Here is a 51,245-nt window from a genome sequence, read left to right on the forward strand (position 1 = left end):
CCGGTCGAAGGCGTTGCGCCGCCGAAGCCGCCGCCGCTCCAGAAGGAGCCACCGCCGGCACCACCGTCGTGGCCCGAACCAGCCGAGCCGCCATTGCCCGCGATCAAAAGGATTCCAGCCGTTCCAGTCCCTACCGACTGGCCGCCTGCTCCGTTTGAGTTGGTGCCGCTAGAAGAACCGCCGGCGCCACCCGTGGCAACGGCAAGGGCGCCGAAGGAAGTTGTTCCTCCAGAACCGCCTATGAGATCAGAACCGGATGACACATTGGGGACGCCACCAGCGGCGATCGTGACGATCTGGGAGGAAACCGGTCCGAAATAGACCGCCGTTCCGCCCGCGCTTCCGCCTCCGCCAGTGAAGCCACCCGCAGTGGCGTTGCCGCCACCTGCGCCGCCGCCGCCCGTGGCAAAGACGAGCATGCTCTTGGCACCGGCTGTCGGCACGTAGGTTCCACTGGCCGCGATGACGCGCATGGCCTTCATCGCACCAGGCAACACTGCGGCGAGCGCCGCGAGCGTGACCTCGCGATCCGCAGTGTCCGACACCACGTGCAGCGGAAAGCTGTCGCCCAGGGAAAGCGCTCCAGTCGGCGCCGGCAAGCTCGGGATGTTGAGGGATAGAACCTGCTGATCGGTCGCCGAAAGACCGGCATTGGCAGCGACCGTCACGGCAGGATTGAGCAGCCGGAACGACGCCGTCGCGACGTTAAATTCGAGGATTCCCGTGGCACTCGCCGGCCATTGCTTAGGCGTCAGTGCCGTGCCGTCCATGTTGACGATGGGATGCGAACCGAGCGACTCGATGTTGCCTGTCATCGCGCCGTTGTTGTCGAGTGCGGCCTTCTGGATGAGGAAGACCTGACCGTCGACATAGGCGCTCGGCGCCGGCAAGACATTTGCCGTGACGACGTTCGCCGAACCGGTATCGGCACCCGCCATAATGGGAGAAGTCGCCGCGCCGATGTTGACCCAATTCGCGCCCCCGGTATCCGGGTCCGACGTGTTGTCGTCGGCGGTGCTCAGCCAGACGATGCCCGCCACAGCTCCGAGCAGGACAGCACCGAAGGGGTAGCCGCCGATCGCCGTCGAGAAGCTCGGATCGTAGGGAACGAGACCGCCTGCGTTCTGCCACTGCGACCACTGCGTGATCTGCTTGAGAATGCCGTTCATGTCCTGGCCGAACGGCGGCACGCCGCCCGATCCTACCGGCAGGAAGTTGAGCGGCGGAAAGCCATCGGTCAGGGAGGCCGCGCCATTCACGATCCCGATCTGCGAGCCGAGCGGAATGGCGCGAATGTAGCTTGGGCTCGCCGAGGCCCCCCAAACTGTGGGGAACTTCGGCGGCAGTGCAGAAAGCTTCATGGCGGGATCCTTAGATGATGACGACCGACGCGCTGACGCCTGTCGGCTTCGGCAAGACGCCGGAGTTTTGGACGATCGCGAGTTCGACGGGGGTGAGCTGGAACGCGAAGGTGTAAGTCATCGTCATCGTCGCGATGGACGAGCCCGCGTAGAACGATGCCTGGCTGAAACCGACGCAGTTCAGCGATTCTTGAAAGCCAAACCAGGTCCCGTGGGTGCCGCCTTCGGTAACGTAGGCGTTGCCCCTATTCGGGAAGAGGCTGAGCAGTATCTGGTTGATCGCAGGGATCGAACCGTTCGTGATGTTGGCCGCCGCCTTGGCGAAGATCAGCCGGCGAAACGCATCATCCGAGAGGGCGAAATTCGACGTCAGAGAAGCGCCGGAATAGAATGCGCCTTGCTCGAATGGGTCAGCTCCAGGGCTCGCCTCATCGAAGCCGAACCAATCTCCGGACGTGACCTGGAGAACGCGATTGACGCCGACGATGCGGCCCCAGACGTCGAGCCCGTAGCCCTGCGCTGTGTCGACATTCCAGATGCAGTCGAAGAACGCGTCGAAGTTGGCGGTTTGGTCGAGATACGAGAAAATGTTCCCGATCAGCTGGGTCAGCGTGGGCGCGTTCGCATACTGGCTGATGACCGTGCGCCAGACGTCGAACGGCGGGTAGTCGCCGACCGGGCTGACGCCGAGGGCGAACTGCCCAAAGCCGTTCGGGATCCCGGCCGGCGGCCTGGGATAGGGAGGTCCTGTATCGGCCATGATCAGCTCAGCGTGACGATGATGTCGTTAGGCGAGATGGTCGGCACCTGGTCGATATCGACGCTGATGTCGAAGCGATTGGGGACAGCCGCCGTCATGCTCTCGATCGACACGTTCTTGTTGTTGGAGACGGTATAAGTGCCGGTGCCGCCGGTACCGCTGCCCAGCGCCGTGATGGTGGTGCCGACGGTCAGTGCGCCGGTAACGTCGGAAATGACCTGGCCGACGGCCAGCGCTCCCGATGCAACGGCCGATACAGTCAGTGTCGTTCCAACGATTATCCCGGTGAAGACGGCCGACGGGTTGTTGTTCGAGCCCGCCTCGATCGAGATGATCTGTGCCCACGAGCCAAGCGCAGCCACAGGCGCGTAGAACCGACTGGCGAATAGCGTGGTGCCGATCTTGGCGCGCGGGCCTCCGTCACCTCCAGCAAAGGCGCTGACGATGGCGTTCCGGATTTGCGTCGCGGCATCGGCCGGCACCAGGTGCGAATTGACAATGTTGACCGCAAACAGGATCGCCAGCGGATTGGGGATTTGGAAGGAGACCCGATAGGAAGGGTACGGCGGCACATAGCCGGGGCTCTGGTCGTAGATCGTGACCGTCGTGTTGCCGTTATAGCTGCAGCCGGGGGCTTTTCGCGACCAGATCGCCTGCGCGATTTCGTCGGCATCGCCGCCGACCACGGCGACATAAAGCGAGTTGGGATAGACCGACACGCCACCAATGGTCTGGACGTTGTTGCTGGCGTTCTCGGTCACGAACGCATCGATGACGTTCGACACCGCCAGGACCGCACCAAGCACCGAAGGAAGCGAGCCCTGCGAGTTGAGCGCGACCGAGGCTGAGCGGCGCGCTTCAAAGGCCGCCCGGCTCTCGACGTTGTTGCCCAGCACGCCGTCATCCGGGTTGGTGATCGAGTCCCATCCGGGGATCGCCCGGTAAATCTGGTCGAGGCTTCCGGCCGGGCACGGAATCGGGCCGACCACCAGACATTCAAACGGCAAGGTGACAGTGCCGTCGGCACCGATGACGCCGTCTTCCGTGCACAGATACTGGTTGCCATCCTCGGCCAGCGCCAGCGATCCGGACGGAATGGCGACGCCCGGCAAGCCATTGCAAAGGGCCTGCACGACAGTCGGCTGAGCCGGGTTGCGCTCGATAAAGTAGATGCGTGCGATCGCATCCTGCATGCGGCCGGTGGCGTAAGCCGGATCGACTTGGTTGGTGAAGAAGAGGAAGGTCGAATTGACCTCGTCGATCACCGCCGTTTCGCTGCTGGCGAGCTGCCCTTGCGGCGTGTTCAAGGCCGGGTTGAGCACGCCCCCGAACGCTTCGTTGATGTCATCCTGGACGCCCGCGAGCACTTCCGCGGCCGAGGGGATCAGGAAGCCCGTGTCGGTCCACTGCGGCTGGGGAACATTGGTGGTTTCGACCATGTGCTAGAAGCCCGCTGCGGTGATGTTGCCCGCCGCGTCCCTCACCTGCACTTGGCCGGTGATTTCGCGGTCGGTCCATGACTGGATGAATGTCTGCGCCGAGACGACGCCGGGGACCGTCAAAGCGGCCTGGTTGAAATACGCCTTCATCAGTGACACCGGCGGCGCCCTGCCGAGTATCTGATCGAAGTAGGGAATCCCCTGCGTCGTGTCGTAGTAGAGTTCCCCCAGGAACAGTCGGATCGCGCTCGCGGCGTCCTGGGCCAGGGAATAGGACGGGTCCCCGACCGCGATGTTGCCCGATGCGTCGGCGGTCAGGTCCCACGTGTCCGTGGTCAAAAGCAGCGTCTGCATCAGGTTCCGGGCTCCGGTGGGCCTGACGTCCCGCCACCAGGTTGGACGCCGGTGTGGATGTGGTTGAGGAGGCTGATGTTTGCGCCGCCCGCGCCGGCGATGACGTCCCCCGTCACGAGCAGCTGCGCCGTGGTGATCTTGATGGAGCCGGCCGCGAACTCGATGATTTGCCCGTTCTTGTCGAAAAGCTTGATGCCGGTCTCGGTGAACTGCACCGCCTGGTCCTGGTTGGCCGGGTTGACGATCGCACCCATGTAGATGCCGTCCGACATGTTGCCGCGCCGGAAGCTGCCCGGGTTCGACTGCTTGCCGGCGTTGGCTTTCAGCGCCGAGATGTCCCGGTCTGGGATCGTCATGTGGCCGATATCGCCGACCTTGGGGTCGTTGATGATGCCGTTCGTGCCACCTTGGCTTCGCATTGTGGCGATGCCGTAGATGATGCCGTGGGGCGTCTGGTTGCCCTGACCGTCGGTCTGATTGACCAGCGGCATAACATCGATCGTCGGCGGCGCGCCGACGCCACCGCCGTACACCGCCACAACCTTGACCGGAATGCCCGTGCGATGCTGTGCCAGCTCCTGGCGGATCAGGAAGCGCAGCCGGTTGATCTCGCTGGTGTCGTCCGACGTGGTCTGCTGACCGAAGAAACCTTGCCCGCTCATGCCGGCGCCGAGGCATCAACGGCGATGCATTCGAGCACCATGAACCATTTGCCGTGCGGCATCATCGACTCCAACTGATACTCGAGGCGGTTGACCTTCCACGTGCCGTTGGCGGGCGTAAAGTCGCTCTGGATTTGCACCTTGCCCTGATACTTCACGGCCGGGTTGTAGAGCGCACGGACCAGCACGAACGCCTGCTGGAAGAACGGGTAGCCGACCATGCCGGTGTCGGCCGAGATCAGGACGGTGTCGCTGTTGCGCGCCTTGCCGGGAGGCGTGATCACCATCGTTGCCCGATCAAAGCCGACGTCGAACCCGCCGTCGCGTGCGATCGCCAGCGCCTGCGTCCACGCGGTGCCGGGATAGTAGGGGTTGGCGAACTTGACCTTTACGCCAGCGTCCTCGAACGCCATGCCCATCTGCCCCGCGAGACTTTTCATCATCTGGGAGGCGTCGCCCGAGCCTTTGATGCTGAGCGGCGGAATTGGCTTTGCGGCATGGAACACGCCGGGGAGCGAGCTGATCCGGAAGCACACGTCAGGCATTGCCTGCGCGTCGACATAGGCATAAACGATCGCCCCGGTCCAAACGACGTTCTGGCCGGTCTCATCGTCTCCGGCGAGCACCGAAATGCCGTTCTTGTACATCTGCAGATACTGTGAACCGACTGTGGATAGCTGGTTCATCACGGCTAGCGGCAGGCCCCAGATGGAGATTTCGGCTTGCCCCGAGCCCTGCCCTGCGTTGACGATGTTGCAGGCGACGCGCAAGCCGAACACCTCTGCGGTGTTGCCGCCGCCCTCAAACTGGCCGTTGGCCAGCTCGAACTCGACGGAAATTCGCTTCTGGCTGAACGCCATCCCGACCACCGCCTGTCATGAAAAGGTTACGCTTATGTCGAAAGTCCTTGCCGCCGCGACGGCCGCCCTCCTCGTCTTCACCGTCGCACCCGCGCTGGCGAAGCCGAACAAGGCCGCCCTCGAAAAGAGCTATCTCGATTTGAACGAGCAGTGCCGCGGCGGATCAGGCGACGATCCGGACACGATCAAGGCGTGCGATCAGCGCGAAGAGGTGTCGGCGCGGCTGCGCCAGCTCCACGTCTGCTTTGCGGGCGATCGGTTTCAGCGCTGCAAGTAGTCAGCCGACGCCGGCCGGAAGCTCGCTCGCCGACAGGAAGGCGAGGCTGTAGCGCGTGCCGAGCCCCGTATAATACGGGTCGGTGTCGCCCTGGTTGTCGATGAAGATCAGGTCGCCGGAAAATCCGAGATAGAGCGACCGCACGATCCGGTTGATGTTCTGGCAGATCACCCCGCCGATCACGAGCTCGTTGTCGACATAGACGTCGATGAATAGGCCCGTGCTCTTCTGATAGAGGCTGATCTGCGAAACCTGGCCGTCCAGCGTCACCCCGACCGCCTGGTTCGGAACCGCCTGCAGGGGAATGATGACCATCAGAAGCCTCCGGCCGGCAGTCCCGACGATGTTTGGAATTTCGCCAGCTGAGCGCTGGTCGCCGGCGCGGTCTGCACCGTGCCGCCGTTGACCTGCGACGCGCCGCTCGGATCCTGCGTGTTCGACATGCCGGCGCTGACGGCCTGGCGAACTTCGATCAGCCAGATATCGACCGACAGAAGCCCAATGCCCTCGTTGGCGCGCCGGCTGTAGTCGTAGTGGGTGAAGTTGCAGGAGAGATAGACCGCCTCCGGCGTCACCACATCGTAGAGGTTGGTGTCGCCGGCGACGGCCGCGATCGACGCCAGCATGGCGGCGCGATTTGCCTGCGATCCGCCGGCGGTGAAGCGCAGCCGCGCGTCATAGGGGATTTGAACCTTGTCGTAGCTCTCGAAGGCCCCGCGCTCGACCGGGAAGTCAGAGATCGACCATTGCTGGCGATACTGCACCTCGACGACGTTGTCGGCCACGATCACCGGAACGCCGCCGAAATAGATGCCCCATGGCTGCTGTGAAAAGGCGCCGGAAAGCAGCCCGATCGCGTCTTGCGTCAGAAGCTCCAGAATGCCGGCCATCACGCCAATCCATTGTTTGCCTGAGCGGTGAAGAGACGCCGGCTGAGCGCGTCGTTGATATCAGACGCGATGCCGTTGGCATCCGTCGCCTGACTATGAACCTCGACCTTGCCGATATGGGCCTCGACCGAGCTGGTCGTGGCGTTATGCGTGCTGGAGATGTTGGAGAGTGCAGCACCCTTGGCTCCGGTGTTGATCCCCTTCATGCCCCGGTAGGTTTTGCCGGTGAAGTTGTCCATGCCGTTCCAGGAATTGTAGCCCTCGGCGCGCTCGTACATCGATGCGCCGGCGGCACCCTGCGCATCGGTCTTGGCATTGCGCAGCGCCCGGCCGGCCGCACTCTCGGGTCCGTTCAGTTCCGAAAGCGAGAACTGCAACTGCGTGTCGAAGTCGTTCCAGTTCTTGCCACGTGCTTTGGCAAAGGCCATCAGGCGCGCCCTGCGAGGGCCAAGCCATTGCGCCATGCCAGTTGCGCCGATGCTGTTGACCGTACCAGGACCGCCGCCCGCCTCGACATTCATCCAGCGCGACACCAGACCGCGTGCGCCGGCATCCGAGAGGCCGCCGGCCGTGAGCGTCTGGTAAGCCTGCGATTGCCGTTCGGGCGTCCACCAGCCCTTTGTGCCACGCGAGGCACTCTGAGGGCCGCCGACCGCATCGCCACCCGCGCCGCCAGCGGCTGGGGTGCCGAAGGCGTTGCGCGCGCCAGCGCTCAACATGCCGCCGATGCCGCTCACCAGGTTGCTCCAGAAGCCGCCACCGTCGGTTTTCTGGTCGGAGATCGTGACGGGGAGCGGGTTGCCCCTCGAAACGGGCTTGCCGTCGACCGTCGTTTCGCCACCGCGCCCATTATGGAAGCGCGATTGCGGGCCGCTGCGATCGTAGTGTTTCATCTGGGAAATGGTGTCGATATCCCGATCGGTATAATAGACGCCGTTCCCTTTCCCCTGCGGGGTATCGCCAGAGAGCGTAAGCATGGCCAGGAAGGGCGACAGCTTGCCCATGAGCCCCATCAAGCCAGCGCCGGCAGCACCTTCACCAGCGGCCGCCGCCGCGCCACCACCACCGCCGCCGAGCAGCGCCCCGCCTAGCGTGCGAATGTTGCCAAGCACGCTGAGGAACTTGGCGCCGGCCCACAAGCCGAACAGGATCTCGGTTGCCCTGATGACGCCGCCCAGCCCGTCGACCACGTCCTTCGCCCCGTTGGCAAATGTCTGCATGCCGGCGCCGACGGCGTTCCAGTCGATCTTTTCGAGGAAGTCGATGAATTTCTTCACCGCATCGACGATGCCGGTCTGGATCCAGTCCCGGTTCTTGTCGATCCATGCCGACATCTTGTTGGCCGCGTCGACCAGGACCGGGCCGAGCTTGTCATAGATGGCGTTGGCGAGCGCGATGATGTTCTGGAGGAGTTCGTTCCAGCTCGCTTGCAGCTTCTGCGCGGACTCGATCGCGGCGTTGCTCGGCGACAGGCTTTTCTGGAGCTTGTCGAGATAGACGTCGATGCCCGCGCCCATCTTGTACATGAGCTGTTCGGTGGCCGGGTCGATGCCGAGCGCCTGCGCGACGTTGTGGGCCGCGCCTGCATCGATCTGGTGCAGCCGCTGCAATGCGGCGGCGACATCGGAGAGATATCGATCGAGCCCATGGTTGGGATCGATCCTCATGCCCGTCCAGGCTTGCAGCTGCGAGAACTCGCGCGGCAGCGCCTCGCCGTTCTTGTTGAGGTTGTAGAGCTGCTTGTTGACGCGCTCCAAGGTCGACGCGGTCGCATCGGCCGAGCCGCCGAAACGTTCGGCCGCATTCTCCCAGGCGGCGATCCGCTGCGGCGATTCACCCAAGCTTGAAGCGAACCGGCCAAGCGAGGCGTCGGCGTTGGTGATCTTGCGCACGAAGTCGCTCAGCGCCTGCGAGCCGGTGATGACGGCGAAGAGTTCGAGCACGCGCCTGGTGATCAGGTTGACGGTCTCGGCAGCCTTTTTCGAGCTGTCCTCGATTTCCTTGCCGCCCTTGCGGAACTCGTCGCGCGTCTTGAGCCAGGATTCGGCCTGCTTCTTCTGACCCTTTTCGAAGTCCTTGGGATCGAGACCGAGCGTAACGATCAGGCTGTCAATGACCGTTGGCATTCTCGTCTCGCTTCCTCAGCAACATCATGTTGTGGGCGTCCACCATCGCCACCTCGAGGAGGTCGTGGGCGTCCTCGATCGACAGCCATTCGTCGAGTTCTCTCAGGGACGTTTTGCCCTTTGAGAGAACCTGACCGATGGCTCGGGAGACGTTTCCGTATTCGGCGAGCCTGACTCCGGCGACGGCGAGTTCGAGATCGATTTCGACTTGCCGCCTTTGGTAAAAAAACCGACGTGAAGGTTGATCACCTCCTGCCGCAGTTGGATCAGCGTCGCGATCTCCTCGACATCGCCTTCGATCAGCGGGCGCTGGATGGCGGGATTGCGAGCGTCGGGCTTGATGGTGACGCATTCCATCATCTCGTCGAGCAGCGGCTCGGCATCCTCGAAGGCGATCTTGGTGATCGCCTTGATCCCGACGATGGCGATGCCCTGCATACCCATGCCGGCGAAGTCGTCGGGAAGCTCAACACCCGAGCGCGCCACGGCCAGGAGCGCGCGCATCGCCCATTTCTCCGCGCGCGTCGCCGGCATCTCGCGAATGTGGAAGGTCTTGCCCTCGTCACGGCCTTCGTCGGTGATGGTGACGTCGATCTCTTTACGCATGACTTACCCTCAGTTCGGTACGCTTTGAACGCTCTCCCAGCGGATTGCGAAACGGCGAGGCTGCAGAATCTTGGCCGCCGCCGGCATAGGCGGCAGGCTGATCAGGAAGCCCTTGGTCGACACATAGGACCGGCCCACGGACGGGAGCGTGGTGCTGCCGTTGGCGGTGTAGACGTCCTTGGCCTGCTTCTGGGTCGCCGCCCAGGTTTCGAAAAAGGCGATCGACGGGGAATCGGCCTGCAACACGAAGGTCTGGTTGACCGGGTTGAAGACGAAGCCGCCCGACAGGATGCCATCGACGCCCATGGCCGTCTCGACCAGGTCGACGTTGTCCATGTCGTAGATGTTGTCGGCCGCGAAGCCCTGCAGTTGGACCGGTGTCGGGAAGAGGTTCGCCACCGCAAGCGTAATGACCGCGTTCGCGGCCGTCAGAGACGACATGATCTAGCTCCTTGAAGGAATGGGGTTGCCGCTTACTGGACGAGGGTCGAGGTCAGCTCGATCTGCTGCACGGACTCGCCGTCCATGTACCAGAAGTTGATGGGCGGGCTCCGGCGGGCCTGCCGCACCTGCGGCGTGGCATCCTTGACCTGGAGGTACCAGCCTTGCAGCTGGAGGGTGTCACTCGCCTTGAGGCCGGCCGCCGAATTGATCTGCGCGATCTGGAGCGCCGACAGCGTCACGCCGGCCCGGATCGCGCCGAAGTTCACCGCCTGGTTGATCGGGTCGAGGCATGCCGCCTTGATCAGCTCGTAGCCCGCCGAATTGTAGGGCACCGAGTTGATGTTCTGGAGCAGTTCCATCAGCGCGAGCTGGAGCTGGTTGTTCAGCCAAATCTGATTGATGTAGCTGTCCAGCCATTCGAACTCGCCCGACACCGAGCCGTTCTGGAACTCCAGGAACTGCTGGGCCGCCGTCGCGTAGGCGCCGTAGAAGTTATAGCCGTTGGCGAAGAGATTGTTCGCCACCGTCGCGGAGGTCACGCCCGCCACCAGGCCATCCTGCCCGCGGAATGCGAAATTGATGCGGCCATTGGTCTGCTCGAAGTCGATCGAGGCCGCAGCGCCGCAGATGAAGGCGGCGATCTGTGCCGGCGTGGTCGCGTCGCCTGCTGGCTGGTAGATCGCGCAGGTGCCGTCGAGATTGGCGCTGCTGACGATGTTGCCGAAGCTCGACGTCGCTTCGCCACTCTCGGTCGGGGTGATGTCGGTATCCCAAGCGATGTAGGCGTAGCGCTTGTTGGTGTCGTTCACCCATTGAGCGAACGCCTGCTTCTGCGCAGAGCCCGAGCCGCCGTCCGGATCGAAGATCGACATGAAGGTCGCCCAATTCTGGGTAAGCTCGGTGATGGCGGCCATGAAAGCCGCCGGCGTCGTGCCATCCGCGCCCTGCGACAGGGTCGCGCCGGTGGCCTGTGTCAGAAAGAGATCGTCGGAAACCGTGCCGGTCGCGAAGGCAGAGCTCGACGCCTCGCCCGCCACGCCAGAGGTGATGACGAAAGCGCCAGAGACGGAGTCGTAGGAGACGGCCAGCGGCGTGGCCGATGTCGTGATCGTTTCGCTCGCTACCGTCTGCGACTGGTTGACGAAGTACGTGCCGGTGAGGCCCGAGCCGCTGCCAAGCTGTGTGATGCGCGTGCCAGCGGTCACCCCGGCGCCGGCAAGCGTCTGGCCGACCGACAGGGTGCCGGAAGCGAGTGCGCTGACCGTGAGAGTGCCGTAGGCGGCCGAGATCGCCTCGCTGGCTACTACTTGCGGGATGGAGACCGCATATTCGCCGATGCCACCTGGCGTTCCCGACAACTGGTTGGTGATCACCGTCCCGGCCGAGACGCCGGTACCGGATAGGGCAGCACCGGCCACAAGGGAGCCCGAGGTGACGCCGGTCACATACATGACGCTGCCGGCGATCGAGGCGGTGACCGAGGCCGTTGCCGCGGCGATGGAGCCCGTCACAGACGCGGCTTGCGGCAAGGCGGCGTTGAGGCCCGTCTGGATCAGCGCTGCCGCCGCCGAGAAGCTGGTCGCGGTTGCTAGGTCGATCGCATTGGCGGTTCGGACATAGCCATCGACATCGACGATGAGCGTGCCGCTCAACGCCTGGAGCTGCGCCAGGGACAGTTGCGCCACGCGGCCGCCGCGCAGGTAGGCCGCGACCGAAGCCGACGGATACTGCGTGAACAGGATGGTTGCGGGCTTCTGGGTCGAGTTGTTGAAGCCGTTGAAATAGACCGAGGCGATCTCGGTCTCCTCGGCCGATGCGCCGAAGAAGTTCGCCACCGAAACACCATCGTTCGGGAAGGCCAGCACCTGGCCGACCGGGACGCGGGTGTTCTGGGTCAGCACGAGGCCGTTCATCACGAGCGCGTTGCCGCCGGCATTGAGAACGTTCGGGATGACGTTCACAAGCTGCGAGGCCGGGATGGTCGTCATGGACCAGGTCCTTTCTGTTTCGATTGAGGGGTCAGACCGGGAAGGTCGCTTCGACGGGGAAAACGTCGATCGCGGCCTGGTCGGCAAATTGTTGCGGCAGGCCGAGCGCCTGGTTGGCCTGGATATGCACGTCGACGACGTAGCGGGTTTCGTATTGCTGCTCGCCGTTGAGGAACGGCACCTGCCGAGGATCCTCGGCATAAAGAGGCGCGCCATCCAAACCGGCGTCGGTGAAGAAGCGGGTTGCCCGCTCATCGCGCATCAAGGTCGAGATCGTCTGCGCCATGTCGGAAGCGACACCATCCGAAGCGCTGTGCACGTCGAGCTGGATCACCGTATCTGTCGGCTGCATGATGGTCTCAGCGCCACTGGCGAGCGTCTGAGCGGTCACGGTCTGCGATGGCACTACGCCATAGGTTCCGGTGCCACCCGGCGTACCGGCCGTCTGCGGGCCGATCAGAGTGCCATCGGCGACGGGTGCGCCGAAAACGCTTGCTCCAACCAGGAGCGTGCCGAACTCGACATGCGTCACCGTCATCACCGCGCCGTCGATCGAGGCCGTGACGGCGCAATCCTGATAGGTGTCCACACTGGTGGAGAGCCGGCCGCGGCGGATCACGTTCATGGTGACGAAATCGCCGGCCGGCTCCGGCACCCGGTTGTCCTGTGCCGACACCACCTCGACGCCCGCCGGCAGATATTTCAGGAGAAAGCCGCGCAGCACCGTCTGGATGGTGGATTGGCTGGGTACCGGGCCGCTCATCAGACGCCAGTTCCGATCCCGCGCACCATGGCATCGGCCGCGCCGAGCGGCATGCACCAGAGCACGTCGCCGGCGGCGAGCGTGAAGGTCGCGAGGATCTCCGACAGCAGGACGAACTCCGTCGAGGCCGGGGCCGGCTCGGTGGTGGCGATTGCCGCCTGCACATTGCCGACGCTGGTCTTTTGCAGCTGGACGGTCGCATAGGCCACGCCGGCGGCCAACGGTGTCCAGACGCCGGCGGGGCAAGGCACCGAGAAGGTTGCGTTCGCCATGGTCAGGCTCCTTTAGTGGGGCTTCGAAGGTTGGTGCAGCGGTCTCTAGGAGAATCGGCGGCGAGGCACACGCTCTGGTCCGCCGACCACCAGCGGACGGGCGGTTGACGAAGCGCTGCTGCAGACGGTCCGCCGATGTCACCGGGAAGATGGGTAATTTGCTCGATGGATTGGAGCTGGGCCTAGCTAGAGGCCCTTGTCCTTCAGCGTATTCCGCGCCGGCCCTCTCGGGCGAACCAGTAATAGGTCAAGGTCAACATCGCTGGGAGCCCGATGCAGAGGACGAGCACAAATCCTATTGGGCCGAACCAATTGAAGGTCAGAAGCAAGACTGCACCGAAGATTATGGTTCCAAAGAATGAACTGAAAGAGCCCGTAGGTGCCATGCTGATTGGTAGCACGGTTCTCGGCTGCCTGTCATCCGGGCCTGTCCATCTGTAGGGTCAAGGCGCACTTGCACCAGTCGGGCCACGACTCGAGCACGTAGGCGACGAGCCAGGTGTCCCCCTCCGGCAATGTGCCGGCCGGGAAGAGGAAGAGATCGCCGCCTGTTTGCAGCGGGCGCACCACGGCCAAGGCCTGCCCGTTGAGGTAGACGGCGCGCCGCACGCCCTGGATGTTCAAGCCGTCGAGCTGCTGCAGGTCGCTATAGCCGAGGGCCTGCACCTGCACCGAGACACCAGGCACGTCGAGATAGGTTGGCGTGCGCGTGCCGTCGGCCGCAGTCGTGTAGCCAGTGGACCGTTTGAGCGTGGCGGTCACGAACGGGTTCACCGTCGCAATCGCGGCCGAAACGATCCCGTGCAGGTTCATTTTCGATCAGCCGACGCGGTAGACCGAGAAGGTGTTCGGCGCGGTGCTCTGGAAGCGCAGGATGCCGCTCGACGGGATGGTCGGGCCGCTATGGGCCGGGAAGTCCATCGAGCCGACCAGCGTCATGCCGGTGTTGGTGGTGACGGTCGCATCCTCGGCGTCGACGACGGAGGCGTTGATCACCGAGAGGTCGAACGTGTCGTTGATGGCGAAGTTGGCGGGCAGCGCGGCCTGGAGGGCGGCACCGGTCGGCAGCTGCTGCGCCGAGGGAGCGCCACCCCCCTGGGTGATGGTGATGATGCCGGCGAGCAGTTGGGCCGCTGTCAGCAAGCCAGAGACGGTGACCGCCGCTGGCACAGAGTTGTTCAACAGCGCGACGTTGGCATTTACCGTGCCGCGCTGGCTGTCCCAGATTGCAAGACGCATTGTCAGGATCTCCTTGAAATGATGTGCCGGGCTATTTCTTCACGGCATAGTCAACCGAGGCGAGCATGTGGCCCGTGTCCACAAGCTGCTTGTCGTTGCCCTTGCGGGCGATGGTGGCGGGTTTCAGGGTCGGGCCGACATAGGCGACGATCGCCGCCTGCAACTGGCCCTTGATGGCCGCTCCGGTCTGCCCCAGCGTCTTGTCCGCGTCGTAGTCGTTGGCGACGAGAAGGTTGCCAACGGCATCAGGCCATTCGGAGCTCTTGTCGGCGATCATGCCACGGAAGAACGGGCGCGGTGGCGTGTCGGCCGAGCCGAACTCATTCACCGCGGCGACCAGTGCAACGGGCGTGCCGTCCGGATAGGTGGCATCCTCCAGGAAGCCGATCTCGACGGATACGGCCTTCTGGAGGTTTCGCGATATCTCGGCAAGCTTGGCGGCGAGCTTGTCGCCGCCCGTGAGCTTGACCATAGGCTTACGCGCTGCCCTTTGCAGCCTTCGCAGCGGCGGCCGGATCGGCGGTGCCGGCGGTGGCGTCTGCGGCCGCAGGGGTGGCCGGCGCAGCTGGTGTAGCCGGTGCAGCCGGAGCTGCCGGGGTGGCCGGCGGGGTAGCTGGGGCTGCGGGCGCGGCTGGTGCCTGCGTCTCGGGCTCGACCGGCACCACGACAGGTTCTGGCGACTCGAGGCGAAGGCTGCGCTCAAGGGTCTTGATGCGGTCCTCGGCCTGCTCGCGGAAGGCGCGAAACTCGCGCTGCAACATGGCAAGAAGCTTTTCCATGACGACGTCCTTTTCTACTGGTTGGGCCACGGGTTGAAGGTGCGGCGCGGGCCTGGGATGTAGCGCATCGTCCGATAGGCGGCGGTCGCCTGCCAGAAGGCCGCGCCAAACGGCGTCTGCATGAACCAGGCGTTGTTTGGCGTCATCGGGAACTCGGCCGCGACCGAGACACTGCCTTCGCTGGCATTCGAAACGCGCCCGACGATCCCTGCCGGCGCCTGGCCGTTGGCGCCATAGGTGATCTGGCAGATGTGGGCGACCATGAGGTTGAGCAGCATGGTCTGCGTCTCAGCCTTGGTCACCGGGCCGCCGCCATCGTTGCGGCAATAGAGTTCCGCGATGGGAAGCGCGCCCTGCAGGACCTGTGGCTGGCTGAGCGTAGCGAACTGCGGGTAGATCGCGATGAAGCTCGCGTAGTCGAAATTGACGATCACACCCATGACTTGTCTCCGGCGTCGCCGCTTTCCCGCTTCAATGAACCGGGCCATCGACCGGCATCCCCGCGCGGGCTCTTCCAAGGATCGAGCGAGCAACTTTGTCCCCCTAGCCGGCATCGGGAGTGGGGTGAGCGCGGGGGAACTGGTTTAGGCGGCTTCCTGCTTGTAGGTCTGGATGCCGCGCGGAAGGTTGTTCGGATCGATCGGCTCGAAGCCCGATTTCTGCGTCTCGTGCTCCTTTACGAAGCCCTCGACCATGTCGGCCTCGCCGTGCGCCCAGATCAGGTTGTTCTTGACGGCGTCGAGGTCCTTGTTCTGATCGAGCCATTTCTTGAAGAAATCGGCATCGACGTTGTAGGTCAGCGCGTAGCTGCTGCCATGCGCCACCGGGGCGGGCTCGAGGCGACGGTCGAAGCGGCGGCTGTAGCCTTTCAGCACGACCGGCTCGCCGATCACCTGGGCGCGCTTCACCTTGCGAAAGCTGCCGCCAGCGGTCGGCTCGTTCATGTCCACCATCTCGTGGAGGCGCAGAATGAGGCCATGCGGAAGCTTGCAGGCGACGGTGACTGTATCGGACATTGAATGTACTCCGGGGTTTGAGGGGGTCGAGCCGCGCCAGAGATGATCGTCAGTGCCCCCACCAAAGATCACCTGCGACGCGGCCCGAGGGCTGGAGCGGATGCCAGGTGTCAATCCTGGCTCAGCGCCTGTGGAACAGGCACCTCTCACGGAGCATCCGCAAACTGTAGGGGGACGGCTGGACCGCTCGCTTCCCACCCCGGCTTGGCGACTGGTTTCGGTGGTTCAGCGTCCAGCCCGAAGGCTGTCTACCACTGCCTGCCTGTCGCCTCACGGGCCAAAGCCTCGTCCGTCCGCCGTCCCCTGGTTCCCTTGCGGGAACCGGCTGCAAGGCTGCGTTTCCGCGCCAAGCTGTCCTGGGAGGACATCTGAAATTCCGAGCGACGCAGGTGCGCACCCTCAAAACTGTGCCCGGTCTCTCAACCGGGCTGGGCCAGATGCTTGCCTTTAGCGCCATCATCTCGGCTCGCCACAACAGCGGGGGCTCCGACGATTTGGTTGCGGGGGTTGGATTTGAACCAACGACCTCCAGGTTATGAGCCTGACGAGCTACCGGGCTGCTCTACCCCACGGAATTGATTTGGTGCCAGAATGGTTACATTCCAGCACCAAACGTTGTCAAGGGTGTGAGACAGCCGAGGAAGGCCCGCCACCCTTGTCCGAGGTAATGTGACGGGCCCCCTAGTGCAGCTTGGCATGTGACAGGCAGTGTCTCGCCAAGCGCAATCCGAACTTCGGTTTCGGATAGATGTTCCGCTATTAGACGCCGACCATCTGGGAAATGCCCATCGGCTGGCGGACGATCGCGCCCCAGGTGCCGCTGGTCATCTTCTTCTTCCACGAAGACAGCGCGCGCACGATCGGGTGAGCGCGGAGCTTTTCGTTGAAAGCGCAGTAGCCGGTCTGCTGGCCTTCGATGCCGTCGGCGATCAGCTGCACCTCGTTGCCGGCCGCGATGCCGGTCGGGTTGATCGACGTCAGCGCGCCATACTGCACCGCCGAAACGACCCGAAGGCTCGGGAAGTTCTTCTTGAGCAGGTCCTCGACGTTCACATTGAACGAGTTCGTCGCAGTCATGGCGAGCTGCGATTCCGGTGCCAGAGCCAGCGTCATCTTGGTGTTCTGGTCGACCAGGCCGGCGCTCTGGGTGACGAGCTGCAACCACAGCGACTGGATGTCGGCGTAGATTTCGTTCGCCGTGGCGACGATCTGGCCGTTGTTGATCCACTTCACGCCGCCATACGCCTTCGGGGCCGGAGTGATCGGCGCAGCGAGGTTCGGATCGTTGAGCAGACCGTAGTTCTGCAGGCCCTGCACACCCTTGAAATAGGTGGTGTTCAGGAAGCGGGCGAGCACGGTGACTCCAGCGCCGTCGACCTCGCTGACCCAATTGACGCGACCGAGGCCGGCGCGCTCGACTTCAAGCTCGCCATACTCGGAGATGACCTGGAACAGGTAGGACTGGCGCTGCGGCCAGTTCATGTTCGCGCCGGCGCGGCCGTTGTCGTTGTAGTCGCCATAGCTCGACACTTCGCCGGTCTGCTCGATGACCGGGAACATGGCGGTCTGGTCGATCCACGTGCCCTTGCGGGTCTCGCCGAAGATCTCGGCGGCCTTGGTCGGGGCAAAGAGGATGCGATAGACCTCCGGGTCCACAAGAGTGGTCAGGAACGCTGGGATGCCGCCGTTCGCCGTCGTTGCCAGAGCGGGCTGCGCATCCATCGCGAGGTGGTTGGTGCGGAACGACTCGACGACGTAGCTGCGGGCTTCGGGAAGGTAGATGCCGGCCTGCTCGAACATCGGGCGATGCTGTGCCCATGTTGCGGCGGCCTGATTGAAGTCGTGGAATTGCATGGTGGTTCTCCTCACAGACCGCCGGCTTCACGGCCGGCGAATGGTTCGAGGTTGATGGGGAAGAGTGGGTTTAGCCCTGCGGCCAGGAGCTGATCTTCATCAGCTCGCCCGGCTGGGCGAAGGAACGCACGCGCCACTTGGTCTCGACGTTCGTGGCCGCCGTGAGCGCCGCTGCGCCGACGACGGTGTTAACGTCGACGGCATAGGTGCCAGCGCCGCCCGCCGGACCGGTAAGCTGCTGGGTGATGGTGGTCGTGGCGGTGATGCCCGCGCCAGTGACGGTGTCGCCGACGCCGAAGACACCAGCAACGGTGCCGCCGACGGTGAGAACGCCATAGGTGCCCGCAATCGCGGTGCCTGCGGCGACATTCTGGCCCGGGATGCTGACCGAATAGGTTCCGATGCCACCGGGCGTGCCCGACAGCTGGGAGACGATCTTGGTGCCAGCGGCGACGTTGACGCCGGAGATGGTCGTTCCGGGGTAGATGGTGCCGGCGCCGACGGCCGAAACCGTGAGCACGTTGCCGACAATAGCGCCGGTGAACGCGTTCGTCGCCGCGGCGATCGAGCCGGCCGATGTGGTCGCGCCGTTCGGCGTGCCGGTCGGGGCAGCACTTGCCGTGCCGTCGGCATAGTTGGCGTAGACCTTCATGTCATACTGCGCCGGGGTGGGGCCGGAATTCTTCATCCAGAAATCGCCTTCGTTGAAGACGGTGACGGGGAAACCGGCCGGAACCAGCATCGTGGATTCCTGGAGATAGACCTCCATGAGACCCTGCTGCTCGCGGTGGATGAAGCCCGCGACCGGGCCGCTGCCGAAGGTGTTGACCACAGCCGGGGCGCTGTCCGAGTCGAGCTGGTTGAAGCTCAGCCAGGCAAAGCGGCCGATGACCGCGCCGAGCGCACCGCACACCAGCGCGCCAGCGGCGGCAAGCACCATGGTGCGGGGGTTGGCGGAAGCGAAGTCGCCCTCAACAGCCGGGGCGGGATTGTAGGCGGCCTGCGTCTGAAAGCCAGACATGGGCAATACTCCTCATGAAAAGAGCCGGCTCGCTGGCCGGCTCGAAGGGGTTCTGGGTTTAAGCCGCTCGCCTTAGAGCGACTTGACGATGTGGGTCTTGGAGGCCGGGAACATCTCCTGGAACGAGCTGACGCCGGCGGCATCCATGGCGACGCCGGCAGGCTTCTGCACCTGGCGGGAGCCCGGCAGCGGCTGGGCCTTGAGGATGGCGGGCAGCGCCGAGGCGTGAACCCCGGCGATATCGACCCCAAGCGAGGTGAGCGCGGTGCGGTAGACCGCGTCGGCGCTGTCGTGCGCCATGGCGAGCTTGCCGATGTAGGGACGAACCGCCTCTTCCGCAGTGCGGATATCCTGGGCCGTCTTCAACATCTCGGCGCGGACCTCGGTCTTGGCCTGCGTCACTGCGGCGGCGATCGCCGAGTCCATGGCCTTCTTGTCGACCTTGTCGTCGTCCTCATCCTTTTCCGCATCCTCGGCGGCTTTCTTTTTGGCCTCTTCCTCGGCGGCGTCTTCGGCGGCCTTTTTCTTCTTGGCCTCCTCGTCGTCGTCGTCCTCGTCGTTGGCTTCCTTGACCTCGACCTCGTCGAGCGCGACCAGGACCGCCTCGAGGCCGTCGAGCTTGGCGTCAGCCGCCAGCTTGCCCTTGGCTGCCTTGCTCACCGCTTCGATGATGGCGGGCCGCTTGGCCTTGAAGTTTTCGGCCGTGACGCCGGCGAGAGCCCCGCTGACATCGATCTTCTGATCGCTGGCGAGCTTGGGCATGATGTGGGCAAGGATCGCGCCCTGGGCGACAGACGCCATGCGCGACAGCAGTGCTGTTTTCTTCATCGTGATGATCTCCATTTTGCTGTCGCCGACGACTACATCAGGCCCGGCGCGGCCTTCCTCAACCAAGGCGACGTGATTGGCGGAAATGTCCCGCATCACGCCGTCGTAGGATTCTCCAGCCAGCGTGCCGGGCGTCATGTCGGCCCGGTAGCGATAGCTGCTCGAAAGTTCTTTCTGCCGATCGGATTCGATCAGCGCGATTGCCGCCCCATCCCAGATGCTGAGCGGCGCCATGAGGTACGGCGCATGGAACTCCACGGCGTCACCCAGCGCGCCGACAACGGCTTCGCGCGGATGGTCCCTGGCGCTGACCGGGATGTGCTTGAGCAGCAGCGGCTTTGCCGACGAAAGTCGGGGCAGCTTTCGCCAGCTCGTCGGCATCGCGATAGAGGCGATAGACGCGCTCGGGAACGAGCCCAAGAGCCTCGAAATCAGGAATTTCACGACCGTAGTACGGGCACACATTGGCCTTGGAGATCGGCGTCATCTCGACGCGCAGATGACCGTCCTGGTCGAATATGCGGATGCTGTTGCGATCCATGGCCAGCGCATCGTTGGCGGCGACTTGCTCGGGAGCGATGTCTTCGCCCCTGGTCCACTTCACGAAGTTGGAGCTCAGTTCATCGAAAGCCTCAGGCGACATGTCGGAGGCGATGCCCAGCCGCTCGCCCAGCATGTCGCGCAGGCCCGGATGCAGCGGCTCGGGCAGCGAGCGCAGAGGCGCCCAGGCATAGCCGGAGTGCTCATCGGTCAACACCGGGGCGAATTTCTTCTCCACGGCCTGAGCGAAGGTGTGGTGGACCCAGCCGTTCGGCGTGGCGCGCGCATCGATGTGCTGGCGCGTGCCAGATGGCAGCGTGCCGACTTCCTCGGTGGTCTCGCGCGCGGCCGTCGTTTCTGCGTCCTCGCCTTCATCCGACTTGCCACCGGGCCAGCACCAATGACCGGGCCAGCTGGTGTCGGTCGACGAGCGCCGGAGCACCAGGACATCGCCATCAGGCGCAACCAGCATCAGCGAGGCTGCCTGACCCGCGCTGTCCATGGCGAACTCTTCGCCGACGGGCTTCGGAATGCTGAGCACGCCCCGGCTCGCGGGAGCCTCAGAGGTGGCAGGCATTGCGGTCGTCCTTTCAATTAAACCCTTGCCAAAGTGTATCCCATAGGATACAACTAGGCATGATCGAAGTCATCAAAACCAACGTCTTTGAAGCATGGTTCGAGAGGCTTCGTGACGGCAGAGCCAAGGCGCGCATTCTGGCGCGCATCAGCCGCGTCGAGGACGGCAATCTCGGCGATGCCAAGTTCTTCGACGGCATCGGCGAACTTCGCATCGACTATGGACCGGGCTACCGCATTTACTTTCTCAAACGCGGCGACGTCGTCGTGATACTGCTGTGCGGCGGCGACAAGGGCAGCCAGAGCCGCGACATCAAGCGCGCGCTGGACATCGCAAAGGAGGTTTAGAAATGGCTATCACGACCAGCAAATGGGACACCGCCGACTACCTCAACAGCGAAGAGGAGATCGTCGCCTTTCTTGACGCTGTCATGGAGGAAGGCGACCTCCAGTTTCTGTGCAAGGCACTCGGCCAAGTCGCCCGATCCAAGGGCATGACGGAAATCGCCAAGAAAACCGGCATGTCTCGCGAAAGCCTCTACAAGGCCCTCAGCGAGGGTGGGAACCCGTCCCTTGGCACGGTCGTGTCAGTGCTCGACGCGATGGGGCTTCGCTTGTCAGTCGCCCCGCGCGAGCATGAGCGCGCTGCCTGACGATCAGCCAAAGAGGGCTGTAAGGGATCGGGCTTCCTCAGTTTGATCGTCGCTGGCGGAACCTTTGCAAGGTTAGGACCTTCTCCTCTCGAACAGGGAGGTCCAAATGGCAAATCTCGGAAGACTGGCGGTCGCGATGCTCGGCGTTCTGGCCTACCAAAATCGCGACAAAATTGGCGAATTGATCCGCGGGGCGGGAAATCGTAGTCCGAACGACCCGCAAGGCGGGATTATAGATCAGCTTTCCAAGGGCGTGTCGGGGACGGCGCTTGGCGATATCCTAGATCGATTCAGAGGTGCGGGGGCCGGCTCAAAGGTCGACTCCTGGGTAGGCACTGGGCCGAACCAACCCATCGAGCCAAATGAGGTGGAAGCGGCAATAGACGAAGACACGCTGACTTCACTCTCGATGCAGACAGGCCTTTCGCGCGAGGAACTCATCAGCAGGATCACCCGGGACTTGCCAGAGGCCGTCAACAAGATGACGCCAAATGGCGAACTGCCCCCCGAGCCAGCCGAAGGCTCCGATCCGACAACCCTGCTCGACGACGTTCCCCCAAATAGGCCGCAAGCCAAATCAACTCCAGACGATGTCTAGGATGACGGCCATATCTCAGGAAAACCCGCTGAGGCGTACAGGCTCAGCCTTTGGGACAACTGGGATGAACGTTCGGAGCGCCAAGTCAGCAAGCGTCATTGCCGAATTGGATTTGTTGGCGGCCTTGCTCGATTCCCGTTGGCGCATTCCGGGGACCTCAATTCGTTTCGGCCTCGATGCCCTGGTAGGTCTGGTGCCTGTGCTCGGAGATGCGGCGACGGGTATCGTTTCGGCTTATATCGTAATGCGAGCCCGAAGCTGCGGCGCTGGAAAGATCTTGGTCGCCAGAATGCTAGTGAACGTATTGCTGGATACGGTTGTAGGAAGCGTCCCTATTCTGGGCTCAATCTTCGACGTGTATTTCAAGGCCAACAATCGCAACATCAGGCTGCTTCGCCGCCACCTTGGTAAAGCGGACAATGGCAGCGGCCAGGCGATGCGAACTGCCTGATTGCAGCTCGGTATTCACCCAAGGAACTTTATCGGTTGATCGCACGTTTTGCGGCCGAACCAATTTCGGTTCACGCAAAGGGGAAAAAATGGAAAATCCAGGTGTCGGTTGGATAGCTGCTATCGTGATCGGCGGTATCGCCGGCTGGCTCGCCGAGATGTTCATGAAAAGCAATATGGGCGTGCTGATGAACATTGTTTTGGGGATCGTTGGCGCCATCGTCGCCAACGTCCTTCTCGGGCTGCTGGGCGTATCGTTGGCCGGTTGGCTTGGGTATCTGGTCGCAGGCTTCATAGGTGCCTGTATTTTGATTGCGGTTGCCCGCATGATTAGGCGCTGAACAACGATCGACTTTCTGCACATTCTCACTGTTGATTGAGCGCGTGACCTCGGAGGTCACGCGCGCGATTACTCCTAATAGAAGCCCTTGATGACCGGCTTGCACACACAGCGGCAACCGGGCTCCTCACCTGGCCGGATGAAGCGCTTTAGAGCGGGGTCGTACCAGCCAGTCGAAATCTTGTAGCGGACCTTCTCGCGACCAGCCTGGACGTGTGTGGGCCGAGGTTCTTTCCCGCCGCCGCTGTGGTGCCACTCGGCTTCGTCGATGCCGAGTTCGAGCTGGCGCGCCGTGTTGAAGGCCGCCGTCGCCTTGTTGTTCTGGTCGAGTGCGATGAAGGCCGCGCGCCGCTTCGTGATGCCGGAGTAGCGCTCCAGCTCCGCGACAAGCCCGGCGAGGTCTCGGCCGGTCTGCACCGACCGCATGACAGCGCCTTCGACCTGGTCGAAATACTGCGACGGTATCGACTTGATCAGCGCCACATTGGCGTGGATCGTGGCGTCGACAACGTCGCGCATCGCGGCCGTCATCCTGAATTCGACCGAGATGCCGCCATCGCGCAGGATCTTGCGAAGTGCCGCGCTCGAACGTTTCTCGACCGACAATGCGAAATAGTCGCCGAGGTGATCCGAGGCGATGTCGAAGCGCTTAGTCCATTGCGCGGCAAGCTTGCGGATCGATCGGCGCAGCGCATCCGCTGGCGTCTCGTCCTGCGCCATGCGGGGCGTATTGGCCCGGTAGGAGGCTCGGAGCCAGTAGACCACGCTATCGCTCATGGCGTCGATGAGGCGCGTCAGGCGGCCCCGGTAGGCCGCTTCAATCCCGACGTTTGGCCGGACCGGGCGCAGCACCTTTTCGTTGCGCTTGGCCGTCCGTCGGCTTTGTAGGCTGGACATCACGATCCCTCAGCGTCTCGGCGATCTCGCGATCGTCGGGCGTCTGTGCTTTGATGATTTCCCAGAGGTTGAGCGTGATCACCTGTCGGTTTTATCATGCGAGCTTGAATTTGCTACCGGCAAGGCGCGCGCCCGGCACGTCCTTGGGTAAAAAACGTACGTTGAAACCTTTTGAGGTGCGCTTCGGAAAGGAGTAAAGATCCCCAGGCCTGAGGGAGGCCGCGACAGCAATGGCCCGCTTCTTTTTTGATCTAACCGCCAATAATGAACTTTATCCCGATCCTCAGGGCACCGAGCTTGGAAGCTTGGAAGCCGCCAAATATGAGGCGGCAGGCGCGCTGCTTGAAATCGCCAAAGATCGGATGCCGAATGGCACTTTCCGCGAATTTTCCGTCAATGTCCGTGACGATACGAGAAACTCGCTGTTCGTTGTAAAAGTCACGTTACAATTTCTCACGCAAGAGCTGCTAACCGTTCCCAGCTGAGAACGGTTTTAGTTCACGCCGCGTCCTTGGTTTCGTTGTCGCCGTCGAGATCCTTGACCGGCGAGCCGCCCTTCGGCACAAGGCCGTCCTCTTCCTCTTCGAGCAGCTCGGGCATGTCGTCGACGTCGATCGAAGAGAAGTCCGAGTCCGGATCGGCGGCGACGCGCTTGCGCGATTCCTCCGGAGAGATCACGCCGGTGTCGATCAGGATCTGGTCGCGCTCTGCCTTGGTCTTTTCGACGTCGGCCGCTTCCTTTTCGTCGGTCTCTTCCAGCTTTTCGAACTCGAAGTCGATGCCGTCGTCAGGCGCGCCCCAGAGCGAGATCATCACCAAGCCGAGCAGGAAGTGCAGCGGCTTGCGGAACAGCTTCTCCTGAAACGAGTGCACGTAGTCGTAGAAGACCTGAATTTCGCCCTCGGAAGAGGCGTTGAGGCCGGCCGGTTGCGTGCCGAGCAGCTTCACCAGCGGAATATGGCTGACTGACGCCATGTGCTCCTGCGACTGCGCCTGGAGCACATCGAGACCGGAGAGCGACGCGGAGACATTCTGGAAGTCCTCGGTGTCCTTGTCGATCATCATCAAGCCGCGATTGGACCTGACCAAATTGAACAACTCGGCGCGCTTGAAGAGCTGATCACCGCCGGCCTGCAGGGTCTCGCCGAGATTGGTGGCGAGCACGAACACCGTGAAGGCGCTGATGATGTCGTTCACCGACTGGCGCGTCTCCAGCCAGTTGTCGACATACGGCTTCACCATCTGCGACAGCGACAGGCCGCCGAACGAATAGGTCGGCTTCAACAGGTCGGGCACTTCGCGGCCGATGAGCGTGATCAGCCGAGTGGTGTGGACCATCTTGGCCTGCACATACCAGGTGTCGGGCCGGCACCAGTTGGCCTTGAGAGGATCGTTCGAGTTGTAGGACGTGGGATAACACCAGACCGCCTCGACGGTGCGCAGCGCCCCGATCGGCTTCTTCGCGAACTTGGCGACGGAGAGATTGTCCCAGCCGTCCCCGATCGGCTTTTGCAGCTCGTCCGAATTATCCGTGTCGCCGGTGTCGATGTAGATGTGACCGCGGCCGAAGAAGCCGTCTTGCTCGGCAGCTTTGCAGAACACGTCACGCACGTTGAGGCGCTTGAACTCGGCCTCCAGCTCCGTGATCTTGTCGGCTTTGTCCTCGCCGTCACTCGAGGTGAAGCGGATCCATTTCCGCGTCATCTCGCTGGCGATGGTTTCGGAGATCACCCGGTATTCCGGGCGCTGCGCCAGCTCCGACAGATAGGCGTAGCCGAGGAACGTCAGACCCTCGGTGAAGAAGCCGTTGAGCGCGAACCCATTGGCCCACGACTGGACGCCGCCGATGGCGCTGTCCATGGCGAGGCCGGTGTTTCCGGACGGCAGCACGCCGGCAGGATGCTGCGGCATGGTGAAGACGGGCACCGGCTGCGCAGCCGTGGCCTTCTGGGCGCGCAAGGCCGACAGCATGGCGTCCGAGATGCGTGTTGGGCCACGCGTGCCAGGCGGCGTCGCGTTCGGCTGCGGCGCTGGTGCGGCATCCGCCGCCGGCTTCCGCAACATGCGGCGCGCTGCGCGAAAAAACCTTCTGATCATCGCGGCGCCGGCTGGGAGGCGCGGCGAAGCACGTCGTCGCTGATCACCATGGCCCCCTTGATGTTGAGCAGCCTCGTAAAGGCTCCGGAAGATGCGTCGACCTGGTCCATGAGTTTACCGGCCGGGAAGATGCAGAGTTCGTCGAGATAGAGTTCGTTCCATTCGCCTTCGACGATGAAGACGTTGCCGTATTCGCACTGTGCCGAGAACGGCTCGGCGCGCGTGATCTTGTCGCCGGTTTCACCCTCGGCATGGACCCGGTAGCCGGCCAGATCAGAGACATAGTCCTGGACCTGCGACTTGCCGGCTTGCCCGGGATCCTGCGGCAGGCTGATGTTGACCGTCTTGCCGTCGATCGCCGCCTGCGCCTTGATGGTCTTGCGAACCGATTTGCCCTCCTCGCGAAGGGTGACGACATGGCCGACGTAGTAGTGGCCGTCGAGATCGCGGCCGAGCTTGACGCCGGCGGTGCGTGCGCCAGTGCCGCCTCGCGTGCCGGCCAAGTCCCAATGGCGGACCCACACCGTGCCCCTTGGCGCTTGCCTGACGAACTTGCCATCGAACCAGGAGCGCTTGAACATGCCGCCTTCGCGGGGCGCGGGGCGCTGCTGGAACTGCCCCGCCGAGGCGTAGCTGCCCATGATCTTCTTGTCGCGCTCCACGACGTGAGGCGGAAAGCGCTCGGGAAACAGCAATTCGCCGTCGACCTTGCGAGGATCCTCGAACCCGATCGAGGTGTAGCATTTGCGCTCGGGCTCGAACTCCATCGGCAGCATGAGGTGCTCATAGCCGTAGTCGTTCGCCAGGATGACACCCGAAGGGTCGTCCTCGTGCAGCCGCTGCATGATGACGATGATCGCCGACGAATCGGGATTGTTGAGACGGGTCGGCAGCGCCTCATGGAAGGTGTCGTTCGCGGTCTGGCGCTCGACCGGCGACTTCGCCTGCGCAACCGAAAGCGGATCGTCGAGGAGCACGCGATCACCGCGAGAGCCGGTCATCGAGTTGAACGCCATCGCCTCGCGGAAGCCGGTCTTGTCGTTCTCGAATTTGGTCTTGGTGTTCTGGTCCCCGATCATGGAGAACTGATCGCCCCAGCGATCTCGATACCATTTGGACGTGACCAAACGTCGTGTTTTGACGTTGTCGCGGATCGCCAGCGAGTCCTTGTAGGACGTCCCCATGAACCGCAAATGCGGCATGGCGCGCGGTCCCCACTCCCACGCCGGGAAGAAGACGCCGCACGCCATCGATTTCATGGTGCCAGGCGGCACGTTGACCAGGAGGCGCAGGATTTCGCCGCTGCTTACGGCCTCCAGGTGATCGCCGATGGCATCGATGTGCCATCCATGCTTGTACGGCTGGCCCGGCTCCAGGACATGCCATCCGCGCTTGATCATCTCGACCACGGAGCGACCACAAGCCCGCCGGTCTAGCTCAATGCGAATGTCGTCCGGGGTCGGCGGGATGACGCCTGATATGCGCGCCATGTGTCACTTTCCGCCGGCTGTGCTCTCCCGCTTTTCTGCGGCGCGCAGCAGGATTTCCAATTCCTCGTCCGACATGTTGGCGAGATCGAGCTTTTGCGCCGTCTCGACCGGGCCGCCGTTCTTGCCGGTGGTCTCGACGCGGCGCACAAAGCCCCGATCCTTGCCTTTCAGCTCCAGGTACCAGCGCACGGTCTGCATATCGCCGGAACGAAGCGCGATCACCACCTGGCCCTCGGCTACGTCGAGCAGCTCTTCCGAAATCTGGGAATCGGCCTCCTGGATTTCAGGGTGCTCGTTCAGGAAGGCGTAGAGCGTGGTGCGCCCGACGTTCAGCCGCTCGGCCGCGACGGTCTTGATGCCACCGCACTGGCGCAGCATCGCAATGACGCGCGGCACGTCGCGGGCTGTCAGCTTCGGCGAGGCGCCGCCCTTGTGAGCTTCATCCGGCTTCGGCTGTGGTGCCGGCTCAGGCTTGGGAGCAGGCTGGGCAGCAGGCTTCGGCTCGACAGGGGGCTTTGCCTTGCTGGCCGGTTTCTTCTTGCCCCGCGCCGGCTTTTTTTTCGGCCCCGCTTCCGGCTTCGATTTGGCCGGTACAGCCTTGGGCTTTGCGGTCGGCTCCTTCACGCTCGACTTGGTCTTGATCACCGGACCACTCGCGCGTGTGAGTGTTCGGATTGTTCGGGATGGCCCTTTTTTTCGCTCCCCAAATCCCACCCCATGTAGACCGGGCCGAGAGGGGACGAGATGACTGCGAAACCATCCTGCAAAGCCTTGCCGGGCTTGGCGTTGGTCAACCAGCGCAAATGCGCAAACTGACCGAGAATGCTTGCTGTTGCGACCATGCTAACCACCGACACTGCGTTACACACACACGAATGCATGCCGATCACACGAACAGGACGCGTGCGAGACACACGAGGAAGCCGAACGCGAACAGTGCGCCGACGATGATTGCGGGCGTGGCGGAAGCGGGCGCGGCCGGCGTTGCGCTGGGCTCGGAGAACGCGCCGCGCAGATTGGGAAGCTCATGCCGCATCAGGTTTGTCCTCCGCTTCGGCTTCGAGTTGATCGAGCCGCTCGCCGGCCAGGCGCGCCATGGCTGCGAGAGCAATGCCCGAGTTGACGATGTTGAGCCCCTGCTTGGTGCGCACGATGGTGTCGAAGAAGTCGTCGAACCTCGACTGCGGGGCGGCATGAATGCGGAAGCGCTTCGCCCTTTTGGCGATGGCGTCCATCTCGACCTCGAACTGCACGCGGTCCTCGGGGAGGAAGGCGAACAGCAGCTCGTCGTATTTGATGTTGGCGCCGCCGAGTGCAGCAGCGCCTGGTCCCTTGTCGCCCGAGAGCACGCTGTCATCGAGACCGGAGAACTTCTTCGCATCGATGTCGAGTGAGGCGTAGAGCTGGGCCAGCAGCGACTGGTCGTCTTCGCCGTTGATCGAGTTGTGGCTGAGCTGGATCGCGACCTTGCGCTTTTCGCTCAGATGCGAGGTGATCACGAGCGCGTCGACCAGCGGCAAGCCGGCCTCAATCGCGGCGGCGGTGCGGTGATGTCCAGACAGGATCTCGAGAGAGCCGTCCTTGTCCTGGCACACCAGGACCGTTGTGGTCAGTCGGCCGTCGATTTTGACGTTCTCGACAAGGCGCTTGAACATGGCAGGCGCCATGTAGTGCGCGTTCTTCTCGCGGCGCCGGAGCGCTTTCGGATCAACCTGCCGCGCCTCGACGTCGAGAGACTTCCAGTCAACGGTTGAAGTGCTTGCCATACCACCACTCGAACGCTTGTTGCGGCGTCTCATCGATGCGGGCGCCGACGTAATGCAGTCTGAATTTGCCTTCCGGCCCGTCGATCTCTTCGCGCTTGGTCTGCTCGAAGATGCCGCGATATTTCATCGAGACCGGATGCTCCGAGAACGCTGACGTTTGCACCTTGTTGAAGCGGTCGACGAAGCGCTTGCCCATATCGCGCAGGATCTCGCCGTTGCAGGCGAGCCTGGTGACAAGCTTCGACAGCCTGCCCTCACGCGAGATCGAGAAATCCGACAGCAGGTAGATCGACTGGCGCGCGAATTTGTCGAGGTTGTAGATCAGGCCGCCGACCAGCATGTCGTCGACGCGCACCAGGTAGTTGACCATGCCGGGCGTGTGGGTGATGCCCTTTTTCAGGTAGACGTCCTTGAGGAACGTCATCTGGGCGGCATCGGCCCGAGCGATCGTCACCACCGAATCCGGCTTGATCTTCTCGACGTCGATCGGCTTGTAGCGGAAGGGAGCCGAGCGCGGCACGAGCTGCAGGAAGGACGACTTGCCAGTCGACACGTAGCAGTAGTGCGGGTGGCCCCGGCCGGAGACGAACTCCAGCTCCGGTTTCAGATCGTCGTAAATCTGGTCCGAGAGGATGCAGTAGGGGACGCCAGCCTGCCGCACGCGCTCGATGAGACCGCGCAGCGCCTTGGGGTCGAACAGCTCATATCGGGGAGCGTCCCATTTGATGTTCTCGGCCAGAAACTCGAACATCTTTTCGTAGCCGCCCTTGTAGAACGGCGGGTAGGAGAAGATCGCGGCCTTTCGCTCGATCGCCTCGTCCAGATGCTCGATCCAGTCGCGCGGCGAATAGCTCTTGATCGGTATCATCCCCGGCAGCTTGCGGACCTTTTCCAAGGTGCGCTCGACATAGCCGGCGAAGTTCGCAACCAGGTGGTTGCGGTGGCTGGTCTTGTAGACGTTGGCCTTGCCACCAGCGAAGCGGCCGAGATTGAAGGCGACGGCCAGCGCTGCGAGGCGCTGATCAGGTTCCCTGAAATCGAACTCGTTCACGAAGTCGAGCGCGCCGTGGAATTCGTAGTCGATCGGCTTGCCCAGCACATAGCCGGCAATCGCCGAGGAGTAGAGGCTGACGTCGTTGGAGTGCATCTCGACGCCGGGGAAAGTGGCCAGCGTGATCTGCTCGAACCGGAACGTCCCGGAACAGCAGTTGTAGACGCGGCCCCACTTGTCGACCTCAGACACGCGAAGGATCTGCGCGATGCATTCCTTCGGCACAACACCCTGAAACATACGTCCGAAACCCCGATTTTTTTCTTGCAATAGGGGTGTAACCGCATAAGTTCACCTTGTAACCAAATCGGTTACATCACTTCTGCGAAGGACACCCGCCATGAGCTTGGTCGCAATCACCGAAGAGCTTCACAAGAAATCCGGGTTCACCGGACCTCGCCTCCAGGCCGTCACGTTCGCGACGGCTCTTGCCATGGCCGACTATGCCGGCTCCGAGCATCAGGATTACTTCCGTCGCCGCTTCCGCCAGACCTTGGAAACGCTGGAGAGTGAAGGCGTCAGCGACGTCGTCGGCTTCATCGCCGGCCAGCTCGGCATCAAGCCGGGACCGATGGAAAACGCCATCTGATTTGGGGGAGCAGCCCGACGCACACAGAAGAATCAGGCTGCATGTTTTTTGCCTCGCCCCCCCGGCTTCTGTCAATAGACTTTCTGCAACCATTTTGACACCACCCCTACCACGGAGACCAAAGACCATGGCCAGCTACCTATCGCCAACGGGCAGCCCGATCACCGGAACCCTGGAGCGCCTCACCGGGCGTGCGCACCTCCTCGATATCGATCCGGAGACCGGCGAGCCCGAACACTCGGGCGGCACCGAAATCTTCTGGAACGACCAGGAGACGGCCAAGCGCGACGGCAAAATCGTGTTCCTCGACGAGGACGGCGCCGAGTGGACTTTCGACCAGCTCGTTCGCGAAGACGCGGATGAGGAAGACGAGGAGGCCGCGTGATGGCTCGCTACCTCATCACATGGGAGATCGACTACGAAGGCGAAGGCGATGCCGAAGCCGCTGCCCGCTGGGCGTGGGATATCCTGCGCAAGCCGCACTCCACCGCCAACGTCTTCACGATGATCGACGAAGCCGGGAACGAAACCAAGCTCGACCTGGCCGAGATCGACGAAGAGCGGCTTGAGACGTCCATCACCAGCGTCGGCGACGTGCTGCGCAGACTGACCGGGGAGCCCGTCGATGCCCATCGGTAGTCATCATTCCGCTGCGGCCGGCACCGACGTCTGGCTGACACCTCCCGCGATCCTGGCCGCGCTCGGCGGTGCCGAAAGCTTCGACCTCGATCCCTGCGCGCCGCTCGATCGGCCGTGGGACATGGCGCGCCAGCACTACACCATGGCCGACAACGGTCTGGCCCGGTCCTACACGGCCGCCTGTGGCTCAACCCGCCATCCCGCTAGCCCACATTATGAGAGTATTGCTAGCTATTCGCTTTGCAGATGGTAACGTTGATCTATCGAGCAGCAATCTAGCCGGAGGAAAAGCGGCATGAAGCGTTCCTGGGCATGGTTGGGAGCCAACGTCAATCAGCTAACGTCTATCGCAGCCGCCGTCGGGGTGGTTGTGGCGGCAGTCGGATTTGGGATCACTTGGTATCAACTGGCCGCGACAACTGCGGCGCTAAAAGCTGCGAATACCTACACCATTCAAAATGATGGTCGGGAATTGCTCGATACTTTAGAGCAGCGCGGCTTTGTTCGCGATCTGGTCACGGGCAAACTGACACCCGAAAATGAAAAGAGCGCCAAATTCGATCTCTGGAAGATGTTTAATTTCTATCTCTCCGTTTATCGTCAGTCGAAAGCTGATGGCATAACCGACGAATTCCGAACATCCTTTATCGCGGACTACTGCGGGTTTGTCGCTCTCCCAGCTGTCGACACCGCATGGAAAAAGATGGTGGCTGACAAGTCCTTGAATGAGGAGCAAGCCAAAATGAGGGGACAATGGTGTGCATAAAAACAAGCTGATTTTCATGCTGACCGCGGGGCTGCTGTGCTGCTCCTCAGCCCACGCCGCCGAATTTGGAAACATCTTTGGCAGCCCTGAGACTGAACAGGCGTCCCGGGCGGCGAGCGCAACCGCCCTTGAGGCGATTTCAGAACTGATGAAAGGCCTCCAGGCCCGCGAACTGCGGAGCAGCGACGGCAGTGAGTCATTCCAGGCTGCGGCTCAGGCGTTCGGGAATGCAGCGGACAAGATGGACAAAATACTCCTCGACATCCCTGACAACCCATTATCCGACGCCCAGATCGCAAGCCTGAAGTCACGGTTCATACCCGGCACAGAAGCCTATGCATTTGTACAAGGGTCGAAGTCGGTACGAGACCTCTATCAGGGGTTCGCCCGCAAGACGCGGCAACTCGGGTCCATGGTGGCCGGCTTGGCCGGACGCTCAAATGCCTTCGCTGCTATTTCTCCGGTGTTGATTGAGTACTTTGCGCTCGCCGATGGGATCGTCGCTGCTCGGGCCAGCTGATGTCTTGGACCGCAAAAGCCGTTGAATCGCGTCCGCTTCGGGGCCGGATGACTTGCGGCACGGCATAGCGATCGGAGGTGGCGAGGCGGAATTCTAGCGGTCATCCTTCCGGGCTTCGCGAAGACAAAGGCCGGTCGCCCCCCGGAAGCATCGCATGCCGGCTTCCGCAGCCCGTCTCGTGGGGCGGGACGGGCTGTTCGAGCTGTATCATTGGGTGGCGCGAGGCTTAGGTGGCGTCTTCGGTCACCATTTCCAAGAATCTGATTTTGTTAGTGTCAAAGGTAGCCGTTTCGCCGTCGAAGGGCTCGTGGCCGGTTCGGAAGATTTCTCGGATGCCGGACGTATAGCGAGCGTGGCCACCCGTTGGGAGGCCGTAGTAAACACAATAGGCCACCATCGGTCGAATACGGCTTTCGTCGTCTTCGGCTATCCCGTGCAGGATGTCATCCCTGGTTACGGTGAGAGTCCACTTTTTAGAGCGGGGAACGGCGGGGAACAATGTTTCTCCAAACATATTCACGACCATACTCTTGGCCATGCCTTCCATTTTGTTTCTCCACTCGATTGCCTTCTGAGTGCAAACAAAAAATTCGACGTAAGGTTCGGCTCTGATGGCCGGCGACCGCCCATGATTAGTAATCGTCATCGCCAATTTGATGCTGCAGTTATCGGCGGTGAAAACCAAAGGGCCGACGATGTCGAGATCGACCCCCACCCATGGCCGATCATTCAAGATCATGGTGCGTTCGGCGACTTCGGCGGATCTACCAGCGGCTTTGGCAGCGTCTTCCGCAACCTTGATAGAGGCCTTCATGTCGATGGATTGCTGCGCAGCGTTTTTCTCAATCACTTTCATCTGCTTTTCGCCCGCCAGCCAGAGCTTGTTGGTGGAGCGCCAAAGCAGGCCGGTGAATACGCAAAGGACAAAGGTGAAGAAGGCCACAGACCAGTCCGGCGCGTGTTCAATAAGGCTTTCGCTCCAATCTTTTTTGCCGCCGCCTTGCTCGCCAACGTCGGACCTCTCGTCGGCGACAACCTGCCTAAGCTCCGGCGCGACAACTGGGGCGCTTTCTTTTGGACCTTGGTTTTCAGTAGCAGTTAGTTGCGGGGGTCGGCTGTGCTGATCTGGTTGGGCCTCCTGTGACCAAGAAACGCCTCCACAAAGCGACAGACATGCCAGCACCACAAAAGGCGACCAGTGGAAGCAAGGCCTGCGGATGGTCATGACGCAAAAGCGGATGAGAGCCGCGCCCAATGTACCTGGCGCAACAACCCCGATTAATCGCGCCAACCGTTTCAGAGCACCCCCCAAAGCCATCCTCTAAAAATGTAGATATTCTGAAAGATACGCCTTCGCGACCAATTGCAGCAAGTGAGGCAAGGAACAATTGCGCAGGCATAGTTGCGCGGCCGACCGCTTCCACCGCTACGCATCTAGGCGCCCAATAGCTTTTTCTTTGTAACCCACCTGTAACCATTTTGGTTACAAGCTAAGTTATTGTGGTTACAATGTAATTTCTACCACGGAGTCTTAGATGTCCTTTTACTGCAACGAATGCCTTGAGCCCTGTCGCTGGCACGATTCCGAGCTTTGCCCCAACTGCCGCGAGCGCCGCGCCGAACGCCTCGCGGCCGAAGAAGCGGACTTCGCTTTCGATCTCAACGAAACTCGCAAGGGAAAAGCGATGCACGACAGGGCCGAGAAAAGACACCCCTTTTGATACGTCGGCGGGAGTCGTCCCGCCGACCGTCCCTAGCCCCTGCCACAGAGACCTAGACCAATGACCAAGCCAACCGAATACGAGTTCACGCTGCCCGATGGCAGCAAGCGCTACGAGATCGTGATCGATCGCAAAGACGTCTTCGCCTTCCAGAAGATGCACCGCGCCGTCAGCGCCAAGCCGGTCGAGGCGAAGCAATGAACGCGCTGATCCCCCGCAACACCGTCGAGCAGATCGTGGCCTATCGCGATGCAGCGGTGGCCGCCTATCACGGCGCATTCGCCTCGATCGAGCAGGCCGACCGGGAATTGAAGAAGGCCGCGGCGCTCTGGAAAGCGGCGGCTGGCGATCATGCCTCCTCTCGCTACGGCGACCGCGACAACCACGAGGTCAGGGCCTTTTTCGAGGCAGTTGATCTGCCAGACGCCGAGCAGTGGAAGCGGACCGCCATCCGTCTGATCGACATTTCGTGCTGGAATTATCTGGTCAAGATGACGGACCTGGAAGTCCTGATGGACAAGCAGGCCAAGGACGAGCTGCGCGACACATTGAAGTGGGTGCCGGAGCGCTACAATCATCGGCACGGCGACGGCAAGGAACTGGTCAATCTCGACGAGATCATGGGGATTCCGCCGGTCACGGTCGACAACATTTATGCCACCATCGACAAGTGGGCCGGCGAATCCGAGATGATCTTCCGGCGCGGCATAGCGACGGCCTTTTCCAAGCTCGACCGCCGTTTCCGCTCCCACGACGGTTTCAAGGTCGGGAGCCGCATGATCCTGACCTATGCCTTCGACCGCGACCATGGGCACGTGTCCTATGGTGGCACGTGGGAGACCGTGCGCGACATCGAACGCACCTTCTCGGTCCTGGACGGCAAGAAGCCGTCGTACAACAGCATCGAGAACGTTGTCCGCGCCGAGCGCAAAGGCTTTAACCCCCAGCAGTCGGAGCATCACGGCGAATATTTCAGGATCCTCGCCTACAAGAACGGCAACGCCCATCTCTGGTTTACCCGCGACGACCTTGTCGTGAGGGTCAACAAGATGCTCGCCGAATACTACGGCGAGGTGATCGGCGACGGGCAGACCCAAGAGCCCGATGACCTGTTCCGCAACCGAAAGACCACGCCGGCGAAGAACTTCGGCTTCTTCCCGACACCGGACGGCGCGGCCGAGGAGCTGATCAAGGGCATCCCGCTATTGCAGCCGATCGAGAAGCCGCGGCTGACCGTCCTCGAGCCCAGCGCCGGCACCGGCAATCTGGCGCGGCGCTGCGTCTCCAGCATTAAGGACTTTTCCGACCACTACGGCTATGGCCAAGCCGACCGGATGGACCGGTGGCGCAAGGAATACCGCTTCGACAACCAGGTCGATTGCGTAGAGATGCAGGGGCCGTTGGCCGCCGCGCTCCAGGCCCAGGGCATCTATCGCAAGGTGTACGCCGCCGACTTCCTGTCGCTGCGCCCATCAGTCACGGGGCTCTACGATCGGATTGTGATGAACCCGCCCTTCGACATAGAGCGCGATATCGATCACGTCGTGCACGCCCTGGATTTCCTCGAAGACGACGGTTGCCTTGCCGCCATTATGTCAGCCGGAACCGAGTTCCGCGAGACCCGCAAGGCCATCGCCTTCCGCGCGCTGATCGAGAAGCTGAACGGCAGCTTTCACGATCTGCCTCACGGCTCTTTCGCCGAAGTCGGGACCTACGTGAACACAGTCACCGTGAAGGTCTGGAAGAACGGCCGCCGAAATCACTTTTAGGTTGACCTAATTGTAACCATTTTGGTTACACTATAGATCATATTTGGCACCACGGAGACTTGCCCCATGATTCCCCTACGAACCCCACCCGAAAGCGAGGAGGACCGGCGGCGCCGGCTTCCTTCCGTCACGCAAGCCCTCGATATGTGGTCCTCGTGGCACTCCGATTGGTCGCCTCTCGGGGCCACCGGCATTTACAGCCTAGACATGCAGCTCGGCGACGCGTTTCGCCATCTGCTCTACCGGCCCGTGCTGCGCGACAGGCTGGCATGGATTGAACGCCAACTGCGCCGGCCGCGTCGCCGCGATCGGGACGATCGCTACCAGGCCGAGCTGATGAAATGGTGGCTCGACCTTTTCGAAGCCGAGAAGGCGCCCGTCATCGAGCAGCGTTCGAGCGCCAGGAGGTTGCAATGCGCTTTATCCTGATCGACGCAGGCATTCGCAAGGTCTTCGACATGATGACCCCGCACCGCATAGACCAGAATTTCATCGCTCGAACCCTGCGCCGCGATACCGTGGAGCGCGTCCAATTGGCCGATGATCTCGATCTGTGGGTGTCATCCGAGCCGGTCAGACAACGGTTCCGGTTCTTCCACGACGGGCCGGAATATGTCGGGAGCGGCATGCTCACCGGTCGCACATGGCTCGGGGACTTCAAGAGCCTTCCGCGCTGGTTGACCTATGAGGCAATCGACGGGTGGGTGGCTTGGCCGCGCTGCTACGAGGTCCCCCAGGCACGCCGGAAAATACAACGGCCGACCGGGTTGCCCCTGATCGGCCTGCCTCTCGACCCCTACCACAGAGTCTTGCCCGAAAGCGCGAGAGATAACCTCTACCTAATGCAGATGTACGGGTAGAGCAACGCACCAAATCGGCAACAAACTGGTCTATTTTTGGTTGCTGCAGAGGTTCCACAAGTTTACAATTGGTCCTGTCCAAACCCCTACCATGGAAGGCGATTAGATGCGCATTTTTACCTCAAGCTGGTTCCACCCACTGCCCAGCACCATCCAGAAGATCGGCGTTTCGAGGGGAACGCCGCGAGGCTACCCCGCCGGCTATCGCAAGATGCCGGAGCTGGCTCCAGGCCCCTGGTTTAAGACCGCCAGCGAACGCGATTATAAGCAGCTCTACTTCGACGCCCTCGCCCGGCTTGATCCCGGCCGGATCGTCGCCAAGATGGAGGATCTCTCGGCCGGCAAGGATTGCGCGCTGCTCTGCTACGAGGCCCCGACGGACAACCAATATTGCCATCGCGCCTACATCTCCGTGTGGCTGAAAGACCGGCTCGGACTCGAGGTCTTCGAATATGGCTTGGAGGCCCAGGGTTGCGCCTGGCAGCATCCCAAGCTGCCGGCGCAATACCGCCAGCGCGAGAAGCCCCAGCCTCTCCAGGTGGCCGCCTACCTCGGCGCCATGGCACCCGACGCCCAAGGCCGCACATGGACCGTGATCGGCGTCAATCCAGAGCATGTCGACCAGGCGCTGGTGCAGTCGGGAGACGACAAGCGCTCGATCTCCGTCGAAGTCCTGCAGAGCCGGTTCCAGCCGGTCAGCTAAAATCTTAGAAGTGGTTGAATTTATTGGCTTTTTTCAGTTGGTGCCACTTGTAACCGTTTTGGTTACACGCTAAGTTATTGAAGTAACTTAGAAATCTGGACCAATGTCGCAAAGCCGCTTCCTTTCACCACTGCAGTCTTTGTCAGAACAACCCGACGAATGCGGGCTGGCAACTGGTGACTTCTCGCTCATTCATCCGGCGGCCGAAAGCCGCTCGGGAGCGCGGGCCGGGCTTAGCACAGCCGCATGCGCGACGTCGGTTCATCCCCTACCACGGAGACCGGAAATGATGACCTCGACCACCACCAGGATCGACTACATCGGCGAGCTTTCAGAAGCCCTCGCCGACAACCCGAACAACATCGCGATCAAGATGCATCTTCGCTCGGTAAGCGCCATGGACGACAGGGCTTCGCGGCGCATCGGGCATCCATGATCGCCGCCGCACCGCAGCGCTCGCAGGCGGCTCGTAGCCTGGTCCTCCAGCTCGTCCGCTGATCAATCCCTACCTCGGAGACCAGAACAATGTTCATCGTTACCGTCAATCACAACGGCGAGAAGTGGCCGTTGCGCGGCACCATCTGGGCTTACAGCATGGACCGGGCCGAACAGTTCCCGAGCGAGCAGGCGGCGCAGACCGCGCTCGATAAGGCCAAGAAATTCATGAAGCCGGCCATTTACAAGAAGGCCCGTATCGAGCCGGTGGCGGCATGACCGCGGCCCGGTTCCACAACGCGCTGCGCATCCTGCTCAGCCTGGACGGATACGACCTGATCAACGCCGGCGTCGCCGACCAGAATTGGGGAACGGCCGAGGCCTCCGAGCGCGATCAGATGGGCGCGTTCCTGGAGGATCCTGCCCGGGAAGCGCTCCGCATGCCGGATGCTAATTTCGCGCAGCTCTCTGCCCTGCTTGAAAGCCGCCAGCCGGAGGCCGGGCCCGACCACGCCTGCGATACCGTCGACGCGCTCACCCAGGCGGAATCGTTCATCAGCGGGTTCGAGGATGACGAGACACAGGAGGGGATCGCCGACATACTCGCCGGCATTCGCGCAGCCATCCAGCGAGAACGAGCGCGCCCCGATCTGCTGGCGGCAGTCAGACTGGCGTGGGCCGAAATTCAGGCGTGGCGGCGCGGGCTCAACCACCGCAACATGAACAAGTGCAAGGTCGGCGCGACCTTCGTGGAGGAGCGCACGGTTCGCACCGCCATTGCCAGTGCCGAGGGCCAGGCTAACGGCTAAGCTACAGTGGCGCCTGCCCGAAAATGAGCGCGGATTGCGGCTGCGTCCCTGATTTCCATCCGGAGATTGGCAAGTTCGTCTAGCAAGGCGCGCATTCGCTCCAGCTCGTCTCGAAGGCTGGATCGCAAGAAACGCGATAGTTCGATCTCATTGAAAATGTTGGGGGGGGGGAACATCCCCCATGTAGCACGATCTTGCGCTGATCTCCTAACTACCTCCTGAAACATTTGGCTGTAATGCACTTGCACCCGATTTGGTTACAAGCTAAGTTGTTGATGTTGCTAAGAAATTCCCTACCACGGAGACCAAGACCATGAAAAAGCGCATCCCCCTCGACCAGGTTATCCCGAACCCTAACCAGCCCCGCAAGCACTTCGACCCGGTGAAGCTTCGCGAGCTGGGAGAATCGATCCGGGAGCGCGGCCTTATCCAAGCCATCACGGTTCGCCCGGTCGACGGCAAATTCATGATCGTGGGTGGTGAGCGCCGCTGGCGCGCTCACCAGCTCATCGAGTCGGCCGACATTCTCTGCGAGGTCGTCAAGATCGACGACAACGAAATGGCGCTGCAGGCGATCGTGGAAAACCTCGCCCGCGCCGACATCAAGGCTATGGAAGAGGCCCGGGCGTTCCAGGCCATGCTCGACCGCGGCTGGACGATCGAGAAGCTGGCGAAGGATATCGGCGTGCAGACGGCGCGCATCACCGCTCGCACGGCACTGCTCAATCTGGATGAGACCATCCAGAGCTTGGTCGACAGCAATCAGTTCCCGCTCGGCCACGCAAACTATCTGATCGACCTTCCCAAGCGCGATCAGCTGCAGATCGTGAAGCTGTTCACCAGCGGGAAGCTGAAAGACTGGTCGGGCGTGAGAGCTGCCGCGCAGTCCGCACGCGACCGGGAAGAGCAAGGCGGCATGTTCGACAGCGAGCAGCGCGCCGAGCCGTCGAAGGACGATATCGCCGCCATGAGCAGGATGGAGAGGACGGTCGAGCGGATCATCACCGCGATCTCCGGCGGCTTCAAAGATGGCGAGTGCATCGCTTTGAAATCGGTCGATCCCACCAAAGCCGACAAGTGGGCCGACACGCTGGCAGCGGCGTCGCGCACCATCCGCACCATGGAGGCTCAGCTGCGCCAGGCGCATGCCCGTTCCATGCTGGTGTAGGAATCCGCACCGCTGGCCCTCGCCAGCGACTGTGGCAGGGAGATCATCGCGGCGGCCGTTTGCATTGCCGCTCTACTTCGCTATAGCCAATAGACAGCGGAGGGCATCAGATGGAATGGCTTAACAACCCGTGGATCAGCGGTATTGGCGGCAGCATTATTAGCGGCATTATAGTCGCTTGGATAACGCAGAAAATATTCTCCAACAAAGAAGCCAAAGAACAAAGCCAGCGCCTCACTGCGGCCAATCGAGAGATTGTCTACGCTGTGAGGGGCGGCATTCCAGAAGGGAAAGTGCCTTCAGTGGAGGTCGTTGAGGCTCTGACATCGGCCACAGCGCGGAGGTATGGCGTTAACGCAAAGGAGCTGTATGGGCCGGACGAGCTGGCGGCCGACCTCGTCAAGGAAGTGATGGATTCCAACTTTATTTCCGCAGAGGTCAAAGAGGGCTATTGCGAGAAACTTCTAACTTTACGTCTCCCGGAGAAGCCGTCCGGCCGTTCGGGACTATCGGGCGCCTTGCCCGGAACGTTGGATGGGAAGCGCGCGCAATTTTCCTGGCTGATGGGGCTCACCTTGGGAGTAGTTACAGCTGGCACCACCGGCGCCGCATTGATTGCGAGCAGGAAAGACGGAACCGAGCTGCCTATTTCGCAACTCCCAGCGTTTCTGATACCAGCTGCGATCGCAGTGGGGGCTGCGCTCGCTGCCGCATCCCTCTCAATGATACTGGAGCGCCGTCGGAGCGAAGCCCGGAAGCGGTATCTTTCTTCCATGTTGCTGAACTCAGGGGATGGTGTTTTGCCGCTTAAAAATGAGGATCAATCCGAAGCGAAAGAGGCTGATCAGAGTACCCACCGAGACACCTAGCCGATCGGCTTTAAAGCTGGCCCGCAGCGAGCGTCAGTCGCCGACCTTACCATCACACGCCCGATGGCCGCCGCGCTCGTCCTTGCCCGCCACTGGTGGCACGGCGCATGATTTCGAGAGTTCCTTATCCCTCAACCTTGCGCACCGCTCGCAGCATCGCGAGCTGATCGCTATCGATAGCCAGCCGGCGGGAGCGTCCTGCGCACCACAAACGGAGCGGGCGAGTCCCACTCCGTCGCGGCGGAAATAGTGAGGCGTCCCGTCAGCGCGCCTCGTTGCCCAGCCCTCGCTGAAACCGTTTTTTCCGGTCATGTCTATCGGTGCTCCACCGGGATAACCCGGCCTTTGCGAAAGATGCGCTCTGCTGCGTCGCGCGCGCTGGTGATGGTTTCCCCGTCCCGCCTCATATGCCCATTGATGTAGCGCAGCAGGTTCTGGGTGACAGCCTTCCATGCCTCTAGCTCGGTCGGGAAGACCGCCGGCTTGCCGCCAGGAGCAAGCACGGGCTCGGCCTGGCCATCCTCGGCAAAGCGCAGCATGGCGTGATGACCGCCGAAGACCGGCGTGGTGAAGCCCGCGAAATGGTTCAAAGTATGCTCTCCTGGCGCACCGAGTTCGGGTGTGGGGGAACGATCTTTCGATCGACGAAGATGGGCTCGTCTGCCTCGGCGAACGTGCGGGCGCGGAGCTGCTTGCAGACGGCGCGCTCGATCTCTCGGCCGTTCATCAGTTGGGAGAGGTCTTTCGCCAGCTTCGACCCAGATGTTTTCGAGGTGCAGGCGATACGGTGCTCGCCGGCAACGGCGCGGATCTCGTCGCTCCAGAGCAGGTGGATCATCCGGTGATACCAAGGCACCTGCGCGGAGAAGGGTGCGCTCCAGTGGCGCCCGCTGGTCAGCACCGGCTCGGGATAGGTCCAGAGGTCGTAGAGGCGACGGCTTACGCCAGTGAGAGAGTCGTCAATCTTGCTCGGAATCGTCGTGCGGTAGCCATGTTTCGGGTGCGGCTCCGACATGCCGGGGCTTGTCGTCCATTTCGCGTGCGCGGCGATGATCAGGCCGTGACAGGAAGGCCCGAAGAACTTCACCTGGTCGGGCAGCCGTGAGAGCGTGTCGCGCTCGGATTTGATCTCGCAAATCCAGACCCGGTCAGGCTGAACTGCGACGACGTCAGCGCGCGCCGCGCCGCCCTCCACGTTCATCTCGTGAATGATCCGGGCGTCGGGCCACAGCTCGCGGAATCGAGCGACGACCTTCTGGCGGATTTCGATTTCGGCGAGGGAGCGGGTGTGCTTCATGCGGCAGCTCCCGGCTGATAGTCCTTCCAGTCGACGCGATTAATGACCGTCGGACCGGCATATTCGCCGACGAGGTTCTGCTCCCAGACGAACCAAGCCGTATTCATCCGGCTATTGGCCTCGTTTCCGTCCCAGCCGTCGCGATGCATCATTGGCAGGCGGCGGGAGAAGACGTGGACGCGCGCCGGCATGCACTCGTCCATGGCGTAGTTGCGGTCCGGATCGTCGAAGCCGCAGAGGAAATTCAGGTTGAGCAGCAGCGCCATTTTCGGCGGCCGATGGACGCGCAGCGCGTGCGCGACGAAAGCGTTGAGTACCGAGCCGTAGGGCGGGTTGGTGGCGATATCGTCGCAGTCGTCGCCTGCCTCACTGGTGACGAAGTCCTGCACGGTCTGCAGGACGCCATGGCGATCGTGCGTACCATAGTCAACGAGATCGGAGAGTACGACGTCATAGCCGGCCGCCTCCAGCATGCGCGAGATCGCGCCCCGGCCGCACGCCGGTTCCTTGATGCGACCGCCGAAGGTCTCCAGCGCCAGGAGTGTGTGCATGGCTTCCGGGCAGGTCTCGTAGAGATTGTTGCCGCGCTCGGCGCCGCTGGCGCTGTCCGTGCCGATCGCCACGCGCAGGTTTGCCCGGCTCGGCTCGAGTCCAGCAGCGACACGGCCGGCGATGGCGCGCTCGACGATGCCAGGATCCCGGCGTTCCGCGTCGGCCAGCTTGCGGGCCTCGTGGATTTCCCTTCGCGTCAGTCCTGCCTCGGCCGCTGTAAAACTGTTCTCAGATGGAACGGTTTTCTTCGGTCGCCCGCCCTTCGACGCCTCGCCCGATTCCTGAGCGGCCGACCATTCGGTGGCGATCGTGATCTTGGCGCGGGCCTCGATGATCAGCGCGTCAGCCTGGAGCCGCCGCGCCTTGGTGATCAGGTGTTCGCCGGCATGAAAGCGCGTAGCATAGCTGCCTGCCGCCTTCGCCTGGTCATAGGCTCCAGAGGCCAGCATGCGCGCCGATGCGACGTCGCCGTCGTCGAACAGCATTCGAGCTCGCTCGATCACCTGAGCGAGTCCGGAGGCGTCAAAGGGGACAACGGCATCCATGGCTTATGCCATTTCCGCCAGCTTGGCCCGGGCGGGATCGAGTACCTCGAGTGTCGTCCTGATCTGGTGAAGATCGGCATCGGTCTCTTGGTGGCTATTGTCGCGCACCAGTTTCGCCTGAGCGATGACGCGCTCGAACTCAACCGTCGCGGCGGCCTTGACCGCCTCCAGCTCGGTTTCCTTGGTGCGCATCTGATCGACAAGGCGTTTCAGCGATATGCCGGTGTTGGCGATCATGTTGCGAACAGTGGGCTTCACCTCGCTCGTGTCGCGGGCCAATTCCTCGTCGACGGCCTGCGAGAGGTCTTGCTCCACTTCCAGCACCTCGCTACCGGGAATTTGTACGGTGGGCATATTGTCCATGTCAGTTGATCCTCAGGTGAATGCCGCGACACGAGACGCGCGGAATTGCGCGGCCGCGAAGACGGCGGATGAAACGGGAGAGGCGGACGATCATCGGGCTTGCTCGCCGTATTGCTCGGCGACGACGGCGCCGACGATCTCGTCGATCCAATCGTCACGCCACCACGCGGTTTTGCGGTATGTCGGAAGGTTGCCAGGCGCAGCCGCCATCCCTTTGCCGTAGCCGCAACATCTGGCGATCCCGATCTTACGAGCGTCGGGGAACGCTTCGGTCAGAGCTGCGAAAGCCAGATGCCGCCCGCGCGCCTCGCGCTGCGCGACTTGGCCGAGCGCCGTCAGGACTGGACTCGTCTCAGCAAGCCGGCAGGCCGTGACGATGGCCAGGGCGATCTGATCAGCGGTCGGGAACATCAGATGACCCCCGCCGCAAACCGGTCAGCTTCACGATCGGCCTGCGCCTTGAGACGTGCGAGCAGCTCGGCATGGGACCAGACGGCCGAGCGCAGCGCGGCAGCCTCGGCCAGGAGCACGGCGGTGAGCGTTTCGAGGCTGGAGCGATACCAGTGCTGCCCGAGATGGACGTTCGCCAGGAACCGCTCGGCCGCCAGCACAAGGGTGCGCGCCACCGGCAGACCCGGCGTCCAGACGACTTTCGCGAAGTGAAGCCTCTCCCATCGGCCGGGTTGCAGCTGGGGGAGAAGAGCTTCGATGTTCTCGGCCGGGGCGAGACGGAACACACCAGGATCGGCATCGAAGCCGACGGCGCAGACCGCGGCATAACCGAAGTTCTTGCGGCGCTCCACCAGGTTGCGAGGCATGGCGATATCAACCGGCATTTTCTTGTGCCTCGCGCCGGCGACGGTTTTCCTCGCGTTTGCGTTCCTTCCGGCGCCGCTCGATTTCGCGGACCGTCAGACGACGGAAACCACGGGTGGTGCGGACCAGCCCGAATTCCTGCTCGATGCCAGCGAGGATCTGACCCAGCACTCGGCTCTTGACGTCGTGCAGCGACTGCCTCGACATGATGTCGACGCGGTGCTTGTCCCAGACGCGGGTGCAGAACTCCGGGCCGTTGCCGCCGGCGTGAGCGAGGAAGGTGCGCTTGTAGCGCAGCGCGTCCTGCCCCTGCCGCCCGGCCCGCACGAAGCGCAGGAGGTCCATGATGTCGACCATCCGGTCGGCGGCCGACTGGTGAACCACGATCCGAACCTCGGAAGTGTCGTATTGGGGCATGCCGTCTGCGAGGCGCGACCGCTCCCGGATAAAGGCTTCGCCCTCGGTCTCCCGCGACGAAGGCATGGCCGACCCGACCCGTGAGACCATGCGACGCTCGACGTTTTGCATCTGGCGTTGCGTGTCGACGGCGTCGGCGAAGAGCAGCCAGAGCAGGTCGCGAGGCGAAGGCAGGCCGCGCTTGTCGCTGGCGAAGAAGACGCCCTCGGCGTGCCGCATGTGCTCGATGAAGCGGTCAATCCGCTTCTCCTTTTCCGCCGGGGTGTCGAGAAAGAGACGTGCCATTCAATCAATCCCGAGCCGTCGAAGCAGGTGCCGTTTCAGTTACAGCTGTTGCCATTTTGGTTACACTTTGGGCAAGCGAAAGATCGCTCGGCCACCGTGTTTTCCTCACCAGACGACGACACTTAATCGAGCTTTCCACGCCCCTGTCGCCATACTGGCGACGGATGGAGCCCAGCCATTCGCCCCACTCGGGCCGCTCAGGCGTGATGACGAAATCTCCGTCCTTGTCGATCGGCGGCCCGCCATGGAACTCCAGGAACAGCTGCTTTTTCAGAAACGGGATCATGTGGGGCTTTTCCTTCCGAAGGATCATGGCCGTTCGGTAGGTCCCAGCCGTCGCAATCGCCATCGCCCAGCTGTCAGCTCCGAGGGTGGCGAATATCTTGGCAGCCGCTTCCCGGCTATCTGGCCGCATCTTCTCCGGCCATGAATCCCACAAAATATTGAAATCCCTCCCCCCTCGCGCGTCAGCGCGCCCTGGTGGTTCTCTTACTGGTTCTCTTACAAGGTTAGTGTCCGGATTCCGGACTCGGCTATTGGCATTTTCCGGACACGGCTTTGCCTGTTTTCCGGACACGGCTCCGTGTCCGGATTCCGGACTCGGCACCACCACATCTTGTGCCGCGACGAAGTCGGCCTCGAACGAGAACCGGTAGCGCGTGTTCTCCTGCTGCTTGGTGCGGGGGTTGATATTCTGCTCGCGGCGGATAAGGCCGATGCGCTCCAGGATCTTGAGATGCTCGTTGAGAGCAGAGCGCGACATCTCGCAATCGTAGGCAAGTTTGTCCTGGGAGGGGAAGCAGCCAAGATCGGGGTTGTGGCGGTCGCAGAGGTGCCACAGGACGACCCTGGTCGCAGGCTTCAATCCGCGCTGAGTTATGGCCCAATTGGTTGCAGCGTGGCTCATGCCCCGGCACCATGGGTGGACGGCGCGCAGGCATATCCGCAGCGCCGCCACGGATTACCTGACCCCGCTTCTTTTTGTTTTTCCACGTACATGTCGCTCTCTCAGCGTGAGGAGCGGCAATGCCTACAAGTTACAAATGGTATTGCCGTTCAGTGTTAGTTCAGTGTCTACCCAATTGACGCAATCACAGCCGACAGGATTTGCTTGGTCATAGCAGGGCCGACGGTCTCTCCGAGATATGCCGCTGCAGCCACCAGTTGCACCGTTGCCGCCCGCTCCGCTGCGGCGCTTCCGATACTTCTGGCCGTTGTGCAAAATTCGGCCATCACAACCTTTATTTCGCCGTTCAACCGAGGCCCGACGTCCGTCTGCTGCATTTTATTTAATTCCTCTCCAAATGTTTCGGCTTGAAACATTGGCGCGACTGCATAGGGCCAAGTTATTCCGGGAGGAAATCAACAGTGCGTCACTCGGCTTTCGCCGTCGTCCTCGTGGCATCGGCCAAGGGATCGTTAGCCGGCACCAGCGTGGAACCTGCCTTCTGGCAGAGCCGGTTGTACCTACCGAGAAGTTCGAAAATGGCTTTGCCGTTCCAGTTGGAAGCATTGCCATACCAGGCCTCTCGCACGCGCCAATGGCCGCGCGGATAGCCCAGGTTGTCGCAGGCGGCATTGATCTGCGCTTTTATGCCCATGCCCGGTTTGATCGGACCCGCGGCCTTGAAGACCACGTCTTGTAGTTCAGCTGCAATGTCTTGCATCGATTCCTCACGAACAACAGGAGAAGGAACGACGAACAGTCGGGATTCTCGGATGCCCTGTCGGACACCTCCAACGATTTCCGCGTCATAGTTGCCCCCGGTGTAAGGAGGCTGCAGATGAGCGACGAGGATACCTGGATACCCATAGGCCTCGCGGCCTGGGGCGTGGTCGAGAATGCCGACCGGCTTCGGACGGATAGAGGCAACTTGTTGATTGTATCTCGGGCTAGGCCGAAGCCTGTCGCTTCGCAACGACATCAGCAGCCTCCTTGCCCAACCAGTCGCTTGCCGTCACCGCCCCGTCGGTCATAACGACGATGCGGTCCAGATATGGTTGCTTGGGCATCCTGCCGCTTTCGTAGCGGTCGATGGAAAGTCGGGTACAACCGATTTTCCGCCCAACCGCGGCAGCACTCAGATCGCGCTCGACGCGCCACTTCTTCAAGGGATGATCAGCTTCCATGTGCTCGACTTCGCACCAATCTGGTTACACGTCAAGGTTTGTAACCAGATTGGCACAGTTTCGCCGCCAATTAATTTGCGGTACCGACTCGGTATGAGCAATGGCATCAGGCATTTCCGCGAGAAGAAGGGCATCAGCAAGGCTGAGCTTGCGCGACGCGTTGGCGTCACCCGTCAGCACCTCGGCCGCATGGAAGAGGATGAGCGGAAACTGTCTGCAAAGTGGGCTGAGAAAATAGCTCCATATCTCGACTGCACGCCGCAAGAGCTGTTGTTTCCGGAGCTTGCGCAGATTGATCTGGCTAAGTTCAACAGCGTGTTCGAGATCCTCAAAGGCAATGAGCCAAGGCCGGAATCACCCGCGCTTGCAATCGACACCACCTTCCTGGAGCGGATGGTGCCAGACGTGTCGGCGCACAACCTTCGATTCATGATGGTCGACGCGTACCAGGCCAACGGACTTGTAACCAAAGGGGATGCGCTTGTCATCGATACGGATGACAAACAGCCGAATCGACCGGGCCTTTATGCCCTCGATATTGCCGGCGTAGTGCAGTGGCGGTACCTTTCCCCCATGACTTCTGGCACCGTACAGGTCCACAGCGACACCAGCGCTGCGAACAATGAGACCGTTAATCCGGCGGATTTGAAGGTCGTTGGCCGCGCCCGCCTCAGGATTTCCACTTTGTGATCTGATTTTTTACCCGCGTTGTAACCATTTTGGCTACAACCCCTTGCAAAGTGCACCAAATCGGTTACGGTTACTTCACGCAGAAGGATCGCTAGACCGATGGCCCAGTTCCCCCTGGTTGTATTTCTCCATCATGGCTTGCGGTCTGGTGTCGAGTATCTGCGTGCTCCCGGCCGGGTTGGTGCCCTCACCCCCGCATACCACGCCCAGCACCAACTCGGTCGGGTCTCCCCAATCTGACCGCAGACCGCACCCACGACCGCTTTGCTGCGCCCAAGGTGGTGCCAAATTGGTTTCACGTGTAACGCAAAAGGATACAAACGGATGACGGCGGACCAATATGCATGGTGGCGTCAGGCTTTGAAACTGGCCGGCGGATATCGCGAGCTGACCCATGATCAGCTGCTTCTGCTCGCCCCCTCGGCCGATAGCCCGGAGTCAGGATTTTTCAGGAACCGTCCGTACAAGGACGCGCCCCTGGTTCCCGTTGCCATCTGGCGCGACGCGTCGGGCAAGGTCAACTGCCTGCAGGGCGACAAGGAAGCGGAGGCCGACAAAGTCTGGAACTATGCCTGCCGCAACCCGATCACCGAAACGCTCTATCATTCGGTGTTGGCCGGTGGCGCATGGCCAGATGAGCCGCCGTCGGTGGCGAAGGATCACAACCTTCCGGCCAAGACCGGGGACCTGCACAAGGACCTGGCCGCTGAACTCTCTGCCGAGAAGGAGACGGTCGAAGGTTTCCTCAAGAAAGCGATCGCCACTCAGGAGCAGGCCGATCAGGCCGGGGTTTGGGCAAAGCGCCTCGCCGGCATCGCCACCAAGGCCGATGAACAGTTCAACGTCGAGAAGCGCCCTTGGCTGGATGGCGGCAACGCCGTCGACGACAAATGGCGCGACGTGCGCACCGATGCAAAGGAACTCGCCAAGAAGCTGAAAAAGCACGGCGAGGCGTGGCTGAAAGAACTGGATCGGCTGGAGCAGGAACGCCAGCGCAAGGCCCGTGAGGAAGCCGACCGCATTCGGCGCGAGGCCGAAGCGGCGGCGCAGCGCATGGCGGATGCCGCCCGCGCCGCCGAGGAAGAAAGCGCGCGGCGCAATGCCATCGCTACGCCGCCAGGCCTTGCGGCTTCATTCGAACAGGAGAGCCAGCAGGAGGCCAACCTTATCGAAGCCGAGGCCGAGGCCAAGCGGCTGATCCAGCGGGTAGCAGACGCCGATCGTGAAGCGCAGGCCCGTCCGGTCTTCTCCGGCAGGACCGGCGCCAAGGTGTCGCTCCACACCTTCTGGGTCGCGAACATCACCGATTACGACGCGCTGGTCGCGGCCTTGAAGGACGAACCAGAGGTGCGGGAGGCGGTCGAGAAGATCGCCGGCCGCATCGCTCGCAACAAAGACGCCATCCTGCCAGCCGGCATGGATCGCATTCCCGACAAGAGGGCAGCATGACCGACCAGAAGATCGTCGCCGTGAAATTCGGCGAGAGCGACAAAACCTATGATTTCTTTGCCGGCGCCTTCGACGTCGCCGTCGGACAGCGCGTCATGGTCCCCATGCGCGGCCGGGAAGTCAGCGTCACGGTGGCCGAGGTCAAGGACCACTCGGACATGGCAAAGGTGGCAGTCACCCGCCCCGACGTGCGGACCGACGAGCAGCGCACGGCCAAGCATCCGAACGGCCAGCACCAGTGGTCGCCCGACGGCACACTGCTCGACGAGAACGGCAACCGGTCGATCTTCGACGACGTGGACAAGTAGCCATGAGCTGGGTGCGCCTCGCAATCGTCGCCCTCTGGCTGCCGGTAAGCCTCGTGGCCTTCTTCGGGACGCTACAGCGCGAAATCCGGTCCGCCCTCTGGTTCGCATGGAACGCGGTGCGGATCGAACACGACGCAATGCGCCACACCTGGCGCGTCAACCACTGGAACCCCGAGGATTGGAAATGAACGAACGGGCACAGATACCGGCTCTTATGGTCGGCGGCGCGATCAGCGCCATCATCCCTCAGTCGATCGAGGAAACGTGGCGTCTCTCGACCATGATCGTTGAGGCCGGGTTAGCACCACAGGCGCTTGTCGGCAGAGAGCCGGCCGAGGACGCCGGCGACGACGCCTGGAAGCGTTGGGGCAAGAAGGGCACGAGCGCCGTCGCGATCGTCATCATGTCGGGCGCGGAACGCGGCCTGCCGCCAATGGTGGCGCTTCGGTCCTTCACCGTCATCGGCGGCAAGCCAGCGCTTTACGGCGACGGGCTGATCAACGTCGTTCGCAAGTCGGGCAGAGCGAAGTCGGTGGAGCTGGGCTACCTGCGCGACGCGACGAAGGAAGCGCTCCTCAATCTCGGCCTGTCGAAGGACGTGGTCGCGCAGATGAACACCGTCGACGAACGAACGATCGGCTGGTGCAAGGCGGTGCGCGCCGACACCGGCGAAATGAAGGTCGAGGCCTATTCAGTCGCCGACGCTAAGCAAGCCGGCCTTTGGGACGAGCGCCCGACCCGTCGCGGCACCACATGGATCGACGGCAAGAAGGTGTGGGGCGAGGTCCCCAACGATTCCTCGTGGTTCCGCCATCCCAAGCGGATGAAGCAATGGCGAGCTGGTGGCTTCTGTCTGCGCGAGCTATTTGGCGACGTTCTTGGCGGCGTCCGCGACGAGTTCGAGGCCCGCGAGATCGCCGGCGATCTGATCGAACACGACGACGAGCCCGCACCCAAGGCGAGGCTCATACCGCCATCGCCTCCCAAGCCGCCGAGCCCGGATGCGCCCACCGGCATCGACACCATTCCCGACAACGGTTTCGACAAGGACGTCGAGGGGATGCACGACGGCGCCGAGGTGGCGGAACGCGAGCCATTCGACTACGGCCAAGGCAAGGCATTCAATTACGGCAAGTTCTTCGAGGACTTGCAGATCGGGCTCATCAGCACCCAGAGCGAAGCCGAGGTCGAGGATATCTGGACCGAGTTCGACGTGGAAGCTCGCTTCCAGAACGACGCGGACAGCCGCAGTTTGGCGGACCAGATCAAGGCGCGTCGCCTGACTGCCATCTCCTCGCACGGCGGCTGACATGGCCGGCCGCATCGCAACCCTTGCCGACCACGGCGCCCAGGTTCTCGGTCCTCCCGTGAAGTGGCGGCCGCGGCAACTTACGACCAAGGAAAAGCTAGAGATCGTCGTGCGCCAGTTGGGCAAGGAACCCGGTGGCGCCCGGCTCAATCCTCTCGACGGCGTTCAGTTCGATCACGATCCTGCGCTCCAACGGCGACGGTGGGACGAGCAGGCCAAGGATACGATCCCGCCATCGT

72 protein-coding genes, 1 tRNA gene and 1 pseudogene (1 of these 74 running past the window's edge) are annotated in these 51,245 nt (G+C 62.3%); 29 read left to right on the forward strand and 45 right to left on the reverse strand.

Translation table 11 applies throughout. The features are described from left to right. From EOB49_RS11570 to EOB49_RS11595, 6 genes and pseudogenes are all read right to left on the reverse strand, one after another. Window positions 1-1,361: pseudogene (locus EOB49_RS11570) on the reverse strand (hypothetical protein); the annotation flags it as partial. Window positions 1,362-1,371: 10 nt separating this feature from the next. Next, entirely contained in the window at window positions 1,372-2,121 is a 750-nt protein-coding gene (locus tag EOB49_RS11575; RefSeq protein WP_050596282.1) for a DUF2612 domain-containing protein, read from the reverse strand. Between the two features lie 2 nt (window positions 2,122-2,123). Further along, entirely contained in the window at window positions 2,124-3,560 is a 1,437-nt protein-coding gene (locus EOB49_RS11580) for a baseplate J/gp47 family protein (RefSeq protein WP_127381054.1), read from the reverse strand. Between the two features lie 3 nt (window positions 3,561-3,563). Continuing rightward, window positions 3,564-3,914: a hypothetical protein gene (locus tag EOB49_RS11585; RefSeq protein WP_127328734.1), complete on the reverse strand. Its 351-nt coding sequence runs from the start codon at window positions 3,912-3,914 to the stop codon at window positions 3,564-3,566. Further along, entirely contained in the window at window positions 3,914-4,576 is a 663-nt protein-coding gene (locus tag EOB49_RS11590; protein WP_127328733.1) for a phage baseplate protein, read from the reverse strand. The genes EOB49_RS11585 and EOB49_RS11590 overlap by 1 nt, the downstream gene beginning before the upstream one ends. Then, window positions 4,573-5,436: a hypothetical protein gene (locus tag EOB49_RS11595; RefSeq protein ID WP_127381055.1), complete on the reverse strand. Its 864-nt coding sequence runs from the start codon at window positions 5,434-5,436 to the stop codon at window positions 4,573-4,575. The genes EOB49_RS11590 and EOB49_RS11595 overlap by 4 nt, the downstream gene beginning before the upstream one ends. Before the next feature lie 34 nt (window positions 5,437-5,470). Between EOB49_RS11595 and EOB49_RS11600 the strand changes: the two genes are divergently transcribed. After that, complete coding sequence (locus EOB49_RS11600; RefSeq protein WP_127381056.1) at window positions 5,471-5,713, forward strand: hypothetical protein; 243 nt, start codon at window positions 5,471-5,473, stop codon at window positions 5,711-5,713. Here the strand turns inward: EOB49_RS11600 and EOB49_RS11605 are convergent, their stop codons facing one another. The 19 genes from EOB49_RS11605 to EOB49_RS36925 all read right to left on the reverse strand — a co-directional run bounded on the left by EOB49_RS11605 (window position 5,714) and on the right by EOB49_RS36925 (window position 20,656). Further along, window positions 5,714-6,028, reverse strand: coding sequence for a hypothetical protein (locus EOB49_RS11605; RefSeq protein ID WP_127328731.1), 315 nt, complete (start codon window positions 6,026-6,028; stop codon window positions 5,714-5,716). Continuing rightward, on the reverse strand, window positions 6,028-6,603 hold the full coding sequence (locus tag EOB49_RS11610) for a hypothetical protein (protein WP_127381057.1): 576 nt from the start codon (window positions 6,601-6,603) through the stop codon (window positions 6,028-6,030). The genes EOB49_RS11605 and EOB49_RS11610 overlap by 1 nt, the downstream gene beginning before the upstream one ends. After that, on the reverse strand, window positions 6,603-8,729 hold the full coding sequence (locus tag EOB49_RS11615) for a phage tail tip lysozyme (protein ID WP_127381058.1): 2,127 nt from the start codon (window positions 8,727-8,729) through the stop codon (window positions 6,603-6,605). The genes EOB49_RS11610 and EOB49_RS11615 overlap by 1 nt, the downstream gene beginning before the upstream one ends. Window positions 8,730-8,831: 102 nt before the next feature. Beyond that, complete coding sequence (locus tag EOB49_RS11625; protein ID WP_198032106.1) at window positions 8,832-9,335, reverse strand: hypothetical protein; 504 nt, start codon at window positions 9,333-9,335, stop codon at window positions 8,832-8,834. A gap of 9 nt (window positions 9,336-9,344) precedes the next feature. After that, window positions 9,345-9,776 carry a hypothetical protein gene (locus EOB49_RS11630; protein ID WP_027162333.1) on the reverse strand — a complete coding sequence of 144 codons (432 nt, stop codon included), beginning with the start codon at window positions 9,774-9,776 and terminating at the stop codon, window positions 9,345-9,347. A 32-nt stretch (window positions 9,777-9,808) separates the two neighbouring features. Beyond that, complete coding sequence (locus EOB49_RS11635; RefSeq protein WP_164781653.1) at window positions 9,809-11,767, reverse strand: DUF3383 family protein; 1,959 nt, start codon at window positions 11,765-11,767, stop codon at window positions 9,809-9,811. A gap of 31 nt (window positions 11,768-11,798) precedes the next feature. Next, the gene (locus tag EOB49_RS36435; RefSeq protein ID WP_164781654.1) at window positions 11,799-12,530 is read right to left on the reverse strand and encodes a hypothetical protein; all 732 of its coding nucleotides are present in this window, start codon (window positions 12,528-12,530) and stop codon (window positions 11,799-11,801) included. After that, entirely contained in the window at window positions 12,530-12,802 is a 273-nt protein-coding gene (locus tag EOB49_RS11640; RefSeq protein WP_127381060.1) for a hypothetical protein, read from the reverse strand. Before EOB49_RS11640 ends, EOB49_RS36435 begins: the two co-directional genes overlap by 1 nt. Window positions 12,803-13,219: 417 nt before the next feature. Next, window positions 13,220-13,615 (reverse strand): hypothetical protein, encoded by a 396-nt coding sequence (locus EOB49_RS11645; protein ID WP_127381061.1) that lies wholly within the window; start codon window positions 13,613-13,615, stop codon window positions 13,220-13,222. Window positions 13,616-13,621: 6 nt separating this feature from the next. Further along, window positions 13,622-14,041, reverse strand: a complete 420-nt coding sequence (locus tag EOB49_RS11650) for a hypothetical protein (protein ID WP_127381062.1) — start codon at window positions 14,039-14,041, stop codon at window positions 13,622-13,624. A gap of 31 nt (window positions 14,042-14,072) precedes the next feature. Beyond that, window positions 14,073-14,513: a hypothetical protein gene (locus EOB49_RS11655; RefSeq protein WP_127328725.1), complete on the reverse strand. Its 441-nt coding sequence runs from the start codon at window positions 14,511-14,513 to the stop codon at window positions 14,073-14,075. A gap of 4 nt (window positions 14,514-14,517) precedes the next feature. Next, on the reverse strand, window positions 14,518-14,820 hold the full coding sequence (locus EOB49_RS36440; protein ID WP_164762645.1) for a hypothetical protein: 303 nt from the start codon (window positions 14,818-14,820) through the stop codon (window positions 14,518-14,520). Between the two features lie 14 nt (window positions 14,821-14,834). Beyond that, window positions 14,835-15,260: a DUF4054 domain-containing protein gene (locus tag EOB49_RS11665; RefSeq protein ID WP_164781655.1), complete on the reverse strand. Its 426-nt coding sequence runs from the start codon at window positions 15,258-15,260 to the stop codon at window positions 14,835-14,837. A gap of 144 nt (window positions 15,261-15,404) precedes the next feature. After that, window positions 15,405-15,836 carry a hypothetical protein gene (locus tag EOB49_RS11670; RefSeq protein ID WP_127381064.1) on the reverse strand — a complete coding sequence of 144 codons (432 nt, stop codon included), beginning with the start codon at window positions 15,834-15,836 and terminating at the stop codon, window positions 15,405-15,407. 495 nt (window positions 15,837-16,331) lie between these two features. Then, window positions 16,332-16,408, reverse strand: a tRNA-Met gene (locus tag EOB49_RS11675). A 187-nt stretch (window positions 16,409-16,595) separates the two neighbouring features. Next, window positions 16,596-17,690 carry a hypothetical protein gene (locus EOB49_RS11680; RefSeq protein ID WP_206526105.1) on the reverse strand — a complete coding sequence of 365 codons (1,095 nt, stop codon included), beginning with the start codon at window positions 17,688-17,690 and terminating at the stop codon, window positions 16,596-16,598. A 70-nt stretch (window positions 17,691-17,760) separates the two neighbouring features. Next, complete coding sequence (locus EOB49_RS11685) at window positions 17,761-18,711, reverse strand: hypothetical protein (RefSeq protein ID WP_127381065.1); 951 nt, start codon at window positions 18,709-18,711, stop codon at window positions 17,761-17,763. A gap of 72 nt (window positions 18,712-18,783) precedes the next feature. Then, window positions 18,784-19,920, reverse strand: coding sequence for a DUF2213 domain-containing protein (locus EOB49_RS11690; protein WP_206526106.1), 1,137 nt, complete (start codon window positions 19,918-19,920; stop codon window positions 18,784-18,786). After that, the gene (locus EOB49_RS36925) at window positions 19,802-20,656 is read right to left on the reverse strand and encodes an NUDIX domain-containing protein (protein WP_206526107.1); all 855 of its coding nucleotides are present in this window, start codon (window positions 20,654-20,656) and stop codon (window positions 19,802-19,804) included. The genes EOB49_RS11690 and EOB49_RS36925 overlap by 119 nt, the downstream gene beginning before the upstream one ends. 59 nt (window positions 20,657-20,715) lie before the next feature. Between EOB49_RS36925 and EOB49_RS11700 the strand changes: the two genes are divergently transcribed. From EOB49_RS11700 to EOB49_RS11720, 5 genes are all read left to right on the forward strand, one after another. Next, complete coding sequence (locus EOB49_RS11700; protein ID WP_127328716.1) at window positions 20,716-21,003, forward strand: type II toxin-antitoxin system RelE/ParE family toxin; 288 nt, start codon at window positions 20,716-20,718, stop codon at window positions 21,001-21,003. A 2-nt stretch (window positions 21,004-21,005) separates the two neighbouring features. Further along, complete coding sequence (locus EOB49_RS11705; RefSeq protein WP_127381066.1) at window positions 21,006-21,308, forward strand: addiction module antidote protein; 303 nt, start codon at window positions 21,006-21,008, stop codon at window positions 21,306-21,308. A gap of 106 nt (window positions 21,309-21,414) precedes the next feature. Then, window positions 21,415-21,906 carry a YidB family protein gene (locus tag EOB49_RS11710; RefSeq protein WP_127381067.1) on the forward strand — a complete coding sequence of 164 codons (492 nt, stop codon included), beginning with the start codon at window positions 21,415-21,417 and terminating at the stop codon, window positions 21,904-21,906. Between the two features lie 64 nt (window positions 21,907-21,970). After that, window positions 21,971-22,357: a DUF4112 domain-containing protein gene (locus tag EOB49_RS11715; RefSeq protein WP_245472654.1), complete on the forward strand. Its 387-nt coding sequence runs from the start codon at window positions 21,971-21,973 to the stop codon at window positions 22,355-22,357. An 88-nt stretch (window positions 22,358-22,445) separates the two neighbouring features. Further along, entirely contained in the window at window positions 22,446-22,697 is a 252-nt protein-coding gene (locus EOB49_RS11720; RefSeq protein WP_127328713.1) for a GlsB/YeaQ/YmgE family stress response membrane protein, read from the forward strand. A gap of 74 nt (window positions 22,698-22,771) precedes the next feature. Here the strand turns inward: EOB49_RS11720 and EOB49_RS11725 are convergent, their stop codons facing one another. Next, on the reverse strand, window positions 22,772-23,593 hold the full coding sequence (locus tag EOB49_RS11725; RefSeq protein WP_206516815.1) for a phage minor head protein: 822 nt from the start codon (window positions 23,591-23,593) through the stop codon (window positions 22,772-22,774). A 230-nt stretch (window positions 23,594-23,823) separates the two neighbouring features. On the opposite strand from EOB49_RS11725, the gene EOB49_RS11730 reads away from it, so the two are divergent. Next, window positions 23,824-24,078: a hypothetical protein gene (locus EOB49_RS11730; protein ID WP_127328712.1), complete on the forward strand. Its 255-nt coding sequence runs from the start codon at window positions 23,824-23,826 to the stop codon at window positions 24,076-24,078. A 13-nt stretch (window positions 24,079-24,091) separates the two neighbouring features. Here the strand turns inward: EOB49_RS11730 and EOB49_RS11735 are convergent, their stop codons facing one another. The 7 genes from EOB49_RS11735 to EOB49_RS11760 are packed head-to-tail and all read right to left on the reverse strand — an operon-like array spanning window position 24,092 to window position 30,189. Continuing rightward, the gene (locus tag EOB49_RS11735; RefSeq protein ID WP_164781656.1) at window positions 24,092-25,657 is read right to left on the reverse strand and encodes a DUF1073 domain-containing protein; all 1,566 of its coding nucleotides are present in this window, start codon (window positions 25,655-25,657) and stop codon (window positions 24,092-24,094) included. 29 nt (window positions 25,658-25,686) lie between these two features. Next, on the reverse strand, window positions 25,687-27,180 hold the full coding sequence (gene terL / locus EOB49_RS11740; RefSeq protein WP_245472656.1) for a phage terminase large subunit: 1,494 nt from the start codon (window positions 27,178-27,180) through the stop codon (window positions 25,687-25,689). A 3-nt stretch (window positions 27,181-27,183) separates the two neighbouring features. After that, a complete protein-coding gene (locus tag EOB49_RS11745; RefSeq protein ID WP_127381070.1) occupies window positions 27,184-27,825 on the reverse strand; it encodes a helix-turn-helix domain-containing protein in 642 nt (213 codons plus the stop codon). Continuing rightward, entirely contained in the window at window positions 27,822-28,022 is a 201-nt protein-coding gene (locus tag EOB49_RS11750; protein WP_127381071.1) for a hypothetical protein, read from the reverse strand. The genes EOB49_RS11745 and EOB49_RS11750 overlap by 4 nt, the downstream gene beginning before the upstream one ends. 44 nt (window positions 28,023-28,066) lie before the next feature. Beyond that, entirely contained in the window at window positions 28,067-28,216 is a 150-nt protein-coding gene (locus EOB49_RS36450) for a hypothetical protein (protein WP_164762642.1), read from the reverse strand. Then, window positions 28,206-28,946 carry a ParB/RepB/Spo0J family partition protein gene (locus EOB49_RS11755; protein WP_050596290.1) on the reverse strand — a complete coding sequence of 247 codons (741 nt, stop codon included), beginning with the start codon at window positions 28,944-28,946 and terminating at the stop codon, window positions 28,206-28,208. The genes EOB49_RS36450 and EOB49_RS11755 overlap by 11 nt, the downstream gene beginning before the upstream one ends. Beyond that, on the reverse strand, window positions 28,924-30,189 hold the full coding sequence (locus EOB49_RS11760) for a hypothetical protein (RefSeq protein ID WP_127328708.1): 1,266 nt from the start codon (window positions 30,187-30,189) through the stop codon (window positions 28,924-28,926). The genes EOB49_RS11755 and EOB49_RS11760 overlap by 23 nt, the downstream gene beginning before the upstream one ends. Before the next feature lie 148 nt (window positions 30,190-30,337). Here EOB49_RS11760 and EOB49_RS11765 point away from each other — a divergent pair, with 148 nt between their 5' ends. The 6 genes from EOB49_RS11765 to EOB49_RS11790 all read left to right on the forward strand — a co-directional run bounded on the left by EOB49_RS11765 (window position 30,338) and on the right by EOB49_RS11790 (window position 32,511). Further along, a complete protein-coding gene (locus EOB49_RS11765) occupies window positions 30,338-30,586 on the forward strand; it encodes a hypothetical protein (RefSeq protein ID WP_127381072.1) in 249 nt (82 codons plus the stop codon). A 127-nt stretch (window positions 30,587-30,713) separates the two neighbouring features. Further along, window positions 30,714-30,971, forward strand: a complete 258-nt coding sequence (locus EOB49_RS11770) for a hypothetical protein (protein WP_127328706.1) — start codon at window positions 30,714-30,716, stop codon at window positions 30,969-30,971. Then, complete coding sequence (locus tag EOB49_RS11775; protein WP_127328705.1) at window positions 30,971-31,225, forward strand: hypothetical protein; 255 nt, start codon at window positions 30,971-30,973, stop codon at window positions 31,223-31,225. Before EOB49_RS11770 ends, EOB49_RS11775 begins: the two co-directional genes overlap by 1 nt. Continuing rightward, complete coding sequence (locus tag EOB49_RS11780) at window positions 31,212-31,478, forward strand: hypothetical protein (protein WP_206526108.1); 267 nt, start codon at window positions 31,212-31,214, stop codon at window positions 31,476-31,478. Before EOB49_RS11775 ends, EOB49_RS11780 begins: the two co-directional genes overlap by 14 nt. 42 nt (window positions 31,479-31,520) lie before the next feature. Next, on the forward strand, window positions 31,521-31,991 hold the full coding sequence (locus EOB49_RS11785; protein WP_127328704.1) for a hypothetical protein: 471 nt from the start codon (window positions 31,521-31,523) through the stop codon (window positions 31,989-31,991). After that, window positions 31,984-32,511 carry a hypothetical protein gene (locus EOB49_RS11790; protein ID WP_127328703.1) on the forward strand — a complete coding sequence of 176 codons (528 nt, stop codon included), beginning with the start codon at window positions 31,984-31,986 and terminating at the stop codon, window positions 32,509-32,511. Before EOB49_RS11785 ends, EOB49_RS11790 begins: the two co-directional genes overlap by 8 nt. Before the next feature lie 226 nt (window positions 32,512-32,737). Here EOB49_RS11790 and EOB49_RS11795 read toward each other — a convergent pair whose 3' ends face one another. Then, entirely contained in the window at window positions 32,738-33,736 is a 999-nt protein-coding gene (locus EOB49_RS11795) for a hypothetical protein (RefSeq protein WP_127328702.1), read from the reverse strand. A 556-nt stretch (window positions 33,737-34,292) separates the two neighbouring features. Here EOB49_RS11795 and EOB49_RS36455 point away from each other — a divergent pair. The 10 genes from EOB49_RS36455 (at window position 34,293) to EOB49_RS11835 (ending at window position 40,845) form a co-directional block, all read left to right on the forward strand. After that, a complete protein-coding gene (locus EOB49_RS36455) occupies window positions 34,293-34,433 on the forward strand; it encodes a hypothetical protein (RefSeq protein WP_164762640.1) in 141 nt (46 codons plus the stop codon). Then, the gene (locus tag EOB49_RS11800; protein WP_127381073.1) at window positions 34,430-36,001 is read left to right on the forward strand and encodes a DUF4942 domain-containing protein; all 1,572 of its coding nucleotides are present in this window, start codon (window positions 34,430-34,432) and stop codon (window positions 35,999-36,001) included. The genes EOB49_RS36455 and EOB49_RS11800 overlap by 4 nt, the downstream gene beginning before the upstream one ends. 207 nt (window positions 36,002-36,208) lie before the next feature. After that, the gene (locus EOB49_RS11805; protein WP_127381074.1) at window positions 36,209-36,430 is read left to right on the forward strand and encodes a hypothetical protein; all 222 of its coding nucleotides are present in this window, start codon (window positions 36,209-36,211) and stop codon (window positions 36,428-36,430) included. Further along, entirely contained in the window at window positions 36,415-36,861 is a 447-nt protein-coding gene (locus EOB49_RS11810) for a hypothetical protein (RefSeq protein WP_127381075.1), read from the forward strand. The genes EOB49_RS11805 and EOB49_RS11810 overlap by 16 nt, the downstream gene beginning before the upstream one ends. A gap of 106 nt (window positions 36,862-36,967) precedes the next feature. After that, window positions 36,968-37,564, forward strand: coding sequence for a hypothetical protein (locus tag EOB49_RS11815; protein ID WP_127381076.1), 597 nt, complete (start codon window positions 36,968-36,970; stop codon window positions 37,562-37,564). A gap of 286 nt (window positions 37,565-37,850) precedes the next feature. Further along, on the forward strand, window positions 37,851-38,000 hold the full coding sequence (locus tag EOB49_RS36460; protein ID WP_164781657.1) for a hypothetical protein: 150 nt from the start codon (window positions 37,851-37,853) through the stop codon (window positions 37,998-38,000). A gap of 89 nt (window positions 38,001-38,089) precedes the next feature. Further along, the gene (locus EOB49_RS11820) at window positions 38,090-38,278 is read left to right on the forward strand and encodes a hypothetical protein (protein ID WP_127381077.1); all 189 of its coding nucleotides are present in this window, start codon (window positions 38,090-38,092) and stop codon (window positions 38,276-38,278) included. Continuing rightward, window positions 38,275-38,808, forward strand: coding sequence for a hypothetical protein (locus tag EOB49_RS11825; RefSeq protein WP_127381078.1), 534 nt, complete (start codon window positions 38,275-38,277; stop codon window positions 38,806-38,808). Before EOB49_RS11820 ends, EOB49_RS11825 begins: the two co-directional genes overlap by 4 nt. A gap of 313 nt (window positions 38,809-39,121) precedes the next feature. Next, a complete protein-coding gene (locus EOB49_RS11830; RefSeq protein WP_127381079.1) occupies window positions 39,122-39,976 on the forward strand; it encodes a ParB/RepB/Spo0J family partition protein in 855 nt (284 codons plus the stop codon). A gap of 110 nt (window positions 39,977-40,086) precedes the next feature. Beyond that, complete coding sequence (locus EOB49_RS11835; RefSeq protein ID WP_127381080.1) at window positions 40,087-40,845, forward strand: hypothetical protein; 759 nt, start codon at window positions 40,087-40,089, stop codon at window positions 40,843-40,845. 314 nt (window positions 40,846-41,159) lie between these two features. Here the strand turns inward: EOB49_RS11835 and EOB49_RS11840 are convergent, their stop codons facing one another. The 11 genes from EOB49_RS11840 to EOB49_RS11890 form a co-directional block, all read right to left on the reverse strand. Further along, complete coding sequence (locus tag EOB49_RS11840; RefSeq protein WP_127381081.1) at window positions 41,160-41,435, reverse strand: hypothetical protein; 276 nt, start codon at window positions 41,433-41,435, stop codon at window positions 41,160-41,162. Then, the gene (locus tag EOB49_RS11845) at window positions 41,432-42,142 is read right to left on the reverse strand and encodes a hypothetical protein (protein WP_127381082.1); all 711 of its coding nucleotides are present in this window, start codon (window positions 42,140-42,142) and stop codon (window positions 41,432-41,434) included. The genes EOB49_RS11840 and EOB49_RS11845 overlap by 4 nt, the downstream gene beginning before the upstream one ends. After that, window positions 42,139-43,239: an SAM-dependent methyltransferase gene (locus EOB49_RS11850; RefSeq protein ID WP_127381083.1), complete on the reverse strand. Its 1,101-nt coding sequence runs from the start codon at window positions 43,237-43,239 to the stop codon at window positions 42,139-42,141. Before EOB49_RS11850 ends, EOB49_RS11845 begins: the two co-directional genes overlap by 4 nt. Window positions 43,240-43,242: 3 nt before the next feature. Then, complete coding sequence (locus tag EOB49_RS11855) at window positions 43,243-43,602, reverse strand: hypothetical protein (protein WP_127328690.1); 360 nt, start codon at window positions 43,600-43,602, stop codon at window positions 43,243-43,245. 90 nt (window positions 43,603-43,692) lie between these two features. After that, on the reverse strand, window positions 43,693-44,013 hold the full coding sequence (locus EOB49_RS11860) for a hypothetical protein (protein WP_127328689.1): 321 nt from the start codon (window positions 44,011-44,013) through the stop codon (window positions 43,693-43,695). Continuing rightward, entirely contained in the window at window positions 44,013-44,438 is a 426-nt protein-coding gene (locus EOB49_RS11865; protein WP_127381084.1) for a hypothetical protein, read from the reverse strand. The genes EOB49_RS11860 and EOB49_RS11865 overlap by 1 nt, the downstream gene beginning before the upstream one ends. Next, the gene (locus EOB49_RS11870) at window positions 44,428-45,120 is read right to left on the reverse strand and encodes a hypothetical protein (protein WP_127381085.1); all 693 of its coding nucleotides are present in this window, start codon (window positions 45,118-45,120) and stop codon (window positions 44,428-44,430) included. The genes EOB49_RS11865 and EOB49_RS11870 overlap by 11 nt, the downstream gene beginning before the upstream one ends. Before the next feature lie 4 nt (window positions 45,121-45,124). Further along, complete coding sequence (locus EOB49_RS11875; RefSeq protein WP_127381086.1) at window positions 45,125-46,027, reverse strand: helix-turn-helix domain-containing protein; 903 nt, start codon at window positions 46,025-46,027, stop codon at window positions 45,125-45,127. Between the two features lie 167 nt (window positions 46,028-46,194). Further along, window positions 46,195-46,443 (reverse strand): hypothetical protein, encoded by a 249-nt coding sequence (locus EOB49_RS11880; RefSeq protein WP_127381087.1) that lies wholly within the window; start codon window positions 46,441-46,443, stop codon window positions 46,195-46,197. 50 nt (window positions 46,444-46,493) lie between these two features. Beyond that, window positions 46,494-47,045 carry a hypothetical protein gene (locus tag EOB49_RS11885; RefSeq protein WP_127381088.1) on the reverse strand — a complete coding sequence of 184 codons (552 nt, stop codon included), beginning with the start codon at window positions 47,043-47,045 and terminating at the stop codon, window positions 46,494-46,496. After that, complete coding sequence (locus EOB49_RS11890) at window positions 47,014-47,250, reverse strand: helix-turn-helix transcriptional regulator (RefSeq protein WP_127328683.1); 237 nt, start codon at window positions 47,248-47,250, stop codon at window positions 47,014-47,016. Before EOB49_RS11890 ends, EOB49_RS11885 begins: the two co-directional genes overlap by 32 nt. A 93-nt stretch (window positions 47,251-47,343) precedes the next feature. On the opposite strand from EOB49_RS11890, the gene EOB49_RS11895 reads away from it, so the two are divergent. The 6 genes from EOB49_RS11895 to EOB49_RS11915 all read left to right on the forward strand — a co-directional run. Further along, window positions 47,344-47,940, forward strand: coding sequence for a helix-turn-helix transcriptional regulator (locus EOB49_RS11895; protein WP_164781658.1), 597 nt, complete (start codon window positions 47,344-47,346; stop codon window positions 47,938-47,940). Between the two features lie 324 nt (window positions 47,941-48,264). Then, window positions 48,265-49,389, forward strand: a complete 1,125-nt coding sequence (locus EOB49_RS11900; RefSeq protein ID WP_127381090.1) for a hypothetical protein — start codon at window positions 48,265-48,267, stop codon at window positions 49,387-49,389. Then, window positions 49,386-49,697, forward strand: a complete 312-nt coding sequence (locus EOB49_RS11905) for a hypothetical protein (protein ID WP_127328680.1) — start codon at window positions 49,386-49,388, stop codon at window positions 49,695-49,697. The genes EOB49_RS11900 and EOB49_RS11905 overlap by 4 nt, the downstream gene beginning before the upstream one ends. A 2-nt stretch (window positions 49,698-49,699) precedes the next feature. Further along, complete coding sequence (locus EOB49_RS36465) at window positions 49,700-49,885, forward strand: hypothetical protein (protein ID WP_164781652.1); 186 nt, start codon at window positions 49,700-49,702, stop codon at window positions 49,883-49,885. 26 nt (window positions 49,886-49,911) lie between these two features. Next, entirely contained in the window at window positions 49,912-51,006 is a 1,095-nt protein-coding gene (locus tag EOB49_RS11910; RefSeq protein ID WP_245472658.1) for a hypothetical protein, read from the forward strand. 1 nt (window position 51,007) lies between these two features. Continuing rightward, on the forward strand, window positions 51,008-51,245 hold the 5' portion of the coding sequence (locus tag EOB49_RS11915) for a hypothetical protein (protein ID WP_127381091.1). Its footprint extends 191 nt past the window's final position; 238 of the gene's 429 nt are visible here — the first part of the coding sequence; the start codon lies at window positions 51,008-51,010; its stop codon lies off the right edge, out of view.

This window comes from Mesorhizobium sp. M7A.F.Ca.MR.148.00.0.0 (assembly GCF_003997735.1).
GTDB lineage: Bacteria > Pseudomonadota > Alphaproteobacteria > Rhizobiales > Rhizobiaceae > Mesorhizobium.

Coding starts and splice junctions, on each gene's coding strand:
- EOB49_RS11700 (WP_127328716.1), top strand. CDS start 20,716: ATGATCGAAGTCATCAAAACCAACGTCTTTGAAGCATGGTTCGAGAGG.
- EOB49_RS11845 (WP_127381082.1), bottom strand. CDS start 42,142: ATGAAGCACACCCGCTCCCTCGCCGAAATCGAAATCCGCCAGAAGGTC.
- EOB49_RS11850 (WP_127381083.1), bottom strand. CDS start 43,239: ATGGATGCCGTTGTCCCCTTTGACGCCTCCGGACTCGCTCAGGTGATC.
- EOB49_RS11635 (WP_164781653.1), bottom strand. CDS start 11,767: ATGACGACCATCCCGGCCTCGCAGCTTGTGAACGTCATCCCGAACGTT.
- EOB49_RS11690 (WP_206526106.1), bottom strand. CDS start 19,920: ATGCCGACGAGCTGGCGAAAGCTGCCCCGACTTTCGTCGGCAAAGCCG.
- EOB49_RS36460 (WP_164781657.1), top strand. CDS start 37,851: ATGATGACCTCGACCACCACCAGGATCGACTACATCGGCGAGCTTTCA.
- EOB49_RS11680 (WP_206526105.1), bottom strand. CDS start 17,690: ATGCAATTCCACGACTTCAATCAGGCCGCCGCAACATGGGCACAGCAT.
- EOB49_RS11905 (WP_127328680.1), top strand. CDS start 49,386: ATGACCGACCAGAAGATCGTCGCCGTGAAATTCGGCGAGAGCGACAAA.
- EOB49_RS11640 (WP_127381060.1), bottom strand. CDS start 12,802: ATGGCGAACGCAACCTTCTCGGTGCCTTGCCCCGCCGGCGTCTGGACA.
- EOB49_RS11720 (WP_127328713.1), top strand. CDS start 22,446: ATGGAAAATCCAGGTGTCGGTTGGATAGCTGCTATCGTGATCGGCGGT.
- EOB49_RS11750 (WP_127381071.1), bottom strand. CDS start 28,022: ATGGTCGCAACAGCAAGCATTCTCGGTCAGTTTGCGCATTTGCGCTGG.
- EOB49_RS36435 (WP_164781654.1), bottom strand. CDS start 12,530: ATGAGCGGCCCGGTACCCAGCCAATCCACCATCCAGACGGTGCTGCGC.
- EOB49_RS11630 (WP_027162333.1), bottom strand. CDS start 9,776: ATGTCGTCTCTGACGGCCGCGAACGCGGTCATTACGCTTGCGGTGGCG.
- EOB49_RS36925 (WP_206526107.1), bottom strand. CDS start 20,656: ATGCCTGCCACCTCTGAGGCTCCCGCGAGCCGGGGCGTGCTCAGCATT.
- EOB49_RS11870 (WP_127381085.1), bottom strand. CDS start 45,120: ATGGCACGTCTCTTTCTCGACACCCCGGCGGAAAAGGAGAAGCGGATT.
- EOB49_RS11625 (WP_198032106.1), bottom strand. CDS start 9,335: ATGCGTAAAGAGATCGACGTCACCATCACCGACGAAGGCCGTGACGAG.
- EOB49_RS11775 (WP_127328705.1), top strand. CDS start 30,971: ATGGCTCGCTACCTCATCACATGGGAGATCGACTACGAAGGCGAAGGC.
- EOB49_RS36455 (WP_164762640.1), top strand. CDS start 34,293: ATGACCAAGCCAACCGAATACGAGTTCACGCTGCCCGATGGCAGCAAG.
- EOB49_RS11650 (WP_127381062.1), bottom strand. CDS start 14,041: ATGCGTCTTGCAATCTGGGACAGCCAGCGCGGCACGGTAAATGCCAAC.
- EOB49_RS11825 (WP_127381078.1), top strand. CDS start 38,275: ATGACCGCGGCCCGGTTCCACAACGCGCTGCGCATCCTGCTCAGCCTG.
- EOB49_RS36440 (WP_164762645.1), bottom strand. CDS start 14,820: ATGGAAAAGCTTCTTGCCATGTTGCAGCGCGAGTTTCGCGCCTTCCGC.
- EOB49_RS11600 (WP_127381056.1), top strand. CDS start 5,471: ATGTCGAAAGTCCTTGCCGCCGCGACGGCCGCCCTCCTCGTCTTCACC.
- EOB49_RS11810 (WP_127381075.1), top strand. CDS start 36,415: ATGCGCTTTATCCTGATCGACGCAGGCATTCGCAAGGTCTTCGACATG.
- EOB49_RS11785 (WP_127328704.1), top strand. CDS start 31,521: ATGAAGCGTTCCTGGGCATGGTTGGGAGCCAACGTCAATCAGCTAACG.
- EOB49_RS11800 (WP_127381073.1), top strand. CDS start 34,430: ATGAACGCGCTGATCCCCCGCAACACCGTCGAGCAGATCGTGGCCTAT.
- EOB49_RS11765 (WP_127381072.1), top strand. CDS start 30,338: ATGAGCTTGGTCGCAATCACCGAAGAGCTTCACAAGAAATCCGGGTTC.
- EOB49_RS11795 (WP_127328702.1), bottom strand. CDS start 33,736: ATGACCATCCGCAGGCCTTGCTTCCACTGGTCGCCTTTTGTGGTGCTG.
- EOB49_RS11890 (WP_127328683.1), bottom strand. CDS start 47,250: ATGGAAGCTGATCATCCCTTGAAGAAGTGGCGCGTCGAGCGCGATCTG.
- EOB49_RS11580 (WP_127381054.1), bottom strand. CDS start 3,560: ATGGTCGAAACCACCAATGTTCCCCAGCCGCAGTGGACCGACACGGGC.
- EOB49_RS11595 (WP_127381055.1), bottom strand. CDS start 5,436: ATGGCGTTCAGCCAGAAGCGAATTTCCGTCGAGTTCGAGCTGGCCAAC.
- EOB49_RS11585 (WP_127328734.1), bottom strand. CDS start 3,914: ATGCAGACGCTGCTTTTGACCACGGACACGTGGGACCTGACCGCCGAC.
- EOB49_RS11820 (WP_127381077.1), top strand. CDS start 38,090: ATGTTCATCGTTACCGTCAATCACAACGGCGAGAAGTGGCCGTTGCGC.
- EOB49_RS11610 (WP_127381057.1), bottom strand. CDS start 6,603: ATGGCCGGCATTCTGGAGCTTCTGACGCAAGACGCGATCGGGCTGCTT.
- EOB49_RS11770 (WP_127328706.1), top strand. CDS start 30,714: ATGGCCAGCTACCTATCGCCAACGGGCAGCCCGATCACCGGAACCCTG.
- EOB49_RS11725 (WP_206516815.1), bottom strand. CDS start 23,593: ATGTCCAGCCTACAAAGCCGACGGACGGCCAAGCGCAACGAAAAGGTG.
- EOB49_RS11815 (WP_127381076.1), top strand. CDS start 36,968: ATGCGCATTTTTACCTCAAGCTGGTTCCACCCACTGCCCAGCACCATC.
- EOB49_RS11685 (WP_127381065.1), bottom strand. CDS start 18,711: ATGTCTGGCTTTCAGACGCAGGCCGCCTACAATCCCGCCCCGGCTGTT.
- EOB49_RS11590 (WP_127328733.1), bottom strand. CDS start 4,576: ATGAGCGGGCAAGGTTTCTTCGGTCAGCAGACCACGTCGGACGACACC.
- EOB49_RS11755 (WP_050596290.1), bottom strand. CDS start 28,946: ATGGCAAGCACTTCAACCGTTGACTGGAAGTCTCTCGACGTCGAGGCG.
- EOB49_RS11830 (WP_127381079.1), top strand. CDS start 39,122: ATGAAAAAGCGCATCCCCCTCGACCAGGTTATCCCGAACCCTAACCAG.
- EOB49_RS11665 (WP_164781655.1), bottom strand. CDS start 15,260: ATGGGTGTGATCGTCAATTTCGACTACGCGAGCTTCATCGCGATCTAC.
- EOB49_RS36465 (WP_164781652.1), top strand. CDS start 49,700: ATGAGCTGGGTGCGCCTCGCAATCGTCGCCCTCTGGCTGCCGGTAAGC.
- EOB49_RS11705 (WP_127381066.1), top strand. CDS start 21,006: ATGGCTATCACGACCAGCAAATGGGACACCGCCGACTACCTCAACAGC.
- EOB49_RS11605 (WP_127328731.1), bottom strand. CDS start 6,028: ATGGTCATCATTCCCCTGCAGGCGGTTCCGAACCAGGCGGTCGGGGTG.
- EOB49_RS36450 (WP_164762642.1), bottom strand. CDS start 28,216: ATGCGGCATGAGCTTCCCAATCTGCGCGGCGCGTTCTCCGAGCCCAGC.
- EOB49_RS11730 (WP_127328712.1), top strand. CDS start 23,824: ATGGCCCGCTTCTTTTTTGATCTAACCGCCAATAATGAACTTTATCCC.
- EOB49_RS11645 (WP_127381061.1), bottom strand. CDS start 13,615: ATGAACCTGCACGGGATCGTTTCGGCCGCGATTGCGACGGTGAACCCG.
- EOB49_RS11910 (WP_245472658.1), top strand. CDS start 49,912: ATGGTCGGCGGCGCGATCAGCGCCATCATCCCTCAGTCGATCGAGGAA.
- EOB49_RS11885 (WP_127381088.1), bottom strand. CDS start 47,045: ATGTCGTTGCGAAGCGACAGGCTTCGGCCTAGCCCGAGATACAATCAA.
- EOB49_RS11780 (WP_206526108.1), top strand. CDS start 31,212: ATGCCCATCGGTAGTCATCATTCCGCTGCGGCCGGCACCGACGTCTGG.
- EOB49_RS11710 (WP_127381067.1), top strand. CDS start 21,415: ATGGCAAATCTCGGAAGACTGGCGGTCGCGATGCTCGGCGTTCTGGCC.
- EOB49_RS11670 (WP_127381064.1), bottom strand. CDS start 15,836: ATGTCCGATACAGTCACCGTCGCCTGCAAGCTTCCGCATGGCCTCATT.
- EOB49_RS11615 (WP_127381058.1), bottom strand. CDS start 8,729: ATGCCAACGGTCATTGACAGCCTGATCGTTACGCTCGGTCTCGATCCC.
- EOB49_RS11900 (WP_127381090.1), top strand. CDS start 48,265: ATGACGGCGGACCAATATGCATGGTGGCGTCAGGCTTTGAAACTGGCC.
- terL (WP_245472656.1), bottom strand. CDS start 27,180: ATGGCGCGCATATCAGGCGTCATCCCGCCGACCCCGGACGACATTCGC.
- EOB49_RS11875 (WP_127381086.1), bottom strand. CDS start 46,027: ATGAGCCACGCTGCAACCAATTGGGCCATAACTCAGCGCGGATTGAAG.
- EOB49_RS11805 (WP_127381074.1), top strand. CDS start 36,209: ATGCAGCTCGGCGACGCGTTTCGCCATCTGCTCTACCGGCCCGTGCTG.
- EOB49_RS11655 (WP_127328725.1), bottom strand. CDS start 14,513: ATGGTCAAGCTCACGGGCGGCGACAAGCTCGCCGCCAAGCTTGCCGAG.
- EOB49_RS11860 (WP_127328689.1), bottom strand. CDS start 44,013: ATGTTCCCGACCGCTGATCAGATCGCCCTGGCCATCGTCACGGCCTGC.
- EOB49_RS11835 (WP_127381080.1), top strand. CDS start 40,087: ATGGAATGGCTTAACAACCCGTGGATCAGCGGTATTGGCGGCAGCATT.
- EOB49_RS11895 (WP_164781658.1), top strand. CDS start 47,344: ATGAGCAATGGCATCAGGCATTTCCGCGAGAAGAAGGGCATCAGCAAG.
- EOB49_RS11575 (WP_050596282.1), bottom strand. CDS start 2,121: ATGGCCGATACAGGACCTCCCTATCCCAGGCCGCCGGCCGGGATCCCG.
- EOB49_RS11715 (WP_245472654.1), top strand. CDS start 21,971: ATGAACGTTCGGAGCGCCAAGTCAGCAAGCGTCATTGCCGAATTGGAT.
- EOB49_RS11880 (WP_127381087.1), bottom strand. CDS start 46,443: ATGTTTCAAGCCGAAACATTTGGAGAGGAATTAAATAAAATGCAGCAG.
- EOB49_RS11865 (WP_127381084.1), bottom strand. CDS start 44,438: ATGCCGGTTGATATCGCCATGCCTCGCAACCTGGTGGAGCGCCGCAAG.
- EOB49_RS11735 (WP_164781656.1), bottom strand. CDS start 25,657: ATGTTGCGGAAGCCGGCGGCGGATGCCGCACCAGCGCCGCAGCCGAAC.
- EOB49_RS11855 (WP_127328690.1), bottom strand. CDS start 43,602: ATGGACAATATGCCCACCGTACAAATTCCCGGTAGCGAGGTGCTGGAA.